We start from the raw sequence: 57,671 nt of genomic DNA on the forward strand, positions 1-57,671 counted from the left end.
CGCATTCCGCATTCCGCATTCCGCATTCCGCATTCCGCATTCCGCATTCCGCATTCCGCATTCCGCATTCCGCATTCAACCAAAATACCGCTTTTTCTTGGTCGCTTTCATTTTGCTTAAGTCGCCCATAAACAAACCGTCCAGGCAGTTGCCGAAGTCGGAGTCGACGCTGAAGGCGATTAAGCTGTAGCCGCCGGGCTCGTAGAGGGCGGCGTACTGTTTGTACAGGGTGGGGAATTTGTGGCCGGCGGCACTGAATTGTTGCTGCATATGGCGCAGGGCGTCATCTTGCTCCAGTGCTTTAAACTCATTCAGTAATTGCTCATAAGTTTCCGGTTCTATCACATGGGGGTGAGGTGCCAGTGCCAGTGGTTGGCCGGTACTGAAATAGTGCTGGTAAAAGAACACGACTAAGTCGCGCAGGTGTTTGGGGTAGGTGTCGCTCATGCTCACCGGCCCCAGCACATAGCGCACCTGCGGGTTGTGGTTTAGGTAAGCCCCCAGCCCTTGCCATAGATAGTCCAGGCTGGCCTTGCCCCAGTAGTCGGGGTGAACAAAGCTGCGCCCGAGCTCCACGCCCTGCTCCAGATAGGTAAACATGGCGGGGTGATAGGTGAACAGTTCGTTCGTGTAGAGCCCCTCGGCGCCGTGTTCTTGCAAAATACGACCGCAATCGCCAATGCGGTAGGCGCCGGCAATGGTGAGGTTGGCGTCGTCCCACAGTACCAGGTGCAGGTAGTGATGATCGTACTTGTCGAGATCGCGCCGGGCGCCTGTGCCTTCGCCGACTTTGCGGAAGGTGTGTTCGCGCAGGCGGCCAACTTCTCGCAATATGGTGGGGTGCTCGGCGTAGTTGCACAAAAATATTTTGTTGTTGTCGGAGGTCGTGCCGATTTGCTGCGCTTGCGCGAATTCTTTGCGCAGGGCGCTGCGCTCCTCCGGGTGGGCGATGGTGCGTTCGGTGACGAATTGCGCATCGCGTTTTTTGCGCAGTTTATACAGGTGTTTTTTCAGCCGGCGAATCAGCGCTTTGTCGGCCAGATTTTTAGCCTCCAGCTCTGAGGCGGGAATCGTCTCGCCGATGCGCATACGAATTTCGGTGGATTGTTTTTTAAACATTTCGCGCGCCAGCAGCGCGGTACCGAACGGTTTGTAGAGCATGGAGGCGGAGTAAAACAGCAGCGAGTTTTTAGCGTCGATGCAGATGGGCAAAATGGGTGCGCCGGTTTTGCGGGCGAAGTGCAAAAAGCCCGCGTGCCATGCGCCATCGCGAATGCCTTTGGCGGTGGCGCGCGAGACTTCACCAGCGGGGAAAATGATGACCGCCTGCTCGTCTTTAAGCGCATCCATAATGGCTTTGTAGCTCTTGCGGTAAGCGCCGCGCGTCATATTGTCGAGGGGCAAGAACACGTCGTGCAATGGCTCAAAGGCCATCAGCATATCGTTGGCAACAATACGCACATCGGGCCGTACACTGCGCACCATATGCAACAGTGCCAGGCCGTCCAGCGAGCCGATGGGGTGGTTGGCAATAATAACCACCCGGCCCTGGGATGGAATGTTATTGCGGTCGCGCGAGCCCACACTGTAGTTAAAGTTGAAGTAGTCGAAAATCTGATCGATAAAATCGATGCCCTTTAGCCCCTCGTTGTCACGCAAAAAAGCGTTGATTTGCTGCTCGTGGGTTAAGCGGCGCAGCAGCGAAAGGGTGGGCTTTTTTAAGATGGGTTTGGTGGCGGCGAACCGCGGAAATTTATCGGTAACCGATTGTTCGATATTCAACATACGCATGGCCTGTCTTTATGGCCCCAGTTAAACTCTGGGGGCTAATGACAAGCTACGCTAGTGCGCTTTAATGACAGTTAGGTGATGCTTGGGTGACCAAATGATGACAGTGTTTGGCCGGCTGCTGAAAACCCCCTTATGTACTCAGGCTTTCAGGTTGCTTCGTCATTTAGACGTTATTTTGAAAGTGTTTGTCCACCCATCGAAAAGTGGCAGCGGCGACTACAGGTCAGTCTGTTAGCTGGGTTCATTTTGTCTCACAGCCGCCAGCAGCTGCGAGCTTTGGCGCTCAAGCAGTGCTTGGTAGGGGGGAAGTATACGATTGACACACTGTTGTTCGCACATAGCAATGTGGTCACTCAATGCATAGGAGTGAAGGCTTGGGTCCACCCAGATAGTGCCCATCGGCAGTTCTGGATAAATGGCGTTGTTATGAGCCGAGTCGGATAAGACCCGCGCGGCCACTTTAATGCGAGGGCTGGTTTGTTCTTGCGAGAGAGTGCAGGTTAGATGGCCAATGCATATACCGTAAAAGCTGGCGTCGTCACGGGTGTCGGCGTTCACTATTAAGGTGAGTCTGCCGTCTTCCAGACTGACCCACTGGCCGGCATACAGTGCCAATATGCCTTTCATTAACTGGTTGAATTTTTGCAGGCATTGCTGGTAACCGTGCAGTGATAACTGCTGTTGCAGTTGCTTTAAGTTGATTAGCTCAAGGTGCACGATGACAGTGCTGGTTTCGTATGGAGCATCGGCGCAATTGCTCAGAGGTTCTTCGCTTTCATCTGCCCCCGTTTCTTGCCACGCTGTTTGTTCTGGTGTTTCTTGCTCTGGCACCTCTTGTTCATGGGGCGCCTGTTCTGCCGCTGTTTCGGGGGCGTACAAGTCTGTGGTTGTATCGCAGGCGTGCTGGTCAGGCTCGGGCTGAGTAGGAGCGGATGTTTTGTCTGTCTGGTTTTGGCAAAGGTGGCGGTAACTGAGGGCGCAAATCGACATGGCAGCCATTACCATCAGCGCCCAAATAACAATATAGCGCGCGTAAATATAATGGGTGGGTGGCAGCGCTAGCGAAACGGTTAAATGCCCAGCGATGTGGGTGTCCAGAGTAATGGGGGCGCTAAAGTTAAGTTTGGCATAATGCTGCGGAGCATCCCCAGAGCCACTTTGCACCAACAGTTGGTTTTCTACATCGTGAATGGTGGCGCCGCTGACTCTCGGCTGTTGGGCAATGGCTTGCAGAATCACCTGCAGGCTGATCATGTCTTGGCTGATGGCGGGTTCAACCGCTTGTGACGCACCGCGCTCGGCCAAAGCTTCGCCGTAGTGGCTGGCATCCTGCTCCAGTTGCCCTTGAGCAAAATGCAACGTTAGCAAGGCGCCGGCCAAGCCCAATAGCGCCATCAGCGATAGGCATAAACCCAGCAAGGGGTGGCGGCTAAGGGTTTGCTTCAGTGTCATTTAAGGCTCAGTGTTCTCTGGTGGAAGGTGGCGCTGTAGTTGCTGTGGGGTATCTTAACGCAATTCACCGGTCGTGGGCACGGACCTTTGTCGGTTAGGTGAGGCTGGGGAACATAAAGCGTCATCGAGGGCAGTTTTTTTCCGGCCGTTGTTAGTATTTGACGACGGTTAAACGCTATAATGCCTGCTTTTATCATAGCGCTGGTGACCGTGAAAGAAATCGTCTTGATCAATGCCGTCGGGGAAGATAAGCCCGGTGTAACCTCTGCCATCACTCAGGTGCTTAATCGCTATCAGGCCGCTGTGCTCGATATTGGCCAAGCGGTGATTCACGATAACTTAACGTTAGGACTGCTGGTCGGTATTGACCCCGGTGCGGTTGAGCAAGAAACCCTTCTACAAGAAATCCGAGCGGCAGTGGCGGAGCTGTCAATTCAGGTGCGCTTTACCTGCATTGATGAAGCCAGTTACCAGCAGTGGGTTGAGCATCAAGGTAAGGCGCGCTATATCGTCACCCTGTTGGCGCGTGAGGTAACCGCTGGGCAAATTGCCGATCTGACTCAGGTGACGGTAAAGCACGGTTTAAATATCGACAATATTAATCGTTTGTCCGGGCGTATTCCCCTCGATGGACTCGACCAACGCAGCAGCTCTTGTGTGGAGTTTTCCGTGCGCGGCGAGCCGGCCGATCGCGAAGCACTGCGCGCCGACTTTATGGAGCTGTCGACTCATCACGAGGTTGATATTGCCTTCCAGCGCGACACAGTTTATCGCCGCAACCGCCGTTTAGTGTGCTTTGATATGGATTCGACCCTGATCGAGGCCGAGGTGATTGACGAATTAGCCAAAGCCGCGGGCGTGGGTGAGCAGGTGGCGGAAATTACCGAGCTTGCCATGCGTGGCGAGTTGGATTTTAACGAGAGCTTTGCCCGCCGTATGGCCCTGTTGAAAGGTTTGGACGAGACCGTTCTGGCCGATATTGCCAAGAATCTGCCCATTACCGAAGGGGCGGAAAAACTGATTAGCAGTTTAAAACACCTCGGTTATAAAACCGCGATTTTATCCGGTGGCTTCCAATATTTTGGTGAGTTTTTACAAAAGCGGTTAGGGGTGGATTATGTATTCGCCAACCAGCTGGAAATTGTCGACGGCAAAGTGACCGGTGAGGTAAAAGGCGAGGTGGTAAATGGTCAGCGCAAAGCGGAGTTATTAAAACTGCTGGCCGAGCGCGAGGGCATTACCGCCGAGCAAACCATTGCCGTGGGCGACGGCGCTAATGACCTGCCCATGCTCAGCGCCGCCGGCCTCGGAATAGCCTTTCGTGCTAAGCCTTTGGTGAAAGCCAGCGCCGAACAAGCCATTTCAACGCTGGGGCTAGATGCTATTCTCTATTTGATGGGGTTTCGGGATAGAGACCGGATTGTTTGAGGGCCCGTCCGATGCCTGATGTCGGACGTCTGATGCCAAGTGCCAAAGATCAGCGCGGGTTTGGCAGGGGAGTGGCTTGTACCGAAAAATTTTGACCTCAGACCTCAGACCTCAGACTCACCCTTCCATATTAAAATCGTAGCTCATCGACTCGGTGGGCTCTTGCAGGTAGTGGCCTTGAATGTAGTGCACACCTGCTTGCCATAATGTCGAGAGCACACTGGCGTTTTCCACAAAGGGGACGATGGTGATTTTTTCTTGCTCGTGTAGGCCGCCGAGTAGTTGGGTCAGCCCCTCGGGGCTTTCACTTTTGCTCTGAATGTCTTGAGTAAAGGAGCCGTCGACTTTAATGACTTTAGCGTTGACGTGTTTCAGTGCATTAAATGGATTCAGCGAGCAGCCAAAGTTACTGATAGACAGCATGGAGCCCAGTTTGTCCAATCCGTTGTTTAGCGCCTTGGCAGCGTTTAGGTGGTTGGTGATGTCGCGCTCTTGCACTTGGAAGGCAATTGCGTCGGCCGATAAGCCCGCAGCCTTAAAGGCGACGCCTAACCAAGGCACCAGGGACTCGTCACAAACCGAGACACGGTTGAGGTTGACGATTAACTTGGTGTGATTGCCTTGGGCGCGGTGCTCGGACAACATTTTAATCGACTCTAAGATAATCCAGCGATCCATCTTGCCGCCAATACCGGCATCAATGGCGGCGTCGATAAATTGCTCCGGTGGCAGTTGTTCACCACTGCCGCTTTTTAGACGGACCAAGACTTCGTAATGCTCCTCGTCGGAGCCGCGCAAGCTAATAATAGGCTGGAACATTAAATGGAACATGTCGTTATCCAGCGCATGACGCACATCGGCGATCATGTTCTTCTCTTGCCGCTCTTCATCACTCATGGGCGGCTCGTATAGCATGGCGGTGCACTCGTCACTGGCGCGCGCCTTTTCCATCGCATCGAGCGCTTGCTCAATGGCAGTTTCTGCTTTGCTGCTGTTTTCATTAATTACCGATACACCAATACTGGCGGTGACCTGCAAGGTTACATTTTTGATGTCGATAATATGTTCGGCAATAGCGGCGTTAATCTTTGTTGCGCGTTTTACTGCCTCCGATGTCGTGGTTGTGCCCGTCAGTAAGGTGAAGCTGTTATCGCCAAAACGCGCCAGCAATTCGCCTTTTTTGGTGACCTTGTTGATAAGCTGGGCGAGGTCGGCAATGGCCGCATCGGCGCCGCTGACGCCAAACTTGCCTTGTACGCTCTCGGTGTAATCGTCAATGTCAATATAGAGTAGGGCGCGGTTTTGATCGTCGCTGATGTTGTCGATGATTTTATCTGTCGCGCTCATCATGTAGCTACGATTGTATAAGCCGGTGACCACATCGAGTGATTTAGCCGCTTCGATTTCTTCGCTTGAGACCGCGTCGAGCTTGGTGGCTTTGGCTAAAAATTGCAGGCAGGGCTCATCATCGTAAGTGGCGTGGCTAACCTCTAGGGCAATAGGGGTAATACTGCCGTCTTGCTTAATGCCCTGAAATTTCAATTGCGAAGATTCAGCCCCAGCGCCTTTGAGGGTGAACTGTTTGATGAAGTCTTTCAGGTTTTTTTGATCCCGCTCAGCCACCATGTCCATGATGGGCATGCAGTCGATATCGTCTTTGTCTTCGTAGGCAAACAACTCGGCAAAAGACTCGTTGGCGTATAAGTAGAGACCGTCTTGCACGTAGGCGATTGCGTCGCGCGAGCTGTCGAGTAAGGATTGGGCGCGCCGTTCGGATTCGCGGAATTGGCGGTCGGCAATGCGTTTTTCCTGGCGCTGTTTGCGATTGAGCATTTCGCGATTGATGACCAGTAGTAAGTGCTGGTCTTCATCCAGGCGAATTACGTCGGCAGCGCCCAGTTTTAGGCCTTCCACCACCACTTGACTGCCTTCCTCGTCACTGAGCAGAAGGACGGGAACATCTTTGTTTAGGCGACGGATTTGCTGAACGGCGTCACTAGGTGCCAAATTTTGAGTTTTTTCATGGGCAATGAGTAAATCCCAAGCTTGCTCTTCCAGCAGCTTGGCTAACGAGTCGGCATTAGTAACATGTTGCGCTCGATTTGGTTTGCCAGCATTTTGCAGCATACTGATCAGGCGCTCAGCCTCTTGTTGTGAGTCGTTGAGGATGAGCAGGCGGATCGTATCGTTGGGATTCATAGAGTGTTATTGCGCTCTTTCTTTGTGGTGGTATGGTTGACGCCGTTATTGCTCGATGCTCTCACAAGTTAAACAGTCACTGCCATAGTAAGTTGTGAACTTGTTCGATCGCCGCTGCGGCATTGCATAAGGCCGCTGGTCGCCATTTCCTTGCTTTTTTTGTCGTACCAATACTGTATCGACCCTATATTACCCGAAACCGAGCCGACCACAACAGTCATTCGCTACTTGTTGAGTCGAGAATTGCCCTTGTGTGGATATATGCGACACAGTACGCCTTTCCAAAGCTTTAACTGCGCCACACGGAGTCAAAGTCTTCTGTATTTTGCTTCTGGGTATTTGCTTCCGCCGGGCTTTCGGCCGTTGCCAAGGTTTTGTAGGCAAATTGACTGATGGAGCCGGTAGTAAATAGGCGCCTGGTCAGCTGTAAAGTGGTCACGCGGCCGCCTTGGTACAGCTTGACCTTTTGTTGCTCATGAAAGCTGACCGAGTTGGTAAGCAAGCTGGCTGGCCGGTTTGCCAATCGCTGGGCCGGCAGAGCCAAGACCCGGTGGTACTCGGCTGAATCACCGGTTTTTTGAATAGGAGCCGCCGCCGCAGGGTGGGCTTGGGGGGCGAGTAATTGAACGCCGAGTTGGCTGGAACTGCGCGATTGTTGCACCCAGCGCACCGCCGCAATGGCCCACTTATGGCGACCGGGTTCGCGCACACCGAGAATCTCTCCGGCCTTTAACTGAACTGGACTTTCGGTGTGCCACTCTAAGCAGTAACCGCCGGCGCTGACATCCACCACCTCTACCGAAAAAATAGGGTGCTGTCCGCGGTAACGCATGAGCGTTGAGCGGCGCAAGGCCTCATCAATATTGGTTGTGGCCTGTAATGAAGAGGCAAAGCGCGGTTTGGCAACATCAAAAGCCTCTCCCCAGGGGTCGGCTTGGTTAGGATCAATTTGGTCTTTTAATTTTATGCTGCGTTTTTGATAGATGCTATCTTCATCATCTACATCTAGACCTGATGACTGTCGAATAAATAGATTAAATGGCGTTTCGTCGGCCACATGAAAATGCAGGTTGGTGAGCCCGACGGTTACTTCCAGTTGACCATCACCGGCCGTACGTTCGAAATTGCGTAGCGCCGGCTGTTGCCAGGCGTTAATAGCGTGACCCAATAAACCCGTGTTGAGCTTGAGCGCTTTCATCCGTTCGGGGTCGGTTACCATGTCATTTAGGCATTGGCATAACTCGGTCGTATCCAGTTGGCGAACATCTTGACTTTCGTACAGGGGCAGGCGAGTTCGGTAAACCGGAGGGGTGTCGCTGTCGAGCATTAAGCTGTATAAATTTTGCGCTGTATCGGGGTCGAGTTGATTCAGCGATGTTTTGGCAGACAGCTCTTCCAGAGCATTGTACACATTAAACAGATCATTCTGACGCAATTGATTGGGGCGGCCCGCCGCGAGCAAGATGACGCGCAAATAAGCTTGTTCGATTGTTCGCACACCGCGCTGACCCGACATAGGGTCTTTCACCAGCTCTTGAGATAGGCCTTCGAGCTCGGCCAGACGGTAAAGTGTGTGCAGCTCGCTCCATACCTGGTGTGGGGTTGGAGTGTAGAGTTGATAGCTGCGTAACAGTAGCAACCCCAAGCCGGTGATTGCACGGTGAATACAGGTGGCTTTGGTTTGTGCACAAGCTTTGTTGTTAAAGGTGTCGCGCACAGCGCTGGAGTAAGCGTTGCTCAAATGTTTTTGTAAGGCTTGAGCGACCGTGGCGGCTTTGCGTGCGGGGTCGGGCAAAATAATGGGCTGGTTCAAAAAGCCTTTCGACAGGCCAGAGATGCAACCAAACACCACCGGTCGGACGACTTCCAGCAGGTTAAAATGGTTTTCGCCATCGGTTTTTAAACGCGCCAGTTCGGGCAAGGCAGAGTAAAGCACCGCACTGATAAAACTGGTGCGAGTCAGGGGGAGGGAGTCTACCCACTGTTCTATGCTTTTGACGGTCGGGCTCTTGCAAAAGCTGAGTTGTTTTAGATTTGGCTCAGGCAGTCTCAAACGCTTTAGCAGTGCTTGTTGAGAGGGCTCGTTTGTCATCATCTATGGCTTATCGTTGCTTTGATAATAGGAATATAGCGGATAACCATGCACTGTGTCGCCCTCGCTGGCAATAGATGTTGTAACAAGTGCCTCAGTCAACCTAAAAATAACCCATATAGGGGCTTGGATAAGCTTGCGACTGCATTTTAAAAAACAGGTGTTTTGCTGGGTTCGCCGGCAATCTCTTGCACCAATTTGGGGACTAAGTAGCCCGATACACTCTCGCGTAACGCCTTATGTAGCGCGCGGGCCTTGGGCAGTGGCACGTCAAAATGGGCCGCGCCCTGAACTTTATCTAGGGTATGCAAATAATAGGGCAGTACCCCGCATTGGAATAAACGCTCACTGAGTGCTTTGAGCGTCTCAACCGAATCGTTCACGCCGCGCAAAAGCACGGTTTGATTGAGCAGGGTGACGCCGGCCTGTTGCAGTTGGCCCAGGGCTGTGGCGACCTCGTGGTTAATCTCGTTGGCATGGTTGGCGTGAATCACCAGAACATTGTTAAACCGATCGCTGGCCAGCCACTGCAGGCACTCACTGGTAATGCGTGAAGGCACCACGATAGGCAAGCGAGTGTGTACCCGCAAACGAGTAATGTGAGGAATCTCAGCAATTTGTGCGGTTAGCCAGGCGAGAGTGTTGTCCGGTGCGTTGAGTGGGTCGCCGCCGCTGAAGATGACCTCGTTAATGGAGGGCTCGCGGGCAATATAGTCCAGTGCTTTGCGCCATGTGTTGCGGTTGGGGCGGTTATCTTCATACGGGAAGTGACGGCGAAAACAGTAGCGGCAATTAATCGCGCAGCTGCCGGTCACCACCAGCAGCACTCGGCTTTGGTATTTGTGAATAAGCCCCGGGTGGGGGTTGGCCGCAACTTCACCCAGCGGGTCTTGGCTGTAACCGGGCTCGGCCAATAACTCATCACCCAAGGGTAAAACTTGGCGCAGCAGGGGGTCATTGGGGTTGCCTATCTCCATGCGGGCAACAAAGCTGCGCGGTACTCGCAGAGCAAACTTTTGGCCGGCTAAGTGCGCGGCGGGTAAGTCTTTCGGGTCCAGTTTCAGCAGCTCAAATAGCGCCTCAGGGGTGCGAATTAGGTTTTTCAGCGCCTCTTGCCAGCTTTCGGTGTGCCATGTGGGGGCGGTTCGATGTATCATTGGCGCCTTTACATTTTTGCTAAATAAATACGAGAGGGGTTATGGCGACCTATTCTATCAGTGATTTCCGTACCGGGCTGAAAGTAATGCTGGACGGCGATCCATGTAACATTGTTGAAAATGAGCTAGTAAAGCCGGGTAAAGGGCAGGCGTTTAACCGCGTGAAGTTGCGTAACCTGACCACCGGTCGTGTATGGGATCGTACTTTCCGTTCCAACGAAAGCTTGGAAAGTGCCGATGTGATGGACCGCGATATGGAGTATCTCTATAACGACGGCGAATTTTGGCACTTTATGGACCCTGACAATTTCGACCAGTTTGCCGCCGACGAAAAGGCTGTGGCAGACGCGGTTAAATGGTTGCGCGAGCAAGATAAGTGCGTGGTCACTCTGTTTAACAACGCGCCGCTGGTGGTTACCCCGCCCAATCACGTTGAGCTGGAAGTGACCGAGACCGATCCCGGTTTGAAAGGCGATACGGCTCAAGGTGGCACCAAGCCTGCGACGTTAAGTACCGGGGCTGTGATCAAAGTTCCGCTGTTTATGAATGAAGGTGATGTGGTACGTGTGGATACCCGTACAGGCGAATATTTGGGGCGCGCGACCAAAGACTGATTACTCGATGAGTGATGATTACGCTCCTACCGCTACGCCCGACGCCCTTGAGGCGCGGGCGCATCTCTACCAGCAAGTTCGCCTGTTCTTCGCTACCCGCAATGTGCTTGAAGTCGAAGTGCCTTTATTGAGCGCGCGCTTTGTTACCGACCCCTTTATTCAGCCCATCATCGCCCGGCGCAATGACCAGTGCGCTTATCTGCAAAGCTCGCCAGAGTACGCGTTAAAACGCTTGCTGGCGGCCGTGCCTCGTTGCGTTTACTCGCTCGGTAAAGCTTTTCGCGACGGGGAAAACAGCACACGGCACAACAGTGAATTTACCCTGCTGGAATGGTACCGCCTGGGCATGGATGACCGCGCTTTGATGGGTGAGGTGGCCGAGGTCGTTGCCTTGGCCATGCCTGATGTGGCGATAAACTATAGCAGTTACCAACAGTGGTTTATTGATGAGCTTGAACTGAATCCGCATTTAGCAACGGCCTCCGAGTTGGCAACTGTAGCCAGCCGTTTTATTGAGATTAATGGCACGGGCCTGAGTAGAGACGACTGGTTGGATTTATTGATTACGCACGTTCTTGAGCCGCGCCTGCCGCCCGGGCTTACATTTATTTACGATTATCCCGCCTCTCAGGCGGCACTGGCTCGAATTGTGCCTGATGAAACAGGACAACCGGTAGCGCGGCGCTTTGAAGCTTTTCTCAATGGGATGGAGCTTGCCAACGGGTACTGGGAGTTGACCGACGCCCATGAATTAACTCAGCGCTTTGCCGCCGATCGCGCGAAGCGCCAAGCACTGGGTTTGCCCGATGTCCGGGCTGACGAACGTTTGCTGGCGGCCCTGGAGGCGGGCTTACCAGCTTGTGCCGGTGTCGCCTTGGGGGTGGACCGTTTATTAATGCATATATTGGGCGCCACGAGTATTGAGCAGGTGCTGACGTTTCCTACCGCGCGGGCCTAAGCTGAACCGGTAAAGGTTTTCCACAGTGTGCGAGTTGTGCATAACTCGACCTATTTTGGTTCACCGCTGGCCTTGGCATGATGAACGCGGTGGTCAACCACGGTTGCAAGTGCACAATTGGCGAGCGCTGTCGTCTATTCCCTGATCGAAATGAAGCGTTTTAAGGTGCTGATTTTGTGTGACTTTTGCACTGGATGCGAATCGCACAGTTTGGTTCAGGCCAGTGTTCGCGGGGTCTGGCGGAGGTTACGCAAAGCCCGTGCACAAAGTTATCCACAGCGAATGTGGATAATGAATACTTTTGGAATAAGGCCGCTGACGCGGATTGGAAAATTCCACTAAAATAGCCTTTTTAACTACGGAGAATGTTGATGCAACAGTTACCCGAAACCCTGCGGGAAAACGTCCGCTTACTAGGGGAATTACTGGGCGAGACCATTCGCGACCACGAGGGCGAAGAGCGTTTTAGCAGGATCGAACAGATCCGCCAGTTGGGCAAGAGTATCAACCAGAGCGAAAATGATGACTCCAGTGCTCTGGTGGAGTTGTTGGGCGAGCTGAACGACGAGGAAATCCTTCCTATCGTGCGGGCCTTTAATCAATTCTTAAACCTAGCCAATATGGCCGACCAAGAATACAGCGCCAGTGCTGAGGCTGAACCTGAGGATGGTTTAAAAGCCATGTTGCTCAACTTTTCGCAAACTTACGGGCGGGAAAAGCTGACCGATGTCATTCGTGAGCTGCGCATCGAGCTGGTGTTAACGGCTCACCCCACCGAGGTGACCCGACGCACGCTGATTCGCAAGTACGATCAAATCGTCAATACTCTGTCCGATCAGCAGCGTGGCAACTTGTTGTCTTTTGAAGAGGACAAAATTGGCGGTCGCTTGCACCGGCTGGTGGAAGAGATGTGGTCCACCGATGAAATTCGCAGCGAGCGTCCATCCGCAGTGGATGAGGCCAAGTGGGGTTTTGCGGTAGTAGAAAACAGTTTGTGGCAAGCGGTGCCCGACTTTATTCGCCATCTGGACCGTATGTGTCATCGCCACCTGGATTTAAAATTACCCCTGGATTTACACCCGTTCCACTTTTTCTCGTGGATGGGCGGCGATCGCGACGGCAACCCCAATGTCACCCATGAGGTGACACGCGAAGTGTTACTGTTGGGGCGCTGGATGGCGGCAGAGCTCTACTTGCGCGATATACAGGGCCTGTATGGTGATTTAAGTATGCACGCCGCCAGCGAAGAGTTGCGCGAGCAAGTGGGCGACTCCGATACGCCGTATCGCGATTTTCTGGCGCAGTTGCGCAAACGTATTCAGGCTACCCTGGACTGGGCTGAAGGCACTTTGAAAGGGGAAGCGCCGGCCAAGCCCGCCGGACTAATTGAGAGCCGCGAGGATTTGCTTGAGCCATTGATGCTCTGCTATCGCTCGCTCAATGATGTGGGCTTGCCGCATATCGCCAATGGCCCACTGTTGGACACTATCCGCCGCGTACACAGTTTTGGCATCAATCTGGTGCCTCTGGATGTGCGACAGGACGGCGAGCGCCACGTGGCCGTTATGGATGAGTTGACCCAATACCTGGATATGGGTAGCTATCTGGAGTGGGACGAAGCCAAACGGCAAGCGTTTTTGCTTAAACATTTGCAAGACAAGCGACCTTTGATACCAGCCCAGTGGCCGGTCAGTGACGAGGGCGCCGAAGTATTGAAAACCTGTCGGGTAATTGCCAGTGAACCGGCCGAAACCCTGTCCACCTATATTATCTCTATGGCACAACAGCCGTCGGATGTATTGGTGGTGGCGCTGCTATTGCGCGAGAGCGGCATGAGCTGGAATATGCCCATTGTGCCATTGTTTGAAACTCTGGATGATCTGGACCGCTCCGCCCAGGTGATGGATCTGTTATGGCAATTGCCTTGGTACCGCGACTATACCGACACCAAACAAACCGTGATGATTGGTTACTCGGACTCGGCCAAAGACGCCGGCAAATTTGCCGCTACCTGGGCTCAGTACAAATCGCAAGAGCGCTTAGTACAGCTGGCCGATAAACACGAAGTGGATTTAGTTTTGTTCCACGGTCGCGGCGGTACCGTAGGCCGGGGCGGCGGCCCGGTGGAAAAGGCCATGGCCTCGCAGCCGCCGGGTTCGGTGAAAGGCAAAATTCGGGTCACCGAGCAGGGCGAAATGATCCGCTATAAATTCGGCTTACCTAAAATTGCTTTTAGTAGCTTGTCTACTTATATGGTGGCAACTTTGCGCGCGACACTGGAGCCGCACGAAGCGCCGCAGGCGCAGTGGCGCGATCTAATCGAGCGTATGGCGCAGGCCAGCCTCGAAGGGTATCGCCGAGTCGTTCAGGGGCACCCACAGTTTGTGCCTTACTTTCGGTCGTTAACGCCCGAGCAAGAGTTGGGCCTTTTGGCGCTGGGGTCGCGTCCTGCCAAGCGCAAATCCACCGGCGGTGTCGAAAGTCTACGCGCTATTCCCTGGGTCTTTGCCTGGATGCAAGTGCGCTTAAATCTGCCCGCTTGGTTGGGTACCCGTCAGGCGCTGGAGTTTGCCCTGAAAGAGTCACCCACAACGTTGAACGATATGGTCGACAACTGGCCGTTCTTCTCATCATTTTTGGATTTGCTGGAAATGGTCATCGGCAAAGCCGACACGCCCATCGCCGCCTATTACGAAAAGCAGTTGGTGCCACAAGAGTTGCACCCGCTGGGGCAGGAATTGCGGGCGGATCTTGGTGCGCTGGAAGTGCTGATTAACCGGATTAAAAAACAAGATGAACTGTTTGATTCCGATCCGGTGCTGCGCCAGACACTCAGTGTGCGCAAACCTTACATAGACCCGCTCAACTACCTGCAGGCGGAGCTACTCAAGCGTTATCGCAGTGGCAAACCCTTTAGCGACGAGCTAGAGCGTGCATTGAAAGTGACCATGGCGGGCATTTCCGCGGGAATGCGTAATACCGGCTGACGGGGTCTGGTTTGACGAAGAAAGACACGGGGTGCTTGAAAGCGCTCCGTGTCTTTTGGGTTTATGAATGCAAAAAATCTAAATTTTCAATTGTTGCTTTCGATAATCCGTGGGGGTCATGCCCACTCGTTTTTTGAATAATGTGTTAAATGTTGCTTTGCTGTTAAAGCCTGAGTCGTAAAGAATATCGAGAATGCCTCTGTTTTTATGATCAGGGTCGGAAAGTAATGCTTGCGCTTTGTCTATGCGATAACTATTAATGAATTCATAAAAGTTTTTACCAAAGTGCCGATTGAATATAGCGGATAAGGTTTTGGTTGGAACGCCTACCATATTGGCTAATTCTTCAACGGTCAGAGCGTGATGTAAGTGGGGGGATTTTTTCTCCATCAGTTCCAGCAATCCTCGAACCTCTTTGTCGTTGAAAGTTACCTTTTCGGGCTCTTGTTTTTTTGCTTGGCTCTCATCCACAGTGCCAACCAGAGCCGAATGTCTTAAGCTAAAAAATATTAAGACACTAACCAATAAAAAAGTTAAATAATTGGCTGTTAGCCCCATGGTTCGAAAGTCGAACGAAAGTCCAAAATGAACGCTGCATAAAATCATAAGACTAACGATCACTGCGATAATTCTCAGCACTAAAAAACCATCGACTAAAAGGTTAAGCCAGCGAAAATCAATGCTCTGAATGTCAGAAAAATTCTGCCGAATATGTGAACGATAACGGCGAATTTCAATGACACACAAGACGCCAAAGATGACACGCAAAATCTCTCGGGCAAAGGTTACATAGTTCATGTATTTGGGCGCCACAGCAAGATCGTAACCTTGCTGAAGGGCAGTTTTCACATCGTCAGACAGGCTGTAATAAAACAGAATTTCATAGGCTAAGTACAGGAAAAAAGGCAGTAAATAAATATACTCGTAGAGCCTTGGGCGGTAGTTTTTGTACAGTGATGATCGTGTATACCATAGCAATAAGGGCCCTTCCAGCCAGTATGCAAAGCCAAACACGTAAAATAGATTGGGAGAAAATTCCAGTGCGACAAAGCGAAACTCTTCGCCAAAGTTAATTAAAATATCTAACGGAATGGCTGCATGTGATAGTAAAAAAAGCGCCAAAAATAGATTTCTGGGTAGATGGCCGCGACTAACCGCCAGGAGTAGCAGTGCGTAAAGTACACATTGATACGCGGTCATCAACAGCACTACATCGTGGGTGTTGAATAAAACTGAATCCATAGAGTCTCATCTTATTTTTATAATCATTAGATTTTATCCATCGCTTTGAGAGGCGAGATGAAGTCTAGATTAGTAGCTATTGGTCGGTATACCAAGTTCTTTTATGCATTTAGGAGTAAAAATCTCCAGATGTTAACTAATGTGCCATCCTTTGCTGTGCCTTGCTTGTGGAGGTTCGAATTTTATCTGAACGTTCAAATTTTATCCTTTTTAATGTGTTGGACGCTTTTGGTTAGGTGTCGTGGTTAAGTGTCTCGCCTCTCGCGTGGCTCAATATGAAAATGCCGAGCTATCTGCGATGGAAACATTGTTAATAACAACGAAGAAATTTGGAGAGTCCTGTGGATATAATAAAGAAACGCTGTAAAGCGCGCCGGCATTTACTGGCTACCGCTGTGGCTGGCACATTGAGTCTTGTGGGTGCAGCGAATGCATTTTCTCAAGTCAATATTTTAGAAAATTCAACGTTCGACGATAACGCATTTCCTTGGAAAAATAGTGCGGACTGGGGGGAGGCGACTTTAACCTCTTCAGTTGATAATGGTGAGTTATGCGTCAATATAATTGACTCGGGTTCAGTTGCATGGCATGTAACCTTGCGTCACGAGAACTTAAGCCTAAAAGCTGGCACTACCTACTCCTATGCTTATGATGTTAGAGCAACGCAATCAGCGTCGCTGAATTTTCAGGTTACTCATGAGTTGGGTGATTGGATTGGAATCGCTACCTCAGGCACGCAAAGTGTTGGCACAACGGTTAGTCGAAAAACCGGAACTTTTACCCCCAACGCTGATTACGACGGGGCGTTTTTTGGCTTTCACATGGGGGGCAATTTAACCTCCGCAGGCACTGAAGTGTGCTTCGATAATATTGAATTATATTGTCCGGACTGTGAGCCGGAAGTGCCCGAAGTACCCGCCTCCTTGGTACACGTGAATCAAGCAGGCTATCTGCCATCGCTTGAAAAAGTGGCCTCTTATGCTGTGCCTGGCACGGCAACTAATAAGGCTACGCCCAGAGCCTGGCGATTACTGCAAGGTTCACGTGAAGACGCGATCGCGGGTACCGCTACAGAAATTGCTGCCGGTTCTACGTCTGTGGTTGGTGAAGACAGTGCATCGGGCGACTATTTGCATACGGTGGATTTTTCGAGCGTTACAGCGACAGGCTCAGCATTCGTGCTAGAGGTTCTGGAGGACGGTGAGCAGAATCTTAGCCCAATTTTTTCAATTCAAAGTGACGCCTATAGCGACTTAAAATACGATGCCTTGGCCTATTTTTATCATAACCGAGCGGGTAGCGCAGTCGATGCCAGCTTAGTTCGTGCAGATTTGGCTCGTGCTGCAGGACATGAGTATGACAACAATTTATCAACTAAGGGTTGTCTCGACGGCAGTTTTGAATGTCGTGAAAATATTGATGCGAGTGGTGGATGGTACGATGCTGGCGACCACGGTAAGTATGTGGTGAATGGTGGTATCTCGGTTTGGACCATGTTAAATCAGTACGAGCGTTCGTTGCATTTAGGTGCCAATGCAGGTGAGTTTGCTGACGGCACTATGGCGATCCCCGAGTCTGGTAATGGTACGGCAGATATTCTTGACGAAGCTCGCTATGAAATCGAGTGGATGTTGAAAATGCAGATACCCGCTGGTTATGAAAATGCTGGCATGGTGTATCACAAGCTACACGATGATAGTTGGACGCCGAGTGCATTTAACCCAGCTAGTGCGACCCCCTCGATGAACCCGCGACACATTTGGGCCCCATCAACGGCAGCTACCTTAAATCTTGCCGCTGTGGGCGCGCAGTGCTATCGAGTCTTTAACACAATCGATCCAGTGTTGGCTGATGAGTGTTTAACCAAAGCTAAAAATGCGTATCAAGCCGCAAAGAGCTCCTCCTACATGCCCGCACCTTATACCAGCCCTGCCGGTGATGGTGGTGGCCAATATGAAGACTTGCCAGGAGATCGTAACGCTGCGAGTTCAAGTTATGTAGCGGATGAGCATTACTGGGCTGCGACAGAGCTTTATATCGCTGCCACATTAGATGCTGGCACCGATGCCAGTGTGTATGCTGCGGATATGCAAGCGGCTACGGATTATCACCTGCTGCTGCCCAGTGCTGACCCGCAAACCAGTATGACTTGGGCACATGTTTCTGGATTGGGGGTAATGTCACTGGCAACCGCTGGTGAGGCCGCCGGTGCAAATAGTAATTGGGTCAGTCAGGCACGCTTGGCAGTAACCAATCGCGCTAATGATTATGTAACGGCCAGTCAAAGTGAAGGTTATGGCGTTCCCTTTAATGTTGATACTGTGTATTGGGGATCTAACTCTAATGTGCTGAATAATGCAGTGGTTATGGGGCTTGCCCGGGATTTCACTGGCTGCTCCAATGATGAATACCTCCAAGCTATGAATCGGGCCATGGGTTACCTAATGGGACGTAACCCTATGGGAACTGCCTATGTCACAGGTTACGGTGAAAAGGCGGTACAGAACCCGCACCATCGTTACTGGGCTAATAGTTTGAACAGTAATTTTCCTGCTCCACCTTCAGGTGTATTGGTTGGTGGTCCGAATGCGGGCATGGACGATCCGATAGCGCAAGTATTACTCGATGGATGCGATCCGTTGAAGTGCTATGTGGATGAGTTGGAGGCCTACTCAACCAACGAAATCACGATTAATTGGAACACGCCTTTAGCGTGGGTTAGCTCTTACCTGGATGAAGCTGCTAGCGGTGTACTGCCTCAGGCGTGTGGTGGTTTAGTTGCCAAAGAAGAGACTTTAGAGATTGGTGAGGCGAGTGTAGGCACACTTGATTTGGCTGCTCTTAATAACGCCCTGCCAGGTGATCTGTTTGTTATTGTTGAGCCTCCTGAATTTGGTACAGCCAGTATTAATGCCAATGGCGTATTGACGTACAGTGTCGATGTGCAGAGTGGCGAGGATACCTTGGTTTACGAGTTGCACCGTGGAACAGAGGTGTCTGCTGGCGCGACTGTCACTATCACGGCAGAGACTTCACCTTTAAGTTGTACTTGGCAAGTCGTACAAGATGTCGACGCATATAACAGCCATTGGAATGCTGAGCTATTACTTGAAAACAATTCAGCTCAAGATGTTGATGGTTGGGAGTTAGCTGTAACTCTCGGTGCGGATAATGCATTGGGTAGTGAGTGGTATACGGTTCCAAGCTATGCCGTGACATCTGGCAATAGTACTTCGGGAAGTATCTGGTCGGTTGTAGATAGCGGCTGGAACGCATATATTCCCGCTGGTGGCAACATAACTTTAACTTTAGTGGGTTATGACCCAACATTAAAACACTGGGAATCTGGCTTTAATGGTTATACGTCCGCCGATATTCTTAGCGTTGGTGGTGATTGCGGCTCGCCAGCCGTTAAGACCGTCGATATTGTTGAGTTGGAAGGTGGTACAAATGGTTCGTTTACAGGTGATGATTATGTCGTGCTTAGTTGGTTTAATAATAGTGGAAAACCTTTACATTTGACTGATGAGCAAGGCAATCGATTGGAGCTAACCGAGCGTGGGGATGAGGTTAGAATTATTCCGCAAGGAAACTGGACCCGAATTGAAGCTCGATTGTTCCAATTACGTGAATTAACATCCTTGGATATGTCGCCTGGCACACATACTTGGACAGTCGCTACTGATTCAGGTCTTCCTCAAGAAACCAGTAACCCGATCAGCATTACTATCTCTAACGAGGCGGTTCTAAGATGCAGTGTTGGCATCACAACACGTTATAGCGACGGGGATTGGATGGGTAGTTTTGAGTTGACGAATACTAGCGATCAACCTATCACCGATTGGAGCTTAGTGTTAGAGTGGCCAAGCGATGGTTATTTAAAAGCTCCTGCAAATATACAAAATTACTTTTCTAGCAGTGAGTATGAGGTCGTTCAAGAAGAAACATGGCTATACCGTATAGAGTCGAAGGACACAACGATTGCACCGGGAGCGACACTGACCAATGTGTACCGTGGTATTGTTTGGCCTGAAAGTGACTCTTGGGCAGTGTCTAATCCAACAGTTATTGCCGAACCAGGTGGGCTGCACTGTTACTAACACGAGTAATTAGAGCGGGGGAAATGACCTGCTCATATTGCTATTTAGTATCCTATAGCCAATGTTTGACATGCTGCCGCGCAGCACTATTGATCCACCGGGTTGGTATCCGGTAAACGAGGGGCAGCATTGGCTGCCCTTTTTTTGCAACGTTAAACAGTTTTAAATACGCTTGATTATCGGATAATAAGTGCAATTTCCAAAAAGCGTCGATGTGTGAGGTGCAGTGGGCAGTTTTTATGGCCTTAATTGATGTAACATTCTCTGCAGCGACATTTTTAGCGGCAGAGGTTTACATTGGTGGATGCCAAAACTGAGGTGGAAAATTTAGAGCAAGTTATGGATCGCGTTGTTAAAACAGCCGAAGGGCACAATGCGGTAACTCTCGATCTGATTCTCAGCGCCATTGGTCAGCGCTCCTACGGCCCGGTACTGCTACTGGTGGGGCTAATTGTGCTCGCCCCGCTCATCGGGGACATACCTGGCGTGCCAACACTCTGTGCCATCATTGTATTACTCTTTTCTGTACAATTAATGTTGCAGCGCGAACATTTTTGGTTGCCTAACTGGTTGCTGAACCGTTCCGTTAAAACCAGCAGCTTAATTAAAGCGGTTAAATTATCGCGTAAGCCCGCTCGCTTTGTTGATCGTTTAGTCAAGCCTCGGCTCATCTTTTTAATTCGTGGGTTTATACCCACCCGCTGTGTCGCTCTGTGCAGTATCTTTATCGCTCTAATGATGCCGTTAATGGAGTTTATTCCCTTTAGCGCCAACTTGGCCGGCGGGGTGCTCACCTGCTTTGGTCTGGCGCTAATCGCTCGCGATGGCGTGTTGGCAGTGCTGGCATTCTCACTGATGTTAGCCAGTGCGAGTTTGGTGTTTTATGGGATTTGGGGGTGAGCCTAAAGGGCTACAATAAGCCTTGATGTAGGTGTGGGGTGGTTGAGAGCTTACACAGAGCGTTAGGGCTGTATTTAACTATTGGCTTTTGTCGTGAAAGGTTTTAGCAAAGCTACCGTCCGACTTTAATTCTCGCAAAGTTTTGTCAATTAATTTTGCCAGTTGATGTCCCCGGTCAGTATCCTGATAGGCGATATAAACAGGCATTTGCGACAGCTGCTGCTCAGGATTGTATTGCATTTGATCCAACTGCCCGGTGTTTTTAAATGCTTGACGCCCCGAGTGCTCCTCCACAACAATGGCATCAACCCGGCCACGCACAAGCATTTTTACACTTTGTTCATCGCTACTGGATAATTCAAGCTTTAGGCTTTTATTGTTGAGTAAGGCGGGTGTATAAGGGTAGCCTCGGGTGATGCCAATACGCTTTCCTGCTAAGTCGCTCATACTGCTTAATAAGGGTGTTCCGCGCCGCGTGAAAACAAAATCTTCTTTCGTGTAAATGGTTTCTTGGCTTTTAATTACGCGGTGCTCTGGGGAAATCATACCCTCGAGCGCGGGTAGGAATATATCAATTTCCCCTTGAATGAAAAAACGAGTGGCTCGCTTGGCTGGAGTAACAATGATGTTTAGCTTGAGATCGGCATCTTGGGCAATGCGTTGCATCAGCTCAATAAACCTTCCTTTTTCTGGGCTCTCAACCATAAGGGGTATGGGGAAGGTGCCAACTTGAACCGGATCATCTTGGCCAAGGCACAAGGGGGCGCTTAAGCTGACGATGGTTAGCAATAGGCGGATGAGACGTGACATGTACCGTCCTTAGTGAAAAGTCTAGTAATGTTGCTGGTTGCAGAGCATACATTGAGTTTAGCAAATATATTTGTGTGTCGTCCTGGGTAGGTCAATGCCTGATTGATTCTGAATTCATGGGCGATATAAGAGAGGGGGGTGCAGTATCCTTGGCCACACTTTAATTTGCATGGTATTGATACGTGTGTACGCTATTTACAACGGCCAGTAAAAAGGGTTCCGTTAGACGGTAAGTACCTTTTTATACGCGCCTATTAGTGCGCGTTTTTTAAAAGTTGCCTGCTATACCAAAAGGCATATTCAGGGTTGCGCCAAACCACCCGTGTTGATCGTCAGTAATCCCTAGGGCGATACCAAACTTGAACGATTGACGTTGCCAGGGATAAATATTAACTCGCAGTTTTAAATCCTCGGTGCCGTTGTAAATGGCCGACCACAATAGGTTACCATTGCGGTCGGCAAAAATACCTGCACTGGGTCTGGTGTTATACGCAAGTTCATCATTTTTATAATAAATACGCGTCATTGCCACACCGACGCCCCAAGAAATGGTTTGTCCATTGCTCAAGGTGTGTGATAAGCCTGCCATGTTATTCATGCCCATATACATAAATAACTCGGTGTTGTCACTGCTAAGCAGTTGTGGTCGAATCACGTAGCTAATACCGGCATTGCGCAATTTGTCAGTGCTGGGGTTGTACATGAGCTGGTGGGGCCAAATAGCGGGTTTGAGCCATTTCTCGATGGTTTTAGCACGCCCATCATCGGCAAATAACCACAAGCCCAGAGGGCGAAAAATATAAAAATCGGCGACCGGGTCATCCTCAGTGGTGGTCTTTTTCTCGACCGCTTCCTGAGCAAGTTCCGAAAGGATGGCGGTGCCCACGGCAGCCAGTTGAGGATAGGAATAATCTTTGGCGCGAAAGTACTCTAGGTCGCGACGGTAAACGAGACCCCCGCCAAACAGGTGCAGTGCGTAATTGGGCAGCATGGTGGGCCAATCACTGACGTATTCTGTATCGTAAGGCAAGACTTGGCGGTTGATAAACCGCCCCCAGCCCCCCTCGTTGTCGATTGAGCGACCCGGCTCCGATAAATTGTCAAATAGGGTTTGAAAGCGATCATCGAGGTTGTGCTGATCGAAATTGCGGGGCAATTGCAAGGTGTCGAAGGTGTAGTGCGAAAAGCTGTTAAGTGGTGTGTATAGTGCGTCTGAGCCTACAGCTGAAGGTTGATAATAGTCTGCCTGCACGGGCGACGCCATTAAAAAGATTACTAAGCTTATTATCCACTCTTTGCCGAGTAAAAGTCGCTGCAGCTGTAGGCGTGAGATTCGGCGTGTAAACAAGCTAAATTCACCCAAGGTTTTGAATAGCGGGTTTTTATAGGTCGCTGGCATTGTTATAAGTTTGCTTGATGATCGAAGTGTTTCTGATCATAACAAGATTTTTGTTGTGAAGCGTTACCTGTTAGCGATAATGGAAAATGTCTATTAAGGCTTTTGTCTTAAGTTGGCGCAACATTCATTTTTTGCCAGTCATTTTTGTGTATTGTATAGCGAATATGATCCACCCACTCGCCGTATAAGTCTTCCGCTTGCAGTATTTTATGCCCTTGTCGAAAGCCCAGACGTTGGGCTACAGCACGGCTTTTTTGGTTGCATTCGGCGGTATTTAAGTTCAATTGTTGCAATGACAATTGAGTGAAAGCGATATCCAAAAGTTGCCGAACACAAAGCGTCATAATGCCTTGTCCACAATGCTCTTCAGCGAGCCAATAACCTAAGTTGGCTCTTCCTCGAGTCGTTTCAATCGCATCGATCGAGCAGATGCCAATAATGGCACCGTGCAGCTTAATCGCGAAGGTGTAGCTAGTGCCTGCTCGGCTCTCATTAATTGTCAGTGCAATAAACGCTCGGGTATCGCTCGGGCAAACTGCATCATCCAGCCAGGGTAGCCACTGGCGTAAATGCAATCGATTGGTTTCTATCTGTGCGAACAGCCCCGCCTCGTCTGCGGCTTGCAATAGGCAAAGTTGTAGTTCGTCCGATAGAACAACTGGGGTGTTTAGCTTAATGGCTAAGGTTGGGTTAGGCATATGCCATATTTAATCACAATTGATCACCGTTTTGCCCTTTCTCCTCCCTCGCGGTGCCGTTTTGTTCTGATTAACTGACAGGCACAGTTTGTTAATACGAGAAGGGGCAAAACAATGAGGGGATCACAATATTGGGTGTACACGTTACTTCTGTGGCTATTGGCATCTGCCGCGTTTGCACAGGAGCCGCAAGCCGGTAAATTATTGGTTGAGTCGGGTCATGAGGCTCTGCACTTAGGCGCTGAGGTGGATGTTCGGATACAAGGCCTCCAGGCTGAAGTGTTAGTGAGTCAACGCTTTCAAAATACATCGCCCGAGTGGATCAATGCCACTTATGTTTACCCTCTGGCTGAGGACAGTGCGGTACATCATCTGACGATGCGTGTGGGTGAACGCGTTATTGAGGGCGAAATTAAAGAAAAAGCCGAAGCGCGAAAAATTTATCAACAAGCTAAAGCTCAGGGTAAAAAGGCCACTTTGTTAGAGCAACAGCGTCCCAACTTATTTCGACAGCAAATCGCCAATATTGGCCCTGGGGAAACGATCGAAGTTGAGATCGGTTATAGCCAACAGGTTATTTACGACATGGGTGAATTTCGCCTGCGCCTACCCATGACACTTACCCCGCGCTATATACCGGGGGTAAGTCGCAGGGAGCTTCTACCACAAAAAGTCTTGGCGGCTGAAGGTAGTGGCTGGTCACTGGCAACCGATCAAGTGCTCGATGCCCCCATGATTACCCCGCCGCAGCAGACAGTTCAGCCAGGCCGTTTACTTAACCCTGTGGCTATTAATGTGCAGCTTAATGCCGGGGTAGATTTAGCGCGCGTAAGCAGCGCCAGCCATGCGCTAAAGGTCTCTCGCCCGAACGGTTCGGCCGCGGGGGTGAGGCAAGTACAATTTGCCCATGGACAGGTGAGCATGGATCGAGATTTCGAGTTAAGCTGGCTGCCGGTGGCGCAACAGGCACCAGTGGCGGCGCAGTTTGTAGACCAATGGCAAGGTGATCGCTACGCTCAGATTATGTTGATGCCGCCGCAGAAAATGAGCGCCGAGCAAGTACTACCGCGCGAACTATTGCTGATAATTGATACCTCGGGTTCCATGGCGGGTCAATCTATTGAGCAAGCGCGTGCCAGCGCGCTACAAGCCCTCGATCAGTTAACCCCGGGTGATCGCTTTAACGTTATTTTGTTTGCTGGCGAGACACGCACACTTTTTCCGCATGCTGTGGCGGCACAACCGAATAATGTAAATCGGGCGGCCGATGCGATTCGGGCCATGCGGGCAGAGGGCGGTACCGAAATGCACGATGCGCTCGCGCGCGCTTTTGAGCACGAGCCTTTAGCATCCCATTTACAGCAAGTTGTGTTTGTCACCGATGGCAGTGTGGGCAATGAATCGGCTTTGTTAAAGCTTATTCATCGGCACCTAGGTGATGCGCGATTGTTTACAGTTGCTATTGGCAGTGCTCCTAATCGTTATTTTATGCGCCGCGCCGCCGAATACGGACGCGGTACGTTTACCGAAATTACCAGTACCGAACAAGTGCAAGCGCGTATGGCGCAGTTGTTGGAAAAATTGCGTAAGCCCGTGGTTACCAATATATCCATTGATTGGCCGCAACCGGTGGAAGCGTTTCCTCGCAAGGTGCCAGATTTGTACTGGGGAGAGCCTCTGTTGGTCACGGTTAAAATGAGCCCCTGGCCCGGTCGCTCCGATCAGCGCATCATTATTCAAGGCGATAGCGCCGGCAGCCCATGGCAGCGCGAACTGCGTTTACCGGAGCCCGGCAATGAGTCCGATGCGAGTAAAACACCGGTATTAGCACAGCGTTTTGGTCGCGAAAAAATTGCCTTTTTAGAGGATGAAGCAATTCGCCAAGCAGAGGATGCGCGCGTGAAAGTGTTGCCGGTTGCCTTGCGGTATCAATTAATGTCGCGCTTTACCAGTTTGGTGGCCGTCGACAAGACGCCCTCTAAACCCGAGGTGCTGACAGCTAAAGAGCGGTCGGTGGCCAATGCCATGCCAGTGGGTTCACAAATGCAGGCGGTGGGTTATCCGCAAACGGCAACCAATTTATATTGGCATTGGTTAATAGGAGCATTTGCGGCCTTGGGGTTGTGGCGAATTCAGCGTCCGGGGGTGAACTGTGAATCGTAAATCAGAGCGCAACGCATCAGCGCTGTCACACCCCGGGCGTTTGGTAATCTCGGCTATTTTATTGCTGGTGTTGCTCTATCAATGGGGCAGTGCGCTGGGTATTGAAGCCAAGGCGCATTTGGCGCAAATACTCATAGAGCGCGCCTGGCAGCAAAAGCTTGAAGCGCCGGATGTGGCAGTTCGCCCTTGGCCCTGGGCCGATAGCGAGCCGGCTGGGCGTTTACAATGGTTGGATGGCGAGGGACGGGTGCGCAAAGATCTGTTTGTGTTGTCCGGCACTCACGGTGAGGCGTTAGCTTTTGGCCCTGGGTTAATGGCCGGTGTAGTGGCCGGGGCTCGAGTGGTCGGTGGCCATCGGGATACCCATTTTGCCTTTTTGCGGGATTTGCGTGATGGCGATCAGTTGCGGTGGCAGAGTGAAAGTGGCCGCTGGCAACACTATGTCATCAGCAAACGCAGTATTGCCGATGCGCGCAATAATCATTTGTGGATTGATCCGTCTGCGAACGCTATTTGGTTGGTAACATGCTATCCATTTGAAGCCTTGCAGGCGGGCGGGCCATTGCGTTATGTGGTGAGGGCCGATCCACTGCCGGCTTACCCAGTGGAGCGAGCGTCATTGGCGGGGGTTCAGTGGTAGTTTTAACTTAGCGCTGCGTAGCCAGCAAGGGTTGGATCAACTCCGGTATTTGTGTGGGTGTTGGGTGATTGAGCACAATGATGTGATCCTTTTTTTGTTGAATAAGTGCTAGCGCCTCACCAAAATGTTTTTCCAGTAAGCGCGCCAAGGTGCCGTCGCGTTCTACTACAGCGAGCCCCTCGGCCACTCGGCGGGCGAGCTCGGGGTGTTGGCCACTCACTTGATATACCATGGCATGGGGGTAGTAAATAATAGTCTCTTCGACAATAGTAAGTTGTTCTTGTAGGTGGCTGGCTGCGAGCTCGGCGGCGGCTTCAGCGACGCCAAATAAAACCATATCAAAGCGGCTGTAGGTCAGCATGTTGAGCAGGTTTTCGTAACGGCCGTTATCGTTTACGGTAAAACCGTTATGGCGCAAAATATCGACATCGGCCCAGCTGTGTCCTTGACCGATTACCCAGCTGCGCAGGTCCGACTGTTGTACGGCCTGCTGAAAACGGCTGGCATCCTCTTGGCGAATAAGCACCGTGCGATAACCTAATAGCCCTTTCATAATAGGAGTGGGAATGGGGATGATATTTTGAGTACGAGTGTACTTATCTTGCCGTAAACCCGAGACATAAATATTTGCCAGTATGCCGTCGGCCACCGTCTGTCGGCCTCTTTCCGCACCTAAGTTTTGGGTGTTCATTTGCAAGTTAAAGGCGGGGTAGTGGGACGAGGTTTTTAGCAGAATTTGTTCAAGCAGGTCGTGTTCGTAAAGGCTGCGGCCGCTTTTGCCCCCCCATAGGGTGACTTGCATGACGGTCGAGTCGGCGGCGTTATCTTGCCCGGCAGCTTCAAAGTTTGTCAGCGCCAAATTCGCGGTCAGAAAAAATAATACGCAGTGCTTAAATCCCATGGCTTGCCTGTCAGGTAAAGATACGAACTGCTTGAATTGGGCTTGTCTGCATTGTAGCACGTGTGCTTTACACTACAATTTGAGTTGGTGTCGAGCTAGCGCCTTTGCTTAAACGCCGTCAACATTAAAATCTAAGGCTACAGTGTATAATGAAAAGTCTGTTTCACCTCTGCGAAAAAGGATGCTCGAATGCCCGCTCGCCGACAGCTTGAAGGCCTACAGTTCGCCTACGCCCTGCGCGATAGTCTAGGTCGTGAAGGTTATAATGGCAGCAAGTTACGCGGCGACTTATTGGCCGGATTAACCGTCGGTATTTCGGCTATTCCGCTGTCCATGGCTTTGGCCATTGCCATCGGGCTTCCCCCGGAACACGGCCTGTACACCTCGTTGGTGGCAGGGCTTATTATGGCGCTGTTGGGAGGGTCGCGTTACAGCGTATCGGGCCCTACGGCGGCTTTTGTAGTGATATTGCAACCCATTGTGTTGCAGTACGGGTTATCCGGATTATTGTTAACGACGTTAATGTCGGCCTGTATTGCCCTGTTAATGGCCGTGGCGCAATTTGGGCGGGTGGTGACCTACATTCCCAATACCGTCACCTTTGGTTTTACCTTAGGTATCGCCGTCATTATTGCCACCTTGCAGGTGCCGGACCTTCTGGGGCTGGAGTTAGACGGCACCTTGCCAGAGTTTTATTTTGCCAAGGTGTGGGTCATTGTGGTGGCGGCATTGAGTTCAGCGCACTGGCCCACCTTGCTGATTACCGTCATCTCCTTTGCGGTGATGCTGGCTTGGCCGCGCCTGAAATTACCGATACCGGCCCACTTGGTGACGATTGTCGTGGCCACAGCGGCGGCGTTTGCACTGGCGGCTATCGATGCACCGGTGGCAACCATTGCCAGTAATTTCGAATACACCGCACAAGATGGCCATACCGGTGAGGGTATTCCCAATTTTTTACCCGCTTTCGGGCTGCCTTGGCAAAATGTTCCGGGTGAGCCTTGGTCGTGGAGTTTAGTCAGCACTTTATTGCCGCAAGCATTAACGATTGCTTTGCTAGGTGCTATTGAAGCGCTACTGTGCGCGGTGATGTTAGAGCGTATGAGCGGCTCGCGTTACTACGCTAACGCCGAGTTGTTTGGCCATGGCTTGGGCAACCTGGTGGCGCCATTCTTCGGCGGTTTTAGTGCGGCGCCCGAGCTGGCTCGATCCACCACCAACTTTCGCGCGGGTGCTCGCACACCTATAGCCGCGCTTATTCACTCAGGGGTCATAGCGGCCAGTTTAATGTGGCTGGCACCCTACCTTAAGCACTTGCCCATGGCTTGTATGGCGACGCTGGTGATTATTGTGGCCTGGCGGATGTGCCACGGCCGGCAAATAGTCTCCACGATTCGAACGGCACCGGTGGCCGATGTGTTGGTGTTTTTTGTGTGCTTCTCCCTGACGTTAATGGTGGATATGGTGGTGGCCATTGGCAGTGCGGTAGTGATCGCTGCTTTTTTGTTTATGCGCGATATCGCCGAAATGACGAAAGTGCGCGATATTACTAAGTTGCTTAAACATGTGCCCCGGCCATTGCCGGAGGGCTGGCGAGTGGTGAAAATTTCCGGCCCGCTGTTTTTTGCCGCCGCGGATAAAATATTTGCCGAGCTCGATGTGCTGGCCGAAAATCAAGCGGGGCTGGTGATGCATATGGACGGTGTGCCGCTGCTGGATGCCGGTGGCTTGGATGGTCTAACCAGCTTTATTAAACGCTGCAAAAAGAATGGTGTAGAACTTATTTTGTCCGATATTCAGTTTCAGCCTTTGCGGGCGATGGTGAAGGCCGAAATTAGACCGGAAAATGGTAACTTTGCCGTGTTTCCGACCCTGGCCGACGCGCTCGATGCCGTGCTGGATAAATCCCCCGAGGCGCCGCCGGCCTGTTAGGTAGAAATAACTCTCACCGTCACCCCCGTGTGAAGGCTTTGAGAACTCCCCACTTTCTCACTGTATCCACTATGGCGTATACGCCATAACCAATTAAGGCGATACGGAAACTGTTGCTGGATGTCGCCCAGTGGTTGGCGTTTTCTTCGGCACCTATTATGAGCGTTATCGGATTGTCCCACTGGCTGATTAAGAAAAGTAACATTAAAGTGGGTAGGTGTAATGCCAATTCAGCGTAGACTTTCGGGCGGGTCCAGTAGGGTGTGATTAATTTGCTGAGCGCCAGAGCAAGGCTGGCAATCAGTACGGCGGTAATCCACGGCAGCAGGGTTGCCCACTCACTGGAGAATATGAGATCAATGCTGGGTTCGCCCAAGCTTTGGGGGATTGTTTTGTTGACCCATGCGGTTACGTAAATGAGCACTACCACCTCAATGGCCGAGCCGGTACGGCTGATGTACTTTCCTCGTTCTGGCACTAAGGGCAGTGAGTCCGCTTGCCAGCGCTGCAGTAAATTGGCTTTTTTAATTGATTCTGCGAATAGATAAAAGAGTAATGTTAACCAGGCAAATCCATAAAGGCTGGTATTCAATATGCTCCACAGCAGTTGCGGTAACAATTGCCAAAAGTTTGGGTCGGGTGCTTGCGCAGCTCTAATCGCACTAAAACTCAATTGAACCACGGCGATGAGCATCACCAGACCTTGCAGTAACTGCCTGTATAAAGGAAATAAGCTTTCGCTGATCAAGCTAGGTCGGGGTAGAAAGTTGGCCGCAACTAATAACGGGTGTCCCCGCTCTTGCAATAGTTGTTTGACCTCGTCGTCGTTTAGTTCCCGCCCCAATGTTTCACTGCGGTAATCACACTCGTCGATAAGATCGCTGAGCAGTTCGTCGGCGACATCATTGCGCACTTGTGCTGGCAGGTGAGATTTTACTGCGTATGCGTATCGGTTTAACCATGGGTTGATCATTGTGCACCCTCCGTTAAGTTTGTTAGCGCTTGATTTAATTGTTGCCACTCGCGCGCCATTACCTCGCGCGCTTGTTCACCTAATGTCGAAAGTTGGTAGACCCGTCTTTTCCGCCCCTCTTGCACCTGCCAGTCGCTGGTTAATAGCTCTTGGCTCTCTAGGCGTCGCAGCAGTGGATACAAAGTACCCTCATCGACTGTGAGGCCGTTTTGCTCCATATGCCGCCGCAGGGAGTAGCCATAGTGCGGGGTCACCACAGCCTCCAGAACCGCCATAACCAAAAGGCCCCGACGCAGCTCCATGGTTAATTTATTGAACTTGGCGTGGTTGTCTGACACGGTGCACCTCATACTGTGTGATATACAGTATATACTATGTGTCACACAGTATGTGTTGTCAAGTCATCCGCAAAATCAGGTGTTGTGTAATAAAATTGCGGTAAGATAGAGAAACTGTGATTGCTGGAGTTAAACCATGAAAAAATTACTGTCCGTATTAGCGTTATCCCTCTTGGCCGTGGCTTGCTCTAAGCCAGACCCACTGCATGAGTCCATGGAGTCGATGGGTGATTCATTTAAAGCCATGCGCGAGTCTAATGACTTGGCGCAAATGCAATCCGATTGGGATGCGTTTAAAGAGGCGCGCAGTGTCGCTGCCGCGCAAACCATGGGCCCTGAAGAGCAAAAAGATTTTGAGCAGGGCATGCAGAGACTGGCAAAATTAAGCAAGGCGGTGGACGCCGCGTTTGCCAGTGGTGATGTCGAGGCGGTAAAGGCGAGCCTTCAAAAATTGGGTAAGGTCCGCAAGAAGTATCACGACAAACTTAAGGTCGATTAATCGGCCCGAGAGATACCCCGCAGGCTAAGCTTGCGGGGATTTCACCGCATGAGCTTTAAATTGAGCAAACACCCCGAGCCCTGGGGTGAGGTCTAATGCTCGAACCGCCCGGTGAGTGATGAGCGAATACAGGCGCAGCTCGCCCCAGTGCAAAGTGAGCAGAGCGCTGGTTTTATCGAGCGCCATTATTTTGCCTATCTCGACTTGCAGAGTATTGGCGATACTGGAGGGGCCCGGGTGCTGGCAAGCAATGGAAACCTCGTGGGCGTCAATACTCACTCGGTTAATCGTTGTGGGCAATGGGCCTGTTTCGATTGCGTGGCCGGCTGCCATCCATTGCCTGCGGTCCTGGCACCACTGGACTGGCCAGAGCGCCGCTGCCTGGGCCGGCGATTGCTCGGTGAGTTCGTGCTGGGCGCGGTTGATGTCGAGTGTTTGTCGGCTTTGCCATTGGTAGCAAAAATCGCAACTGGCGGCGAGATCGCGCCATTGGTGGCTGACCAGCAAAGCGCTGAGATTGCGCTGGTCGGCTGCCCGGCGCAGCGCCATTAATATTTCGCTGGCGGCCTGTTGATCCAACGCCGATACCGGCTCGTCCAGTATTAACAGTTTGTCGGCACACAAGAGCGCCGCGAGCAGAGCGACGCGCTGGCGCTCCCCGCCCGATAGTATTGCGGTCGATTTTTCCAGAAGCGGTAACACCTGAAACTCGGCGGCAAGCGCTAACCAGTTTTCGCTTTTGTGGCGCTCGGCCAGTGCGCGCAGTTGTTGTTCCACTCGTTGATTGGGCCACAGCGGTGCTCCCTGCGCGGCCCAGCCGATGCCTCGCAAAGCCTGCGGGCGCTCTAGAAGATTGTTGTGCTCCAGCTTTAGTTGGCCGCTCTGGCCCGACACGATTTTTTTCAGCAATTGAGTTTTACCGCAACCGGAAGGGCCGCTGACGCCCACCCAGGCGCCCCGGGGCCAGTGGATTTGATGCGCGCCGAGCTTAAGCTCCCACATGAAAGCCTCCCCGGCCTCGCTGCCAGCGATATAACATAAACAAAATAACCCAAGAAACAACCACCAACCCACCGGCTAAGCGGTGGGCGTTGGCATACTGCAGCGACTCTACCTCGTCGTAGAGCAGAACTGATAACACTTGGGTTTCACCGGGAATATTGCCACCAATCATTAAGATTACGCCGAACTCGCCCACGGTATGAGCAAACCCCAGCGCGGCGGCGGCGACAAACGCATAGCCACAGCAGGGCAGGATAATGTGTCGGAAGACGGCAAAGCGGTTGAGCCCCTGAGACTGCCCAAGTTGAATCAGTTGCGGGTCCAGCTGGCGAAAGCTTGCGGTTAAAGGCTGCGCCACAAACGGTAAAGAGTAAACACAAGAGCCGATGACCAGGCCGGTAAAGCTAAACGCCAAACCGCGGTCAAAAAACTGGCCGAATAAACCCTCGGGGCTTAATAACAGTAATAAATAAAAACCCATCACGGTCGGCGGCAATATCAGCGGCAGGGCAATGGCGGCCTCAACGCAGTTGCGCAGCCAGCCCGACTGCCCTCGGGCCAACCACCAGGCTAGGGGGGTGCACAAGAGCATTAACGCCACCGTTGTGACGCCGGCGAGTTTAACGGTAATGATAATGGCGTCGATCATGGCTGGGCCGCTTTGCTAGGCGGCGATGTATAGCCATTGTTACGGATAATCGTCTGCGCCGGTTCGCTCAGTAAAAACTGCATAAAGGCCTGGGTTCTATCGGAGGTGCTCAGCAACACGCCGGCTTGTGGCAGTGACGGGCTAGCCTCGACGGGGTGCCAGTGCAGCTGAGGGGCAATATGGGCAAAGCTGGCGGCTACCAGCCCACAGGTGACATTGCCAGTTACAACAGTGTGTAGAGCACCGGCGACGGATGTTGACTGGACAGGCTGAGCTTGGATGGAGAATTGTTGCAACCACATTCGGGCGGCGCGACCATAAGGTGCGGTTTTGGTATTGGCAACGGCTAGACGGGGGCTGGCTTTAAGCGCCTCGGTGGCCGATGCAAAAGGTCGGTGGCATGCGAGCATCAACTGGCCCTCGGCATAAATAAAAGGCTCGGCAGTATCGAGCTTTTGAAATATACGCTGAGGGTAATCCATATCAGCAGAAAGAAAGACATCAAAAGGCGCGCCGGAGAGTATCTGCTGGGTAAAGACTCCGGAGGCGCCACCGGAAATAACCAGCGGATAGGGCGATTGCGACTGCCACAGTGAGCGCAGAGCCTCAAGGGTAGGCTTAAAGTTACTGGCTACCGCCACTTTTATACTGGTTGCGGCAAACGTGTTGGCGCTGGCCAGAATGAGATAGCTCAATAAAAAAAAGCGCACAATAGCTCCTTGGTTTGGGCGCGGGGTATTCGCCTGAAACAAGCTTGCTGTTAATCAGCGAGAACGCTATTGTGCCATAAATACCGCGGCTTAGGCCGCGTTATGATTGGTGCTTTTGGCCTTTGGCGGGGCGCTGCGCCGCGCGGTGAGCGGCTCTACCTTTTTTTGTTTTTCATACAAAAAGCGCAGTACCGAGCTGCGGTATTGGTTGTAGTGGGTGTCGTCCGCCAGAGCCAGTCGATCTCGGGGACGGGGCAAGTCGATATCGAGAATTTCACCAATGGTCGCTTCCGGGCCGTTTGTCATCATGACAATGCGGTCGGATAGCAGTACTGCCTCGTCTACATCGTGGGTAATCATAATTACGGTGTTGCCCAGTTCTGCTTGTATATCCATTAGTGAGTCTTGCAGATGGGCGCGGGTTAACGCATCGAGCGCACCAAAAGGCTCGTCCATTAATAATACCTGAGGTTCCATAGCCAGAGCGCGGGCAATGCCCACACGCTGCTTCATGCCGCCGGATATTTCATCGGGTTTTTTATGCATGGCATGGCTCATTTGCACCAACTCTAGGTTGTGTTCAATCCATTCACGCATTTCGATCCGAGTTTTTTTTCGTCCGAATACTCGTTTAACCGCGAGCTCCACATTTTGGTAGGCGGTGAGCCAGGGCAGTAGGGAATGATTTTGAAATACGACCGCTCGCTCAGGGCCGGGTTCATTCACTTCGCGACCGTTAAGTACCACGCCGCCGGTAGTGGCTTGATATAACCCGGCAACAATGTTGAGTACAGTGGATTTGCCGCATCCGGAGTGGCCGATAAGCGAGACAAATTCACCTTCGCGAATTCTCAAGTCAACATTTTTAAGTGCACAAAAAGGCCCTTTGGGGGTGGGAAAGCTAATGCCAACCTGGCTGAGTTCTAAATGCGTATTGCTCATAATTTTCTCCTCATCATTCGGTGATCTGTTAGCGCACAACGGCTGTTTTGTCCCAGTTGACCCAGCTTTGAATAAATAGCAAGGCGCGATCTAGCAGAAATCCGATAAAGCCGATCATCAATACCGCCACACAAATGCGGCCCAGTGAGTTGGATGAACCGTTTTGGAACTCGTCCCAAACAAATTTTCCGAGCCCTGGGTTTTGTGCCAACATTTCCGCGGCAATTAAAACCATCCAGGCGATACCCAGTGATAGGCGAAGGCCGGTGAACATCATAGGAATAGAGGAAGGCAACACGATGGTTTTGATGTGTGTTAACCACCCCAGCCGCAATACCCGACTGACGTTTTGTAAATCCTGATTAATACTGGCAACACCCACGGCGGTATTGATCATTGTGGGCCATAAGCAGCACAGGGTGACCGTGACAACCGAGGTAATAAACGATTTGGCCAGCATAGGGTCTTCTGAAACGTAAACCGCACTCACCACCATGGTAACCAAAGGCAGCCACGCCAATGGCGAAACTGGCTTGAAGATCTGAATGATCGGGTTAAGCGCCCGATAAACCGTATTGCTTAAGCCGATAAAGATGCCCAGCGGAATCGCAATAATAGTGGCCAGAAAAAACCCGGTCATTACGGTAATTAAGCTGGTAACAATTTGATCAAAGAATGTAGGGCGGCGGTTAAAGTCACGCCAACGAACCTCAGCACTTGGATTTTGGGCCAGCTTTTTGGCATTGCGCTGTTCTTGTCTGTCGTAAAAGGCCGCTTCGCGCTCATTCTCACTGATGTGTTCGGTGCGTAAGTTTTGCCATTGTTCATGAACCTCGGCAGGGCCTGGGAATTGTCCTAGCGACGTATCCACTTGTTTGGCACCGATGTGCCAGACGCCGATAAACAGCAATAGCCCGATCATGGGCGTTAATACGGCCTTAGCTAAGGTTTGCCACTGTTCCGGGCCAAAGCTCGCTCGCTGCCACTTTTGTTTAATCAACATAGAGGGGTTCATGCTTATTTCCTCGTAGATAATACGGCGCCACAGGGTGGCGCCATGCTCAAAACGTAAATTGAGCGTCAATAAAAATTAAAGAGAGTCGGTCGCTTTTAAACCGATGTCGAGCGTTTCCAGGTACTCGGTAGGTTTGCTGCCGTCGTAGGTAATACCGTCGATAAAGTCTGGCTGTGGGCCTTTAAAGCCGGTCTCGCTCGCAAAGTCCGGGAATTGCTCCGCACTGATTTCGCCCTCTTTAATGAGCGAATGAGCGGCTTGTTGATAAAGGTCAGGGCGATAGACTTTTTGGGCGGTTTCGAAGTACCAGTTGTCGTCTTTATGCTCGGCAATTTGACCCCAGCGACGCATTTGGGTGAGATACCAAATCGCGTCAGAGTAATAAGGGTAGGTGGCGTTGTAGCGGAAGAATACATTGAAATCGGGCACGGAGCGTTTGTCACCTTTTTCGTATTCAAAAGTGCCGGTCATAGAGTTGGCAATGACTTCCGCATCTGCCCCGACATAGTAGGGTTTAGACAGAATTTTTACCGCCTCAGGACGGTTGGCGTTGTTGTTCTCATCCAACCATTTGGCCGCATGGATTAACGCTTTGGTCAGCCTGATTGTGGTGTTGGGGTACTTCTCGGCAAATTCAGCGGTAATGCCAAACACTTTTTCCGGATTGTTTTTCCAAATCTCATAGTCGGTGATAACCGGAACGCCAATACCTTTAAAAACAGCTTGCTGGTTCCAAGGTTCACCCACACAGTAGCCGTAAATAGTGCCGGCTTCCATGGTGGAAGGCATCTGTGGAGGAGGTGTCACGCTGAGCAAAGCATCCGCCTGTAATTGTCCGGAAGTATCCCCTTTGTGTGGGGCGTAAAATCCAGGATGAATACCGCCGGCCGCTAACCAGTAGCGCAACTCATAATTGTGGGTGGATACGGGAAAAACCATTCCCAAATTAAACGGCTTGCCCTCCTGTTGGTATTTTTCTACCACCGGCTTTAGCGCATCGGCCTTAATTGGGTGGACGGGTTTGCCGTCAGCTTGTTTGGGGATATGTGGTTTCATCTGCTCCCATATGGTATTGGAAACGGTTATGCCGTTGCCGTTTAAATCCATTGAGAAGGGGGTAATGATATGAGCTTTGGTGCCATAGCCAATGGTTGCCGCTAAGGGTTGTCCCGCCAGCATATGGGCGCCGTCAAGCTCGCCAGTGATGACTCGATCCAACAACACTTTCCAGTTTGCTTGCGCTTCCAGTTCAACAAAAAGCCCTTCGTCCTCAAAGTATCCGTTCTCTAACGCGATTGCTAATGGCGCCATATCGGTCAGTTTAATAAAGCCGAACTTAAGGTCTTCCTTTTCTGGCTCTCCCAGTGCCATGGCATGCACAGAGGCAGATAAAACTGCGACGCCAAGAATGATGTTCTTCAAAGGTGTAAGCCAGTGCCCTATGCTTATTAAATATGTCTTTTTTACCAGTCGATTTTCCATCGTTAATCTCCTAATTCCCAAGGGTGTTTAATTTAATTCGTTACTAGCACGGCAACGGTAGCGCTTAATGCTCCGTTACTTTTTAAGTTGTTTGCATCGGCCTCGCGCTAAAGAATTTGTCGTTTATTTTGAAAAATGTTTCATCAAAGTTCAGGTCGATAGTTTCAAAGGCCGTGCCAAAACTGGAATTGCCCAAAACCGTGCAGTGTTGACGTTTAATGACATAGGGTTTAGGGCGTAATACACTCTTATGCACACTTGTGGCTCATTGAAAAAATTGCGATGCATAAAAAAGTATCCTTGCTGTGCATTTTTTTGTGGTGGTTTTGGTGGTGTGTTGGTGCAATTGGTGTGCGCGGAGGTTCATTACGGTGCGCAAAGTGAGAGGTTTCCAATGCAATTTGCCGTCAACGGCTATACTTCAAAGAAGTCATGGAGGTTGGGCAATGAAGGAAAAACAACTGCAGCGCTTAGTTAGTTTGACGGGAAGGCTCTTGATTGGTCCGCTGATAGCCTTGGCTATTACCGGTTGCAGCAGCGCTGGCTCACGGATTTCTGCCAACCTGGCCCCGGCGCCGCAGCCGCTGATTGATACGGCCCTTTCTGGGCAAATCTTAGGCGTTGATGTGCAAGGGGTTTATGTTGAAGTTGAGAAGCCATTGTTAAAGCTCACACCGGCGATGCAGCGTTTTGCGGAGCGAAGTGTGGCAGGAAGTAGGTATCAAGACCAAAAAGTGGAGGCTCTGCATAAGGCGCTGCTGCTGCCGGAATCTGCCGGTGGCATGGGTATTCGTTATCAAAGTTCCGCGACCCATAGCCCTAGGGACTCTTTTCGCCTGCGCGAAGCCAACTGTTTGAGCTTTTCGCTTCTGTTTGCTAGCTTGGCCCGACATGTCGGTTTAGATGCGAAGATAAATGATGTCACCATTCCACCAGCCTGGAATCTGTCGAATGACAGGGTTCAACTGATACGCCATGTAAACACTCGTGTGGACCTGAAGTTTAATCGTGACGACATGATTGTCGATCTGGATATGGAGAGCTATCGCAGCTACTACCCCCAAAGAACAATTGACGACAATATCGCGGTCGCTCAGTTTTATAATAATCGGGCGATGGTATTACCAGCGAGCCGCGAAACCTTGGCAAAGCGTTTTGTCTATTTGAGACGAGCATTAACGCTCGCACCTAAACAAAGCTATCTGTGGAATAATTTGGCGGCTTTGTACTCGAGTGAAGGACATACTGAACTGGCCGAAGCGCTCTACCTAAGAGCTCTGGAGCTCAATGCCGAGGATCTTACCGCCATCATGAACTTAAGCCAGCTTTATTTGTATGCAGGGCAACTCTCACAGCACCGCCACTTGTCGGATCTTGCCAATCTGTATCGGGATAGAAACCCTTATTATCAGTACCTAATTGCCTCCGAGCTGTTTGAGGATGAGTCCTATGAACAGGCGGCGCTTAAAATTGAAGCTGCGATTCGGAGTCAGCCCAATGAAAAGCGTTTTTACCGATTGGCCGCGGATATTTACCAAAATCTGGGAGATGAAGACAAACACCGCCAGGCGATTAGTCAGTTGTAGCCAATATTTTGCTTAATAGGTCACCCCCCGTGTAACAGAGCAAAGAATGGTTCAGGCATTGTTTGAGCGGGAAGTGCCGTTTGGTCATGACCGAGGAGCAAACGCAACGACAGCATCTAAACATGCGGAGGCGTTAATAAAGGTACTTGTGAATAATATGGTGGCGCGGCGCAAAGGCTCGGATCATCCCCCGCTCTGGATGGCTTTGTGCTGTCATCCTGCGCAGACCAATTAATGCTAAAGTAGTGTTCATGACGACCCCACCGATCACAACCTCTTCTCGCACTATTGAGCAGCCCAGTCAGGAGGCTCTCATTGCCGCTATTCATGCCGGCGTGGCGAAGTATTTTGCCGAGTGCCGGGCACGCGTGCCCAGTTTTGTAAGTCGACACTTTTGCTATCCTGGCGCCTGGCGTACCAATCGTCATGGTTTGGGGTGGGATATGCTGCGCTCGCCTCTCAATCTTTTGTGGGTGCCATTTTACTTGGCGGCGCACTTGCTTGCCTGGGGCCTAGATAAACTCAGTTTACGACAACCGGCAAGGTTATTGCGTCACTGTCCTGTGGGGCTGCGTACCCGGATTCAGCAGTACCTTATGGCCTGTGCCGAGCGCGACCTGCTATTGCGCGACCGCGACGATGGCGAATCTGGCAGTAGTCGGCTGCGCGAGTGCATTGTTGAAGCGATAGTTGAGGCTGAGCACTTGGACTCGCTGCCGGATGAACAAGAAGCTTTGTTGGAAAAAAGCCTGAATGATGCATTGGCGCAATACGCTTTAACCCGTACCGCCAATGCGGATATTAGCAATACAATTATTGCCACCATCGCAGGTGCATTTACCTTGCAAAAATTCACTCCGGGCGGTATTGCCATCGGCTTTGCACTGGCCGGTTTTTTGGCCAACCGCCTGGCGGCTTGGAACTTCTTTCTAGGTCAGGGCGTGGGGCAGTGGTACTACGCCCTGTTTCCGGTTACGCCGGGTATCGAATTGGTTGTGCTGTCTACTTTGGGTGTAATGTTGGTGTTTGCGGTCTTGGCCTGCTTTTCCGGGCTGTTATCCGATCCGGTACAGGCGCTATTGGGCATTCATCAGCGCCGGCTCTATCGAATGCTCGATGCTTTGGAACGCGATATTAAAGCCAGTACCAGCGGCAGCTTCCGCCCCAAAGATGCCTATCTGGCTCGTCTAATGGATATTATTGATGCCGCGCGACAGGGGGTGGGCTAGAGTGATCTTAACGACGGTGATTTCGTACTCTTGTTATGACTGTACTCTAAGTAGGAGAGTTATATGGTTTTACTAAAGGCTAAGGGGTTAAGTTTGCTCGTTTGGCTGGTTGTGTGTTTTGCCGCGGCTTTTATCGGCGGCTTAGCGTCAGTGAATGCGGGTGCGTTCTATGGCGAGTTGCGCCAGCCGGCTTGGGCGCCGCCGGGGTATGTGTTTGGGCCGGTGTGGACCTTACTTTACGCGCTGATGGCGGTTGCCATCTGGCGTGTGTGGGTGCGCGCCCCCGCACTGCGCCAACCGGCAGTATGGCTATTTTTGTTGCAGTTGTCCGTTAATGCGCTGTGGAGCTGGCTGTTTTTTGCCTGGCAGTTGGGGGCGGCCGCCTTGTTGGATATTGTTGTGCTATTGAGTTTGCTTGTTGCTACGGTGTGGCAGTTTAGGCGGTTCGATAAAACTGCTGCCTGGTTGTTGGCGCCGTATGTTGGATGGGTGAGTTTTGCCGGGGTTTTAAACTACACCGTGTGGCGGCTTAACCCCGGCTTGCTCTAGTCTTTGGTTAGCAAACTATTTAGTTAATAAGGCTATAGAGGCTATGGTTGGTCTGTTTCATTGGCAGAACCTTCTGCCTGAGTGTTGGCCTCTAGGGTTCCCTCTGTTTCTGGTCTATCGTTTTCTATTAGGAGTGTATCCCAATCCTCATCCACATTAATTTCGCGCATAAATATGCCCCAAAAAGCGATAAATAAAGCAGCGATTAAGGGACCAATCACAAAACCATTAATGCCAAACAGCGCCATACCGCCCAGGGTTGAGAGCAGTACGATGTAATCGGGCAGTTTGGTGTCGCGGCCGACTAAGATGGGGCGCAGTAAGTTGTCGACCAACCCGATGACACCGGCGCCGAAGCCCACCAAAATAATCCCTTGTATGTAACTTCCTGTGGCTAAAAGGTAAATTGCCACCGGCCCCCAAATAATGGCGGCCCCTATGGCGGGTAACAAAGAGGCAAATGCCATGACAACTGCCCACAGTAGGGCGGCGGGAATGCCGAGTATCCAGAAAATAACCCCTCCTAGAGCGCCCTGAGTCATGGCGACCACAAGGTTACCTTTGACGGTGGCGCGGGTGACTTCGGCAAATTTGGCGAATAATAGGCGTTCGCGGGTGTCGCCCATGGGAAGGGCGCGCACCATTAATTCTTTGATGTTGTTGCCATCGCGTAAGAAAAAGAAGGTGAGGTAGAGCATTAAGCAGAAATCCAGTACAAATTTGAACGCGTTTGAGCCGATATCAAAGGTGTATTGGGCGATAAATTTGCCGCTGTTCATGGCTAGGTCGACGGACTGGTTTTTTAAATCAGAAAAATTAACGCCAAAGCGTTCGAACGTCTGCTGGATCGCTGGGTAAGCATTTTGAAATTGTTCGATACGCCCGGCTAGGTCAAATTCACCCGATTCTATTTTTTGATACAAGTCCGCCGCTTGTGTGACTACTGAGCTGATTAAAAATATCACCGGAATAATCACAATCACCAAACACATGGTCAGGGTAATGAGTGCTTGGCTATTGGGGCGGTGATTAAGCCCTTTCAATAGACGCGTCTGGATGGGGTGGAAAATAATCGCCAGAGCGCAGGCCCAAAAAATGGGGCCAAAAAAAGGCTGCAATATCCAGAGAAAAGCGGCCGATACGATCAGCAGTAGCGCGAGAAACGACTTAATTTCCAGATTCTTTTTAAGTTCTGACATATCCTTACCCAGAGTCGATAAAAGGGCATCATAAGGCAGTGGCGGGGCGAAGGCCACCCCGACCATCAAGGCAGCATTGCCCGTTATGCTGCGCTGGTTCGCATCCGCTCCAAATAGCCGCGAACTTTGCCCATAAGGCTGCGGTTCGTACTCGGCTCAGGGGTCGGATCGGTGCTGGCCTCGACTTTATGGCGACTCAACAAGGCAGGCTTGTCTTGCAGGGATTGACGGTGTTTGAGCGCTGAGTTGATGCTGTCGTACAGCATACGGCGCGATAAAGGCATAGGCAGTACCCGAAACACCTGGGCGCGGTTAATCAGCTTAATAAGATGGTTGGTGTCGGAAAAGGCGGTCACCACCAGAACAACTAGCTCGGGGCGGCGCTGTTTCATTAGAGCCAAGGCTTCGGAAATGTCCCCTTCGGGTAAAATGAGATCAGTCAGTAAGATCGCTTTGGGGTGTTTAATCAATAGCTCCATCGCATCGTTGACAGTGGTGGCGTAACCGACTCGATACTCGGGATTCTCCTTGGCAATAAGCTGGGCCATGGCTTTCTTGCTGTGCAGCACCACAATGTCGCCGGCATTCGGTTTGGCTTTTGCGGGCTCAGCAATGGCCTGTTTTGTTTCCCGGGCGATGGCCACGGCTTCGTCCAGGGTTTTGCGCAATTCGATCAGGTGCCAGGGTTTTTGTATGTAGCGGAAGATTTCGCCATCGTTAATAGAGCCGACGATGCTGGCAAGCTCGGCGTAGCCTGTAAGCAGAATGCGAACTGTGCCGGGGGATATATCCCGTGCACCGCGCAATACTTCTACTCCGGTCATCATTGGCATGCGCTGGTCCGAGATGATGACATCGACCGCGTGGTTTTTTAATAGCTCCAATGCGTCGCGGCCGTCGCTTGAGGTAAGCACGTTATAGTCGCGTCGAAAGGCCATCTCCATCGTCCTTAAAATACGACTTTCGTCGTCGACAAACAATAAGGTGGGCTTAGCTGCCGTCATATTGGCTCCTCCGTGGATTGCGAGCTTTGCGTTTTAGGTAAGCGGATGACAAATTCAGTGCCTTTGCCCTCAACCGAGCGCACATTGATGACGCCCTTGTGCTGTTGAATGATCTGGTAGGAAATCGACAACCCCAGACCAGTGCCTTCCCCCACTTTTTTGGTGGTAAAAAAGGGATCAAAAATCTTTTTGCGCACGGCCTCTGGCATGCCGCGCCCATTGTCGAGAATATGAATATCGACGCAGTCATTGCGCACGCGTGTTTTAACTTTAATTTTGCCCCAGTTGTCGATGGCCTGGGCGGCGTTGGTAAGAATGTTGAGCAGAACCTGATTGATTTGCGAGGATACGCACTCGATCACAGTGCCGTCTTGGTAGTCTTTTATCACCTGCGCTTTTTGTTTAATGATATTGCGGCCAATATTTAGAGCGCTATCGATGCAGTCATTGAGATCGACCTCTGACATTTTAATATGATCAATGCGGGCAAAGTTTTTCAGGTTGCCCACCAGCTCCCCGATTTGATCCAGTCCGTGCAGGCTGTCGGCTACCAGTGTGCGCAAATCCTCAATCATACCTTGATCAACCGTCTCGTTGATGCTTGCGGCGTTGACGCTAATGGCCTGAGTGATGGTCTCGTCGTTTGGCTCATCGGCGAGAAGGGCGGCTACCAGCGCTTGGTTGCTTTGGGTCAATTGCTCAATGTGTTCTTGCAAGCTTGCCGCCAGTTCTACATTGGATTGCACATAACCCAGTGGCGTATTTATCTCGTGCGCAACGCCGGCGACCATCTGACCGAGCGAGGCCATTTTTTCCGATTGAATCAAATGAGCTTGCGACGATTTAAGACGATGGTTGGCCGTTTGTAGGGCGCGGTTGCGTATCTCGGCGCGCTTTTCAAGCAGCTCCAACAGCGACAGAACCATTCCCATGCCGTAGTACTGGTTTTCGCCGGTGATGATCACAAAGTCTTCGGTGATAGGGTTGTCGATGTGGGCGTGAACATAGCGGCTGGCCTCTTCGATATCGGTATTGATGTCAATGAGCAGCGGCTCTTTGTTCATAAAGTCACCCACCGGCCGGGAGCCGTAAATTTCGCGTCCGTAGGACTGCAAAAATATCCGCATAATCGCATAGCGGGAAATGGTGCCGGCTACCTGACCCGCAGTGACCACGGGCAGACACAGCAGTGCCCGATAATCTTCCGACTAAAACAGGTCGGCAACATCTTTAATGCGTGTTTGCGGGGTTAGCGGCTCAACGGATACGGCTAGGTCGCGAACCCGTTGGTAGGAGACGGCAATGTTCATTTTCAATCCTTAAAATGATCTCTAATAGGCAATACACGCTCGCTGTAGTGGGTGTATCTCTGTGAGCATCAATGCCGAAATATTGAGCAGTGTGAAGGCTCAATATGACAGGCAAGTGAATGCTCTCTGGCAAAGCCACTGTAGTGCAGGATTGGCGCATGAGGTGATGCATTTGCTCTGCATTGGTGCGGGGTTTTGGTGTCAACGCTGACTAGATTGAGCGGGAAATCCGCCAATCACTTGCAAGTTATTAAGAGGTAAGAAAAAAAGTACAGTGGCACGCAAAATGCGTTAAAGCGAGAGCAAAATCATAATTGCACCATCGTATAACACACGGTGGTACAACCGGCGTCAAAAAACCAAGCCGGCCATGAGAAAAACTAAGAGAATGCCCATGAAGAATGTACTGTCCCCACTGCTCAGCGCTGTGTTGCTGCTGTGTGTTTGTCCTGCGCTGGCGGCTGACTCGGTCGCCTCGCAAACCTCCGTTGATACTGTCTGGATTATTGTTGCTGCCGCTCTCGTGTTTTTTATGCAAGCGGGTTTTGCCTTGCTTGAAAGTGGTATGTCGCGCGCCAAAAATACAGTTAATGTCATAATGAAAAACTACGCAGATGTCTGTGTAGGTTCGTTGGTGTTTTGTCTGGTTGGGTTTGGCCTGATGTTTGGTGCTAACCCAACAGGTTTTTGGGGGACCGACCACTTCTTGTTAAACCCTGACTTGGAGTGGGACTGGTCGGTCGTATTGTTTCAGGCCATGTTTGCCGCCACAGCTGCAACCATAGCCAGCGGTACTATGGCTGAGCGAACCCGGTTTAATGCTTACTTAGTAGCCGCCTGTGTGGTGATGGGATTTCTCTATCCGGTATTTGGCAGTTGGGCGTGGGGCAGTGCCTTTGAGGGAACCGGCTGGCTCGCCGAGCTCGGCTTTATTGACTTTGCCGGGTCAACGGTCGTGCATTCGCTGGGTGCCTGGGTTGCGCTTGCGGGGGCTTTAGTGGTGGGGCCGCGAATCGGTCGCTTTGACAGCGAAGGGCGTGTGCACCGAATTCCGGGCCATAACTTAAGCTATGTGGCCATGGGCGGCTTTATTCTCTGGTTTGGTTGGTTTGGCTTTAATGGGGGGAGTACTTTAGGGGCGGATGTTTCTATTGGCCTAATTAATCTAAATACTCATTTGGCCGCCTGTGCCGGGGCCGCCGGGGCGCTATTAGCTTGTGCGCTGGGGCGTAAACCCATATTGGTGGAGCAGGTGGTAAACGGCTCGATAGGTGGCTTGGTCAGTATCACTGCCGGTTGCGCCACTATGGACCCATTGTTTGCGGTTGTGACCGGGTTGATAGCAGGCTTAGTGGTGGTGTATGGATCTCGTTTATTGTTAAAAATGCGAGTTGACGATGTGGTGGGGGCGATCCCTGTGCATGGTTTTGCCGGTGCCTGGGGCACCATTGCCGCCGGTTTGTTTTATGCCGAAGATATGCTTTCAATAGAGTTAGTGATTGTACAGTGCATAGGAGTACTGACCTGCTTCTTGTGGGCCTTTGTAGGATCTTTAATTATCTACGGATTGGTTAATTGGGTGATGCCGCTGCGGGCCGAGCCTTTGCATGAGCAGCGCGGCTTAGATATTACTGAGCATGCTGAGCTGGGGTATCCTGAGTTTACTAAAGGCAACGCTTATAACGAGAAAACACTGGAGGTGCTCGAACGATGAGTGCCACCCCAGTGCAAATACAAAAGCGGCGCATTGTTTACACGGCTTTGTCTGGTTTTTTGCAGGGCGAAGAACTGGCTAAAGCGTTTCAGTTGTGGGAGCAACAGTACGCTGATAAGCCGGTTTTTGCCCTGAATGAGTATGTGGGTAAGTTATCGATGTTGGCTAGCAATTTGGGTCCGCGCAAAGAAGTCATCCGCGCCTTATTAAACCTCAGCCAAGATCCGAGCTCACAGACACTTTTGCCAGACCCCGCACCCTCAATCGGTGTGATGAAAGATTTGTCGGTTCGCGAAAGTGCCCCACGCGAGTATCCCGAGCGGTTAGATAAAGTGTTTGAGCATTTTTTAGTGGCGCTAGAAACGGTTATGCCCAGTAATATTTTTTTGCAATTTCGGTTAAATTTTTTGGTTCGTTTGGCCGACATGCCGTTAAACCCCGCCTTGAAAACACGCCTGCGGAGTTGGTTTGATAGCGATGGTGCGAGCAAGTCGTTTTCGGTGGTATGCGCCTCGCCTGAAATTCGGCGCGTGGTGAATCAGCTCTATGTGGTGATGTGTGAGTTGTTCGGCCCGGTACAGGCAGATGATATGTTGGAGCGCAGTGTCGAGTGGCTCGAGCGCTACCACCCCAATTGTGTGCGAGATATTCGGCGTTTCTTATAGCTTGTGCTGGCGTTCATTGTTGCAACAGTTAACGCCGGTGAGCTAACTCAAAGGCCCCCTAAGTGGCGCCAGCCAAGTTGATCGAGTCTTTGGTTGATGGCACTTTTTATGCCTTGTGCGTCCAGTCCCTGGCTGGCTAATTGGTCGGCTTGGCTGGCGTGGCCGACAAACTCATCGGCCAAGCCGAGTTGTAACACCGATGTCGTGTTTTGCTGGCTGTGCAAATATTCGGTGACTGCGGAGCCCGCTCCACCGGCGATGGCGTTCTCCTCCAGTGTTACCAGTAGGTTATGGTCGCGGGCTAGCTGATCGATCAATTCAGTATCAAGCGGTTTCACAAAACGCATATCGCACAGGGTTAAGCCCAGCTCGGCGGCGACTTTTTGCGCGCAAGTGGCCAAGGTGCCAAAACATAGTAGCGCGGCGCTGGTGCCCTGTCGCTTGATAATGCCCTTGCCAATTGGCAGGGCGTTCATGGCTTGTTCAATTGCAGTGCCGGCACCGCGCCCTCGGGGGTAGCGCACCGCGCTTGGCCCCTGGTGCTGGAAGCAGGTGTACAGCAGTTGTCGGCACTCGTTTTCGTCCGAAGGCGTGGCGAGTACCATATTGGGAATGCAGCGTAAAAAAGAGATATCAAAACTGCCGGCGTGGGTGGCGCCGTCTTCACCGACCAAGCCCGCTCGGTCAATGGCAAAGGTGACATCTAACTGTTGCAGGGCAACGTCGTGAATTAATTGGTCGTAAGCACGCTGTAAGAAAGTAGAGTAAATTGCCACTACCGGCTTTTGGCCTTCACAGGCTAAGCCTGCCGCTAGGGTTACCGCATGCTGCTCTGCAATAGCGACATCGTAGAAGCGTTCTGCGTATTGCTCGGCAAACTCCACCATGCCGGAGCCTTCACACATGGCCGGGGTGATGCCCACCAAGCGCGGTTCCACCGCCGCCATATCGCACAGCCACTGGCCAAATACAGCTTGAAACTTGGGCCGGTTGGGGACGGGTTTTTTCGGTGCGGGTTCGAGCTTGTTCAGTGCATGGTAGCCGACCGGGTCTAGCTCGGCGGGCTCGAAACCTTTGCCTTTTTGGGTGATAAGGTGCAACAGTTTTGGGCCTTTGACACTGCGCAGATTGCGTAAATAGCGCACAAGAGATGGCAGGTCGTGACCGTCGATGGGACCGATGTAATTAAACCCCAGCTCTTCGAATAAAGTGCCCGGTGAGACAAACCCTTTAAAGTGCTCCTCGGTGCGCCGGGCAAACTCCCACGCCGATGGAATTTTGGTGAGCACTTGCTTGCTACCCTCGCGCAGAGAGTTGTAAAACTTACTGCCCCAAATCTTAGATAAATACGTGGCCAGACCGCCGACATTGGGCGAGATCGACATATTGTTGTCATTGAGAATGACCAGTAGGTCAGCATCGGTGTGGGCGGCGTGGTTGAGCGCCTCAAAGGCCATGCCGGCGGTCATGGCGCCATCGCCGATTATCGCAGCACATTTGCGCTCTCCCCCGGCCAGCGCCATACCTAAGGCCGCACTGATAGAGGTGCTGGAGTGGCCCACCCCAAAGGTGTCGTATTCGCTCTCTTCGCGCTTGGGAAAGCCGGATAGGCCGCCCTCTTGGCGCATGGTGAGCAACTGCTCACGGCGGCCGGTGAGGATTTTATGGGGATAGGTTTGGTGGCCCACATCCCACACGAGGCGGTCTTCGGGGGTGTTGTAAATGTAATGCAGAGCAATGGTCAGCTCGACCACGCCGAGGCCAGCACCAAAATGCCCGCCGGTTTGCCCGACGCTGTACAAAAGAAAGGCGCGCAACTCTTCTGCCAGTTTGGGCAGCTCTTTTTCGGTGAGCTCACGCAAATCAGCGGGGGAGTCGATGCGGTCAAGCAACGGTGTTGCCGGGCGCGTTTGAGGTATTTCGTTCAGCATTTGGGTACGTCGGTTATCGCAAACGTGCCATTGTAGGCGCCACTAGTGTTCACGCTCAACCACATATTGCGCAATTAGGTGTAAAGCTTGGGTGTTGCCCGGTAACTGGGTGAGACTGGAGAGCGCTTCTTGTTGCAGTTCGCGGGCTTTTTCTTGAGCCGCTTCCAGCCCCAGCAGCGAGACATAAGTAGGCTTGTTGCGAGCTTGATCCGCACCTTGTTGTTTGCCTAGTGTTTGAGTGTCGGAGGTGATGTCGAGAATGTCGTCTTGCACCTGAAAGGCCAGCCCCAGTGCGCGACTGTAGCGAGCCAAAGCCGCTAAGTGAGCATGAGTGGCTGCACCCAACTGAGCACCCATGGCGACGCTGGCGTCAATGAGTGCACCGGTCTTGCAGCGGTGCATATGCTCAAGCTGAGCCAGAGTCAGGGTTTGGTTGACGGCGGCCAAATCGATGGCTTGCCCCAGTACCATACCGCGCGCGCCAGCACTTTGGGCGAGGGTTTGGATTAAGCTGATGCGGGTAGTCGCGCTGACCTCGGGGGCTTGAGCCAGTAATTCAAAAGCCAGCGTTTGCAGAGCGTCGCCGGTGAGAATAGCGGTCGCCTCATCGAAAGCAATGTGGCAGGTTGGTTTGCCGCGGCGTAAGTCGTCATCGTCCATAGCGGGCAGATCGTCGTGCACCAAGCTGTAAGCGTGAATCGCTTCAATGGCGCAGGCCAAGTGGTCGAGAGCGGAGTGGTCTCGCTCGGCGCTGACGGCATAAAAACCGGCAAATACCAACAGTGGGCGAATACGTTTACCGCCGCCGGCCAAGGCGTAGTGCATGGCGTCGCTGAGGGGGTTGTCGCGAGTTGTGGGGATGGCTTGGGTGAGAGCCCGATCAATACGCGCTCGAACCGCCTTTGAAAAGTCTGCGTAGGCGGACATTATAGTGTTTCCGGCTGGTCAAAATCGTTGAGGGTTAATTCGCCATTTTGCTCAAGCAGCAGTTTTACCTGTGTTTCGGCATCGGTTAGGCGCTGTTGGCATTCGCGGGTTAGTTTTATGCCTTGCTCAAAAGCTTTCAGTGATTGCTCCAGTGATAGCTCGCCGGACTCCATTTGGCTGACAATGCTTTCTAGCTCTTGTAGAGAAGTCTCCAGCTCGACTTTTTTTTTGGTTGCGGGCATAACTAAACCTGTTACTTGGGGGATTGCGTCCTTAATGTTAAGGGCTTGTGGCCGATAAGTAGGGTGTATCCCATGAATGTGGGCTTATTATAACGCTTTTAGAGCTGTTTTTTATTTTTACTGTCGACAGTGGTTTGCGGCTAGAATAGATGGTAAGTATGTCAATATATCCAGAGGCCGTTAAGGAGTAAGGTGTGGATTTAGCAACACTAATTGGGCTGTTGGGGGCCCTCGCCCTGATCGTCACCGCGATGTTTATGTCGGGCGAAGTCGGTATGTTCGTCAATGCCCCGTCTCTGGTGATTGTGGTCGGGGGGAGTATCTTTGCGGTGATGGCCAAATATGGTTTGGGCCAGTTTTTAAGTGCGTTTAAAGTCGCCGGAAAAAGCTTTAGCAATAAGCTGGACGATCCGTTGGATATGATCGATGAAATCGTCGATCTGGCCGATGCGGCACGTAAAGGTGGCTTGTTATCGCTGGAAGGCAAAGAGGTGACCAACGGCTTTCTGCAAAAGGGCATTCAATTGCTGGTGGATGGTCACGACCCCGATGTGGTGCGTACGATGCTATCTAAAGATCGTTCGCTCGCGGAAAAACGCCACACCTTGGGCTCTTCAATTTTCGCCTCCATGGGGGACGTGGCGCCGGCCATGGGGATGATCGGGACGCTGATCGGTCTGGTGGCTATGCTGGCGAATATGGATGACCCGAAGGCGATTGGCCCGGCCATGGCCGTGGCTTTGCTGACCACTCTTTACGGTGCCGTCATTGCCAATGCCATTGCCCTGCCCATAGCCGATAAGTTAAAGCTGCGCGCGACGGAAGAGTATTTGATTAAAAGTATGATCATCGACGGTTTGCTGGCTATTCAAAATGGCCAGAACCCACGGGTGATCGACACTATTTTGCGCACCTATTTGCCGGAGCGTAAACGCGAAGTCGCCGATGCGGCGGAGTAGCGGGAGTAGCGACAATGGATGAAGAAGAGAACGAATGCGAATGTCCCCCCGGCCTCCCGGCTTGGTTGGCGACCTTTGGCGATCTAATGTCGCTGCTGATGTGCTTTTTCGTACTGCTGCTTTCATTTTCCGAGATGGACGCGATGAAATTTCGCCGCCTGGCGGGCTCTCTTGCCCAGGCGTTTGGGGTCCAAGCTCAGATTAACGTCAACGAAATACCCAAAGGCACCAGCATCATTGCCCAGGAGTTTAGTCCGGGCAAGCCCGACCCGACCCCGATCACCGAGATTTATCAGCGCACCCAAGACATTACCAAAATGAGTCTGGAGGTGCGCGACGCCGAAGAGTACGACATTGAGCGCGGTGAGCCCAATGTCGATGACAGCGCCAAAGACCGGCTGCAAAAAATCATCGAGGGCTTGGTAGAGCAAACCCGCCAAGACGCTGCGGAGCTGGCCAGTAAGCTGGAAGAGCAAATCGCTAACGGTGAACTTGAGATCGAAACCGAAGGCCGACAAATTATTATTCGCATCCGTGAGAAAGGTTCATTTGAGTCGGGCTCGGCTCGCCTAGCGCCTGATTATTACGACGTTATCGACGAAATTCGCGCTGTATTGATGCTGAAGCCTGGGCGCATTCAAGTCCAGGGACACACGGATAGCGTGCCCATTAGCTCGTCGCAATTTCGCTCTAATTGGGATTTATCCGCTATGCGGGCCGCCTCGGTGGCATCGCAGTTAATGCGCGGTGGTTATTTACAACCTGGGCGCTTTGAGGTGTCCGGATTTGCCGACGTTAGACCGCTGGCGGCTAACGACAGCGCCGCAAGCCGAGCTCGCAATCGCCGGGTGGAAATTGTGATTCGGCAAGGTCTGCAGGCGGAGCTGGCGCCGCAAGATATGGAGCTGCTGCAAGAGGAAGGGGATGACATTATCCGAAATCTGGATATAGAACCCCAGTACTTATTCGACCTGGATCCGGAGGAGGTATTCTAAAGTGTGCCGAGGATTTTGTGAGACATATCCTACAAATGCTAGTGACAATGGCGCCTTTTTTTATTCCCTCGACCTTGCCATAATTTAACCAAGGACTAAGACATATGGACGTGAGGCAAGGAGTAGACGGATCTCGCCATCAATGAGCCCAAGGCTGGACTCCATCCTGCAGAACCCTACAACAGGCCCCCTTGTTGTAGGGTTTTTCTTTTCTGGGGCCGATAAGTGCCGGTTTATCTTGTCGTTTGCTAAGGTGGTATGGAGCCGTAGAGGTAGATTTCCCCGCAACCCGCCCAGAGTATGGTTAAATAGAACGACTAAAAAATCACAATAAAAAGCCGGTGTTATGCATAGCGCAGCGCCGGCTTTTTTGTGGTTGTCCGTTTTATAACTGCACGATGGGGTTTTGTGAGACAAACATCCAATCCAGATGAGTCGACTTCGCGCTGGTCAGTGCTGATTATGGTCTGTTTGGGTGCTTTTATTGCCCCGCTGGGCATGGCCTCTGTCAATGTGGCGATACCAGCCTTGGCCGAAGAGCTGTCGGCCAATGGTATTTTGGTCAGCTGGATTCCCACCGCCGTCTTGGTGGCCAATATCGTCTGCATGCTACCCGCTGGTAAGCTGGCCGACATTTGGGGCAGAAAGCGTGTTTTTCAGTTGGGCATAGTAATTAATGCTCTCGCCGGCATCAGCGCTTTTTTTGCTACTGATATGTTGTGGTTGCTCGCCATGAGATTTATGCAGGGCACCGGCTCGGCGATGATCTTCGCGACCAGTATGGCCATGCTAATCTCAGTTTTTCCGTCTCACCGTCGAGGTTTGCCTCTGGGGTTAAACGCCGCCTGTATCTACTTAGGTTTAACGCTGGCGCCCGCTTTAGGGGGATGGGTTACCCAGTTTTGGGGGTGGCGCTATGTGTTCTTAATGCCTTTGCCGCTGGTTGCGGTGGTACTGGCACTGTCGTATTGGCGCGTTACTGATGAATGGCGCGAGGCCAGTGGAGGGCGTTTCGATTGGCCGGGCGCTTTACTGTTGGCGGCGTGGGCGGTGACATTAGTATTAGGCTTTACTCATCTGCCGAGCTGGCAAGGCATAGCGACCTTGTTAGCATCGGTGCTGTTTTTTACTGGATTTGTGGTATTACAAGTGCGCTCTAAAGCGCCGCTGATTCGTGTGCAAATGTTCACAGAGTCCAAGTTCTTTTCCCTGTCATTAGTGGCAGCGGTGTTGATGTACGCCTCCAGTTACCCATTGGGTTTTTTGCTCAGCCTGTATTTACAATATGTACTTGGGTTGAGTGCGGCCAATGCCGGGCAGGTTATGCTCTCGCAGGCTTTAGCTATGGCCTGCGTGGCACCATTTGCGGGTAAATTGGCCGATTTTATCTCGGCGCGAATATTAACCTCAGTGGGTTGCGTGATGACATTGCTAGGCTTGTACCTGCTGCATCGACTACAGCTCGGAAGTACGGCTATCTATATCAGCGTGGCACTGGCGTTAGTCGGGGTCGGGTTTGGTTTTTTCTCCAGTCCCAATAATCACGCGGCGATGCAGGCGGTGAGTGCCTCCGAGGCAGGCGTCGCCTCGGCGACGTTAAATTTGGCACGGGTTAGCGGCAATTTGGTCGGGATGAGTTTGGTTAACTTAATCGTTTATTCGTATATTGGCGAGCGGACCTTGAGTAAAGCGCTCGCGCAGCCGATATTGTCGACTTTTTTGCAGGCTCTGGAGTTATCCATGACGTTTGTCGCTTTGGCGCTGTTGGTCTCAATTATGCGGGGGCGACTGTCGGAGGAAAGCTCGAGGTAGGTGCGCTCGGTCGGAACAGGTAGAACATGAGATAATCGATTTTAAATACTCAAGCTGAGGCAGAGATGGCCCAATCGTATCAAGCGCTGGCTCAGGCGTGTCGTTATCTTTATGAAGAAAAACGCAGTACTTTTACTGCTATCCTTACGCCGGTAGAAAGCCGTGAGGATGCCATGGCAGTGCTGAATAAAATAAGGCAAGCCCACCCAGGGGCCAGCCACTATTGCTGGGCGTATATCGTCGGTAGCGCCCAGCAGCCCAAATTAGTCGCCTTTAGCGACGATGGCGAGCCCTCGGGTACAGCCGGAAAACCCATTTTAAATGTGCTAACTCATCGCCAGGTGGGCAACTGTTTGGCTGTTGTGGTGCGCACTTTTGGTGGAGTAAAGTTAGGGGCGGGTGGTTTAGTGCGAGCTTACGGCGCCAGTGTTTCCCAAGCGGTTGACATCGCAACACTGCGTCAGGTGGTACCGCAGCAATCGTTAAAAATTGACGCACCTTTCGCGTATGAGCAAAAAATTCGCCTAGCGCTTAATGAACAGCAAGCCACATTAGAAGACGTTGCCTATGCTGAAGGTGTCAGTCTTAGTGTTTGCCTGGCTGAAGATCGCGTGGCCGCGCTTATCGATCATATACGATTATTGACCTCCGGTCAGGCGAGTGTGGATCAGTCCCCCGAGGGTAATACTTAATTGAGTCGGTAGTCTTTGCGACGGGTGATTAAAGGGCTCTTAATTGAGTAGGCAACTCGAGCAAAACACGGTACATTTGACACACTAGCGTCACAGTTATTCGACACAGTAGTGTGTATGGCGAGTTTGTCAGGTCTTTTGCCAATCCTGCATCACATCCGTGGTGAAAACGACAGGAGGTGCCCATGGACGAGAGGATATTGCGGCTTAATATTGCCGGGCAGCCGATAGAATGGCTGCATTGGCAGGACGCGGTTTGCCTCTATGCTCGTGACTTGGTGGCTTGGAGTTTAGGCGGCCCGGTTCGCAACGTGGTGGGCGGTTACGCCCGCTGTAGTCATCTTCGTTCACAAATTACCTTGCCAGCCATTATTGCCTGCGGCGGAAGTCGCATTGCTCGTTATCGGCACATTCCCCCCTTAACCAACCGCGCACTGTTCGCCCGCGATGACCACTTGTGTTTATACTGTGGTAAGACCTTTACCACAGGTTTGCTGTCGCGCGATCATGTCCACCCTCTCAGTCGTGGTGGTAAAGATATTTGGCAAAATGTGGTTTCGGCCTGCAAACGTTGCAATCAACGTAAGAGCAATCATTTGTTGCAGGATATTGATATGCAGCTATTAGCCTTGCCATTTCGCCCTAATATTGCTGAGTATCTAGCTTTGACCAACTCAGAGCGGATTCGCGGTGATCAGATGGAATTTCTTCGTCCGCAGTTTTCAGAAAATCGCCAGTGGCATTGAGAAAATTAAGGTAAAATGTTCTGCATGCTGGTGTGATAAATAATAATTCAACGATCGAGGTAAATTTATGGCGCAGATGTCTCGTCGCCAATGCTTGGCTGGGCTAGGCTCCATATTTGCAAGTAGTGTCTTGGCGGGTGGGGCGCCAACTTGGGCGGTTGCCCCCAAGCCCTACCATTTTGATATTTCTTTGGCGCAATGGTCCCTTAATAAATCTTTTTTTGATAAATCCTTAAGCACGCTGGATTTTCCCGCTGTGGCTCGTACCAGCTTTGATATTGGTGCGGTGGAGTATGTGAATCAGTTTTTTATGGATAAGGCCACGGACTCTGCTTTTTTAACGGCATTGAATCAGCGCGCGGCCGATCACAATGTGAAAAGTTTGCTGATCATGGTAGACGGAGAAGGCGATTTGTCGGTGGTGGATGATAAACGTCGTCGCCAGGCGGTAAGCAACCATTATAAATGGGTCGAGGCGGCCGCACACTTAGGCTGCCATAGTATTCGGGTGAACTTACATGGTTCTGGGCGGGCCGAGGATTGGCATCGCTCTTCGGTACAGAGTTTATCTGAGTTAAGTGAGTTCTCGGCCACCATGGGAATAAAAATATTGGTGGAGAATCACGGGGGGTTTTCATCACATGGTGCCAAGCTGGCGGGCGTATTGGCACAGGTGGATTCACCGTTTTGTGGGTCTATGCCCGACTTCGGCAATTTTTGTTATCAGCGCGCCAGTGGCGACTTGTGGGATTCGCCTTGTGTAAAAGAATACGATATTTATCAAGGTATTGCCGAATTGATGCCCTATGCCGGCGCGGTGAGTGCAAAAGCGTATCGGTTTGATAGCGAAGGCAATGAATCCCAAATTAATTTTCAGCGCATCTTTAATATTATTAAAGCGGCCGATTATAGGGGCTATGTAGGCATCGAGTACGAAGGTCATGAGCTGTCAGCCGAAGATGGCATACGGGCGACCAAAAAACTGATCGAAAGGATACGGGGGGAGCTGGCTTAACAATAATGACATCAAAAATGTAGGGGGGCTGTTTGCGGCTGCCTTTATTGCTGCGTTGTAACACCTTGGTTATTTCAGAACCTTCCAGTGTGCTATTTGAGGGTGATGAAAACCGCTTTCCCGGTAAGCCCTCTCCAGCGTGCCGCTGGCTTTTAACTGTGCCAACCCCTTCTGTAGTGCGACGAAGTAGGAGTCTCCCTCGGGGTGTTTAGCGCTAACGATCCAGTGGCGACTACCGGTCAATGCCACTTTGATGCCGGGTATGGGAATCAGCCGTCCTTCGCTTTGGTTAATCGCCATATTATTACCCGGTTGAAATGGCGCTAGAGTGATATCCGCACGGTGAGCTGCCAACATTCGCACCATGGATACCCAGGTATTGGTTAAGTAGATATTGTCGAAACCCAATTGTTGCAGGGTTTGTATGTCGGTTTTCCAATGGGTGTTGCTGACGACTTTAAGAGTGGCAAGTGCTTGGCGTTCGGTGTTAAGTGCTTTTTGATTGTTATGAGCGGTATACAAGCCGACTTGAAAGTCGCCGTTTTCAATGACCGGATCTGATAATAATATATCTTTACCCAGATCGTGGGTGTCGGCTTTCCAGGTTAACGCACCAGAGCTTATAAGTTCCCCTGCCGCCACTTGGTGCAAAGTTCGCCGGTAATTTTCCTCAGGCACGATCTCTAATGGTTTGTGATATCCGCCCAAGTGCAGTGCTTGATGTAAGAGCACCAGTTCTATCACGTCTCTTCTGGCACCCTCTCCGCCATAATAATCTATCTCGGTTGGGTCGCGGCCCGCGGTGAACAGGTCGTAATCGCTTAGGATGTCAGTGGTGGCGGTTATGCGGGAGGCTTCGGCAATTAATTCAGGCGCAGCAGTAAGCAACCAAAGCGTACATAGCAGCGCTAGAGGGCGACGGCTTTGCAAGAGGGGGGTGGCCACAAATCGCCTCCGGTCATAATAGTTGAGGGTCACTCCTTAATTATAACGGACTTGCAGTTTTGTGCTGAGCTCACAGAGTTTTAATCGTAAATAACCTGCCCGCGATAAATTCTGGTTTTATGCTGCGGTTGTGCGTGGTTTGACGTGTAATCTGGGCTGGGTACCGTGTTGAGACTGACTTGTCCGCGATAGACCTTGACTTGCGATCGAGAGGCTGGCTGATCTGGGACTTTGGGGGCATTAAGGCGCTGCAACCAAGTGTCGCCAGCCATCATTAATAATTCTTTGATAAGCGCACGAGTGACATTGTCTTTGGAGTCGGGGTAGTGACTAATAAGTTCATTGAGTACCTCAGGGTTAGCCAGTTTTATACCCGGCTTGAGGCTCGATGGTGCGCGACGGCGCAGCTCTAATATTAAATCTATCATGGGCTTACTGTATTGCATTAAGGGCCTCGGGCAGTCATTTTTAGTGTATTGCAATATGAGCAGTACAAGATACAAGCAATAATGCCGCCAACAATAAAATCCACCTGTAGCGGTGCATGCCGTTGGCGATACCGTGAATCTATGCGCCTAAATGGAGCGGCTGCACTGTGGGTGGGTCAAATTAGGTGCGCAAGTGGATGTGTGCTAATCAAATGACAGATCTGCAGGTTTTATGGTGGGCGGCAGTATAGCCCAATGCTGTGTTTTATTATTAAAGAAGCCAGCTTGTCGATAAGCTCGGATAACTGTGCCCTGTTCGCGCAATGCTGAAAGCCCTTTTTGTAATGCTTGAAATAAATGTTGTCCTTGAGGGTGAGTTTGACTGACGAGCCAGTGGCGCTGGCCGGGTATATGTAAGCGTATATTCTGAACGGGAGTCAGTGTGTCCTCATCTGCCTCCATCGCCAGGTTGGCGCTGTTGGGGAAGGGCGCCGCAATGATATCGCCGCGTCCTGCCTGTAACATTCGCAGCATAGATCGCCAATCAGAGCCGTAGACAACATTGTTAAAGCCGGCAGTGGTGATGGCGTTGATGTCGGCCCGCCACTGCAGGCTGGTTATGATGGGGTGCTCGGTAATATTGGCGATGG

General features: G+C 51.5%; 48 protein-coding genes (1 of these 48 running past the window's edge). 21 read left to right on the forward strand and 27 right to left on the reverse strand.

The features are described from left to right. Positions 1-75: 75 nt before the first annotated feature. Both Q4563_RS13085 and Q4563_RS13090 read right to left on the reverse strand, forming a co-directional pair. Positions 76-1,785: a GNAT family N-acyltransferase gene (locus tag Q4563_RS13085; protein WP_215976141.1), complete on the reverse strand. Its 1,710-nt coding sequence runs from the start codon at positions 1,783-1,785 to the stop codon at positions 76-78. Positions 1,786-2,022: 237 nt separating this feature from the next. After that, entirely contained in the window at positions 2,023-3,243 is a 1,221-nt protein-coding gene (locus tag Q4563_RS13090) for a hypothetical protein (RefSeq protein ID WP_215976140.1), read from the reverse strand. 210 nt (positions 3,244-3,453) lie between these two features. Here Q4563_RS13090 and serB point away from each other — a divergent pair, with 210 nt between their 5' ends. Next, positions 3,454-4,671 carry a phosphoserine phosphatase SerB gene (gene serB / locus Q4563_RS13095; RefSeq protein ID WP_303604833.1) on the forward strand — a complete coding sequence of 406 codons (1,218 nt, stop codon included), beginning with the start codon at positions 3,454-3,456 and terminating at the stop codon, positions 4,669-4,671. A 117-nt stretch (positions 4,672-4,788) separates the two neighbouring features. Here the strand turns inward: serB and Q4563_RS13100 are convergent, their stop codons facing one another. From Q4563_RS13100 to epmB, 3 genes are all read right to left on the reverse strand, one after another. Next, on the reverse strand, positions 4,789-6,870 hold the full coding sequence (locus Q4563_RS13100; RefSeq protein WP_303604785.1) for an EAL domain-containing response regulator: 2,082 nt from the start codon (positions 6,868-6,870) through the stop codon (positions 4,789-4,791). A 289-nt stretch (positions 6,871-7,159) separates the two neighbouring features. Next, complete coding sequence (locus tag Q4563_RS13105; protein ID WP_303604786.1) at positions 7,160-8,965, reverse strand: hypothetical protein; 1,806 nt, start codon at positions 8,963-8,965, stop codon at positions 7,160-7,162. Between the two features lie 146 nt (positions 8,966-9,111). After that, positions 9,112-10,119: an EF-P beta-lysylation protein EpmB gene (gene epmB, locus Q4563_RS13110; protein ID WP_303604787.1), complete on the reverse strand. Its 1,008-nt coding sequence runs from the start codon at positions 10,117-10,119 to the stop codon at positions 9,112-9,114. Between the two features lie 41 nt (positions 10,120-10,160). Between epmB and efp the strand changes: the two genes are divergently transcribed. From efp to ppc, 3 genes are all read left to right on the forward strand, one after another. Further along, a complete protein-coding gene (gene efp / locus Q4563_RS13115; RefSeq protein WP_303604788.1) occupies positions 10,161-10,733 on the forward strand; it encodes an elongation factor P in 573 nt (190 codons plus the stop codon). Between the two features lie 7 nt (positions 10,734-10,740). Then, positions 10,741-11,691: an EF-P lysine aminoacylase EpmA gene (gene epmA, locus Q4563_RS13120; RefSeq protein WP_303604789.1), complete on the forward strand. Its 951-nt coding sequence runs from the start codon at positions 10,741-10,743 to the stop codon at positions 11,689-11,691. A 371-nt stretch (positions 11,692-12,062) separates the two neighbouring features. Beyond that, on the forward strand, positions 12,063-14,678 hold the full coding sequence (gene ppc, locus Q4563_RS13125) for a phosphoenolpyruvate carboxylase (RefSeq protein ID WP_303604790.1): 2,616 nt from the start codon (positions 12,063-12,065) through the stop codon (positions 14,676-14,678). 78 nt (positions 14,679-14,756) lie between these two features. Here ppc and Q4563_RS13130 read toward each other — a convergent pair whose 3' ends face one another. After that, positions 14,757-15,920, reverse strand: a complete 1,164-nt coding sequence (locus Q4563_RS13130; RefSeq protein WP_303604791.1) for a helix-turn-helix domain-containing protein — start codon at positions 15,918-15,920, stop codon at positions 14,757-14,759. A gap of 341 nt (positions 15,921-16,261) precedes the next feature. Here Q4563_RS13130 and Q4563_RS13135 point away from each other — a divergent pair, with 341 nt between their 5' ends. Beyond that, positions 16,262-20,020 carry a glycoside hydrolase family 9 protein gene (locus Q4563_RS13135; RefSeq protein ID WP_303604792.1) on the forward strand — a complete coding sequence of 1,253 codons (3,759 nt, stop codon included), beginning with the start codon at positions 16,262-16,264 and terminating at the stop codon, positions 20,018-20,020. Between the two features lie 300 nt (positions 20,021-20,320). Then, the gene (locus Q4563_RS13140) at positions 20,321-20,920 is read left to right on the forward strand and encodes an exopolysaccharide biosynthesis protein (RefSeq protein ID WP_303604793.1); all 600 of its coding nucleotides are present in this window, start codon (positions 20,321-20,323) and stop codon (positions 20,918-20,920) included. A gap of 78 nt (positions 20,921-20,998) precedes the next feature. Here Q4563_RS13140 and Q4563_RS13145 read toward each other — a convergent pair whose 3' ends face one another. The 3 genes from Q4563_RS13145 to Q4563_RS13155 form a co-directional block, all read right to left on the reverse strand. Continuing rightward, the gene (locus tag Q4563_RS13145; protein ID WP_215975712.1) at positions 20,999-21,730 is read right to left on the reverse strand and encodes a substrate-binding periplasmic protein; all 732 of its coding nucleotides are present in this window, start codon (positions 21,728-21,730) and stop codon (positions 20,999-21,001) included. A gap of 268 nt (positions 21,731-21,998) precedes the next feature. Next, entirely contained in the window at positions 21,999-23,129 is a 1,131-nt protein-coding gene (locus Q4563_RS13150) for a hypothetical protein (protein ID WP_303604794.1), read from the reverse strand. Between the two features lie 107 nt (positions 23,130-23,236). After that, the gene (locus tag Q4563_RS13155) at positions 23,237-23,827 is read right to left on the reverse strand and encodes a GNAT family N-acetyltransferase (protein ID WP_303604795.1); all 591 of its coding nucleotides are present in this window, start codon (positions 23,825-23,827) and stop codon (positions 23,237-23,239) included. A 114-nt stretch (positions 23,828-23,941) separates the two neighbouring features. Here Q4563_RS13155 and Q4563_RS13160 point away from each other — a divergent pair, with 114 nt between their 5' ends. Both Q4563_RS13160 and Q4563_RS13165 read left to right on the forward strand, forming a co-directional pair. Further along, positions 23,942-25,990 (forward strand): marine proteobacterial sortase target protein, encoded by a 2,049-nt coding sequence (locus tag Q4563_RS13160; RefSeq protein WP_303604796.1) that lies wholly within the window; start codon positions 23,942-23,944, stop codon positions 25,988-25,990. Beyond that, positions 25,980-26,630: a class GN sortase gene (locus tag Q4563_RS13165; protein WP_303604797.1), complete on the forward strand. Its 651-nt coding sequence runs from the start codon at positions 25,980-25,982 to the stop codon at positions 26,628-26,630. Before Q4563_RS13160 ends, Q4563_RS13165 begins: the two co-directional genes overlap by 11 nt. 7 nt (positions 26,631-26,637) lie before the next feature. Here the strand turns inward: Q4563_RS13165 and Q4563_RS13170 are convergent, their stop codons facing one another. Further along, a complete protein-coding gene (locus Q4563_RS13170; protein ID WP_303604798.1) occupies positions 26,638-27,531 on the reverse strand; it encodes a transporter substrate-binding domain-containing protein in 894 nt (297 codons plus the stop codon). A gap of 189 nt (positions 27,532-27,720) precedes the next feature. On the opposite strand from Q4563_RS13170, the gene dauA reads away from it, so the two are divergent. Continuing rightward, positions 27,721-29,463 (forward strand): C4-dicarboxylic acid transporter DauA, encoded by a 1,743-nt coding sequence (gene dauA, locus Q4563_RS13175; protein WP_303604799.1) that lies wholly within the window; start codon positions 27,721-27,723, stop codon positions 29,461-29,463. Between the two features lie 19 nt (positions 29,464-29,482). Here dauA and Q4563_RS13180 read toward each other — a convergent pair whose 3' ends face one another. Both Q4563_RS13180 and Q4563_RS13185 read right to left on the reverse strand, forming a co-directional pair. Next, positions 29,483-30,436, reverse strand: a complete 954-nt coding sequence (locus Q4563_RS13180; RefSeq protein ID WP_303604800.1) for a hypothetical protein — start codon at positions 30,434-30,436, stop codon at positions 29,483-29,485. Continuing rightward, on the reverse strand, positions 30,433-30,774 hold the full coding sequence (locus Q4563_RS13185; protein WP_303604801.1) for a PadR family transcriptional regulator: 342 nt from the start codon (positions 30,772-30,774) through the stop codon (positions 30,433-30,435). The genes Q4563_RS13180 and Q4563_RS13185 overlap by 4 nt, the downstream gene beginning before the upstream one ends. 136 nt (positions 30,775-30,910) lie before the next feature. Here Q4563_RS13185 and Q4563_RS13190 point away from each other — a divergent pair, with 136 nt between their 5' ends. Beyond that, positions 30,911-31,273, forward strand: a complete 363-nt coding sequence (locus tag Q4563_RS13190) for a cytochrome b562 (RefSeq protein ID WP_303604802.1) — start codon at positions 30,911-30,913, stop codon at positions 31,271-31,273. Positions 31,274-31,297: 24 nt separating this feature from the next. Here Q4563_RS13190 and Q4563_RS13195 read toward each other — a convergent pair whose 3' ends face one another. The 6 genes from Q4563_RS13195 to Q4563_RS13220 form a co-directional block, all read right to left on the reverse strand. Next, positions 31,298-32,275, reverse strand: a complete 978-nt coding sequence (locus Q4563_RS13195) for an ATP-binding cassette domain-containing protein (protein WP_303604803.1) — start codon at positions 32,273-32,275, stop codon at positions 31,298-31,300. Next, positions 32,262-32,924 carry a molybdate ABC transporter permease subunit gene (gene modB, locus Q4563_RS13200; protein WP_303604804.1) on the reverse strand — a complete coding sequence of 221 codons (663 nt, stop codon included), beginning with the start codon at positions 32,922-32,924 and terminating at the stop codon, positions 32,262-32,264. Before modB ends, Q4563_RS13195 begins: the two co-directional genes overlap by 14 nt. Beyond that, on the reverse strand, positions 32,921-33,634 hold the full coding sequence (gene modA / locus Q4563_RS13205; protein WP_303604805.1) for a molybdate ABC transporter substrate-binding protein: 714 nt from the start codon (positions 33,632-33,634) through the stop codon (positions 32,921-32,923). The genes modB and modA overlap by 4 nt, the downstream gene beginning before the upstream one ends. 90 nt (positions 33,635-33,724) lie before the next feature. Continuing rightward, positions 33,725-34,576 (reverse strand): ABC transporter ATP-binding protein, encoded by an 852-nt coding sequence (locus tag Q4563_RS13210; protein ID WP_303604806.1) that lies wholly within the window; start codon positions 34,574-34,576, stop codon positions 33,725-33,727. A 28-nt stretch (positions 34,577-34,604) separates the two neighbouring features. Next, positions 34,605-35,591 (reverse strand): ABC transporter permease, encoded by a 987-nt coding sequence (locus Q4563_RS13215; RefSeq protein WP_303604807.1) that lies wholly within the window; start codon positions 35,589-35,591, stop codon positions 34,605-34,607. A 75-nt stretch (positions 35,592-35,666) separates the two neighbouring features. Further along, entirely contained in the window at positions 35,667-36,962 is a 1,296-nt protein-coding gene (locus tag Q4563_RS13220) for a CmpA/NrtA family ABC transporter substrate-binding protein (RefSeq protein ID WP_303604834.1), read from the reverse strand. Between the two features lie 557 nt (positions 36,963-37,519). Between Q4563_RS13220 and Q4563_RS13225 the strand changes: the two genes are divergently transcribed. From Q4563_RS13225 to Q4563_RS13235, 3 genes are all read left to right on the forward strand, one after another. Further along, positions 37,520-38,659 (forward strand): hypothetical protein, encoded by a 1,140-nt coding sequence (locus Q4563_RS13225; RefSeq protein WP_303604808.1) that lies wholly within the window; start codon positions 37,520-37,522, stop codon positions 38,657-38,659. Positions 38,660-38,910: 251 nt separating this feature from the next. After that, a complete protein-coding gene (locus Q4563_RS13230; RefSeq protein WP_215975729.1) occupies positions 38,911-39,888 on the forward strand; it encodes a DUF6635 family protein in 978 nt (325 codons plus the stop codon). 63 nt (positions 39,889-39,951) lie between these two features. Further along, positions 39,952-40,437: a TspO/MBR family protein gene (locus Q4563_RS13235; protein ID WP_215975730.1), complete on the forward strand. Its 486-nt coding sequence runs from the start codon at positions 39,952-39,954 to the stop codon at positions 40,435-40,437. Between the two features lie 41 nt (positions 40,438-40,478). On the opposite strand, the gene Q4563_RS13240 is transcribed toward Q4563_RS13235, so the two are convergent. From Q4563_RS13240 to Q4563_RS13250, 3 genes are all read right to left on the reverse strand, one after another. Then, positions 40,479-41,636, reverse strand: a complete 1,158-nt coding sequence (locus Q4563_RS13240) for an AI-2E family transporter (protein ID WP_215975731.1) — start codon at positions 41,634-41,636, stop codon at positions 40,479-40,481. A gap of 83 nt (positions 41,637-41,719) precedes the next feature. Further along, positions 41,720-42,640, reverse strand: a complete 921-nt coding sequence (locus tag Q4563_RS13245) for a response regulator (protein WP_303604809.1) — start codon at positions 42,638-42,640, stop codon at positions 41,720-41,722. After that, positions 42,637-43,815: a sensor histidine kinase gene (locus Q4563_RS13250; RefSeq protein WP_303604810.1), complete on the reverse strand. Its 1,179-nt coding sequence runs from the start codon at positions 43,813-43,815 to the stop codon at positions 42,637-42,639. The genes Q4563_RS13245 and Q4563_RS13250 overlap by 4 nt, the downstream gene beginning before the upstream one ends. Before the next feature lie 529 nt (positions 43,816-44,344). Between Q4563_RS13250 and Q4563_RS13255 the strand changes: the two genes are divergently transcribed. Then, the gene (locus tag Q4563_RS13255) at positions 44,345-45,664 is read left to right on the forward strand and encodes an ammonium transporter (RefSeq protein WP_215975734.1); all 1,320 of its coding nucleotides are present in this window, start codon (positions 44,345-44,347) and stop codon (positions 45,662-45,664) included. Further along, positions 45,661-46,329: a hypothetical protein gene (locus tag Q4563_RS13260; RefSeq protein WP_303604811.1), complete on the forward strand. Its 669-nt coding sequence runs from the start codon at positions 45,661-45,663 to the stop codon at positions 46,327-46,329. Before Q4563_RS13255 ends, Q4563_RS13260 begins: the two co-directional genes overlap by 4 nt. 47 nt (positions 46,330-46,376) lie before the next feature. Here the strand turns inward: Q4563_RS13260 and dxs are convergent, their stop codons facing one another. From dxs to Q4563_RS13275, 3 genes are read right to left on the reverse strand one after another with little or no spacing between them, the layout of a single operon-like run. Next, positions 46,377-48,260: a 1-deoxy-D-xylulose-5-phosphate synthase gene (dxs, locus tag Q4563_RS13265; protein ID WP_215975736.1), complete on the reverse strand. Its 1,884-nt coding sequence runs from the start codon at positions 48,258-48,260 to the stop codon at positions 46,377-46,379. Between the two features lie 42 nt (positions 48,261-48,302). Further along, positions 48,303-49,187, reverse strand: coding sequence for a polyprenyl synthetase family protein (locus Q4563_RS13270; RefSeq protein ID WP_303604812.1), 885 nt, complete (start codon positions 49,185-49,187; stop codon positions 48,303-48,305). Continuing rightward, positions 49,187-49,429 (reverse strand): exodeoxyribonuclease VII small subunit, encoded by a 243-nt coding sequence (locus tag Q4563_RS13275; protein WP_215975738.1) that lies wholly within the window; start codon positions 49,427-49,429, stop codon positions 49,187-49,189. Before Q4563_RS13275 ends, Q4563_RS13270 begins: the two co-directional genes overlap by 1 nt. A gap of 194 nt (positions 49,430-49,623) precedes the next feature. On the opposite strand from Q4563_RS13275, the gene pomA reads away from it, so the two are divergent. The 6 genes from pomA (at position 49,624) to Q4563_RS13305 (ending at position 55,648) form a co-directional block, all read left to right on the forward strand. Beyond that, positions 49,624-50,388 carry a flagellar motor protein PomA gene (pomA, locus tag Q4563_RS13280; protein WP_215975739.1) on the forward strand — a complete coding sequence of 255 codons (765 nt, stop codon included), beginning with the start codon at positions 49,624-49,626 and terminating at the stop codon, positions 50,386-50,388. A gap of 14 nt (positions 50,389-50,402) precedes the next feature. Then, a complete protein-coding gene (locus tag Q4563_RS13285; RefSeq protein ID WP_215975740.1) occupies positions 50,403-51,383 on the forward strand; it encodes a flagellar motor protein MotB in 981 nt (326 codons plus the stop codon). Positions 51,384-51,791: 408 nt separating this feature from the next. Continuing rightward, the gene (locus Q4563_RS13290; protein WP_303604813.1) at positions 51,792-53,195 is read left to right on the forward strand and encodes an MFS transporter; all 1,404 of its coding nucleotides are present in this window, start codon (positions 51,792-51,794) and stop codon (positions 53,193-53,195) included. Between the two features lie 65 nt (positions 53,196-53,260). Next, the gene (locus Q4563_RS13295) at positions 53,261-53,887 is read left to right on the forward strand and encodes an IMPACT family protein (protein WP_303604814.1); all 627 of its coding nucleotides are present in this window, start codon (positions 53,261-53,263) and stop codon (positions 53,885-53,887) included. Between the two features lie 185 nt (positions 53,888-54,072). Then, positions 54,073-54,633, forward strand: a complete 561-nt coding sequence (locus Q4563_RS13300) for an HNH endonuclease (RefSeq protein ID WP_215975742.1) — start codon at positions 54,073-54,075, stop codon at positions 54,631-54,633. Between the two features lie 67 nt (positions 54,634-54,700). Further along, positions 54,701-55,648 carry a sugar phosphate isomerase/epimerase family protein gene (locus Q4563_RS13305; protein ID WP_303604815.1) on the forward strand — a complete coding sequence of 316 codons (948 nt, stop codon included), beginning with the start codon at positions 54,701-54,703 and terminating at the stop codon, positions 55,646-55,648. A 69-nt stretch (positions 55,649-55,717) separates the two neighbouring features. On the opposite strand, the gene Q4563_RS13310 is transcribed toward Q4563_RS13305, so the two are convergent. The 3 genes from Q4563_RS13310 to Q4563_RS13320 all read right to left on the reverse strand — a co-directional run. Next, the gene (locus tag Q4563_RS13310; RefSeq protein ID WP_215975744.1) at positions 55,718-56,593 is read right to left on the reverse strand and encodes a transporter substrate-binding domain-containing protein; all 876 of its coding nucleotides are present in this window, start codon (positions 56,591-56,593) and stop codon (positions 55,718-55,720) included. Positions 56,594-56,673: 80 nt separating this feature from the next. Continuing rightward, positions 56,674-57,039 (reverse strand): hypothetical protein, encoded by a 366-nt coding sequence (locus Q4563_RS13315; protein ID WP_215975745.1) that lies wholly within the window; start codon positions 57,037-57,039, stop codon positions 56,674-56,676. A gap of 186 nt (positions 57,040-57,225) precedes the next feature. After that, positions 57,226-57,671 carry the 3' portion of a hypothetical protein gene (locus Q4563_RS13320; RefSeq protein WP_215975746.1) on the reverse strand. Its footprint extends 343 nt past the window's final position, so the window shows 446 of its 789 coding nt (coding positions 344-789); its start codon lies off the right edge, out of view; it ends in the stop codon at positions 57,226-57,228.

It is taken from the genome of Gilvimarinus sp. 1_MG-2023, from assembly GCF_030548285.1.

Bases quoted from the DNA above. Each gene is read 5' to 3' on its own strand.
- Q4563_RS13085 (WP_215976141.1), bottom strand. From the start codon at position 1,785: ATGTTGAATATCGAACAATCGGTTACCGATAAATTTCCGCGGTTCGCC.
- Q4563_RS13090 (WP_215976140.1), bottom strand. From the start codon at position 3,243: ATGACACTGAAGCAAACCCTTAGCCGCCACCCCTTGCTGGGTTTATGC.
- Q4563_RS13100 (WP_303604785.1), bottom strand. From the start codon at position 6,870: ATGAATCCCAACGATACGATCCGCCTGCTCATCCTCAACGACTCACAA.
- Q4563_RS13105 (WP_303604786.1), bottom strand. From the start codon at position 8,965: ATGATGACAAACGAGCCCTCTCAACAAGCACTGCTAAAGCGTTTGAGA.
- epmB (WP_303604787.1), bottom strand. From the start codon at position 10,119: ATGATACATCGAACCGCCCCCACATGGCACACCGAAAGCTGGCAAGAG.
- efp (WP_303604788.1), top strand. From the start codon at position 10,161: ATGGCGACCTATTCTATCAGTGATTTCCGTACCGGGCTGAAAGTAATG.
- epmA (WP_303604789.1), top strand. From the start codon at position 10,741: ATGAGTGATGATTACGCTCCTACCGCTACGCCCGACGCCCTTGAGGCG.
- ppc (WP_303604790.1), top strand. From the start codon at position 12,063: ATGCAACAGTTACCCGAAACCCTGCGGGAAAACGTCCGCTTACTAGGG.
- Q4563_RS13130 (WP_303604791.1), bottom strand. From the start codon at position 15,920: ATGGATTCAGTTTTATTCAACACCCACGATGTAGTGCTGTTGATGACC.
- Q4563_RS13145 (WP_215975712.1), bottom strand. From the start codon at position 21,730: ATGTCACGTCTCATCCGCCTATTGCTAACCATCGTCAGCTTAAGCGCC.
- Q4563_RS13150 (WP_303604794.1), bottom strand. From the start codon at position 23,129: ATGCCAGCGACCTATAAAAACCCGCTATTCAAAACCTTGGGTGAATTT.
- Q4563_RS13155 (WP_303604795.1), bottom strand. From the start codon at position 23,827: ATGCCTAACCCAACCTTAGCCATTAAGCTAAACACCCCAGTTGTTCTA.
- Q4563_RS13160 (WP_303604796.1), top strand. From the start codon at position 23,942: ATGAGGGGATCACAATATTGGGTGTACACGTTACTTCTGTGGCTATTG.
- Q4563_RS13170 (WP_303604798.1), bottom strand. From the start codon at position 27,531: ATGGGATTTAAGCACTGCGTATTATTTTTTCTGACCGCGAATTTGGCG.
- dauA (WP_303604799.1), top strand. From the start codon at position 27,721: ATGCCCGCTCGCCGACAGCTTGAAGGCCTACAGTTCGCCTACGCCCTG.
- Q4563_RS13180 (WP_303604800.1), bottom strand. From the start codon at position 30,436: ATGATCAACCCATGGTTAAACCGATACGCATACGCAGTAAAATCTCAC.
- Q4563_RS13190 (WP_303604802.1), top strand. From the start codon at position 30,911: ATGAAAAAATTACTGTCCGTATTAGCGTTATCCCTCTTGGCCGTGGCT.
- Q4563_RS13195 (WP_303604803.1), bottom strand. From the start codon at position 32,275: ATGTGGGAGCTTAAGCTCGGCGCGCATCAAATCCACTGGCCCCGGGGC.
- modB (WP_303604804.1), bottom strand. From the start codon at position 32,924: ATGATCGACGCCATTATCATTACCGTTAAACTCGCCGGCGTCACAACG.
- Q4563_RS13210 (WP_303604806.1), bottom strand. From the start codon at position 34,576: ATGAGCAATACGCATTTAGAACTCAGCCAGGTTGGCATTAGCTTTCCC.
- Q4563_RS13215 (WP_303604807.1), bottom strand. From the start codon at position 35,591: ATGAACCCCTCTATGTTGATTAAACAAAAGTGGCAGCGAGCGAGCTTT.
- Q4563_RS13220 (WP_303604834.1), bottom strand. From the start codon at position 36,962: ATGGCACTGGGAGAGCCAGAAAAGGAAGACCTTAAGTTCGGCTTTATT.
- Q4563_RS13225 (WP_303604808.1), top strand. From the start codon at position 37,520: ATGAAGGAAAAACAACTGCAGCGCTTAGTTAGTTTGACGGGAAGGCTC.
- Q4563_RS13230 (WP_215975729.1), top strand. From the start codon at position 38,911: ATGACGACCCCACCGATCACAACCTCTTCTCGCACTATTGAGCAGCCC.
- Q4563_RS13235 (WP_215975730.1), top strand. From the start codon at position 39,952: ATGGTTTTACTAAAGGCTAAGGGGTTAAGTTTGCTCGTTTGGCTGGTT.
- Q4563_RS13240 (WP_215975731.1), bottom strand. From the start codon at position 41,636: ATGTCAGAACTTAAAAAGAATCTGGAAATTAAGTCGTTTCTCGCGCTA.
- Q4563_RS13245 (WP_303604809.1), bottom strand. From the start codon at position 42,640: ATGACGGCAGCTAAGCCCACCTTATTGTTTGTCGACGACGAAAGTCGT.
- Q4563_RS13255 (WP_215975734.1), top strand. From the start codon at position 44,345: ATGAAGAATGTACTGTCCCCACTGCTCAGCGCTGTGTTGCTGCTGTGT.
- Q4563_RS13260 (WP_303604811.1), top strand. From the start codon at position 45,661: ATGAGTGCCACCCCAGTGCAAATACAAAAGCGGCGCATTGTTTACACG.
- dxs (WP_215975736.1), bottom strand. From the start codon at position 48,260: ATGCTGAACGAAATACCTCAAACGCGCCCGGCAACACCGTTGCTTGAC.
- Q4563_RS13270 (WP_303604812.1), bottom strand. From the start codon at position 49,187: ATGTCCGCCTACGCAGACTTTTCAAAGGCGGTTCGAGCGCGTATTGAT.
- Q4563_RS13275 (WP_215975738.1), bottom strand. From the start codon at position 49,429: ATGCCCGCAACCAAAAAAAAAGTCGAGCTGGAGACTTCTCTACAAGAG.
- Q4563_RS13285 (WP_215975740.1), top strand. From the start codon at position 50,403: ATGGATGAAGAAGAGAACGAATGCGAATGTCCCCCCGGCCTCCCGGCT.
- Q4563_RS13295 (WP_303604814.1), top strand. From the start codon at position 53,261: ATGGCCCAATCGTATCAAGCGCTGGCTCAGGCGTGTCGTTATCTTTAT.
- Q4563_RS13300 (WP_215975742.1), top strand. From the start codon at position 54,073: ATGGACGAGAGGATATTGCGGCTTAATATTGCCGGGCAGCCGATAGAA.
- Q4563_RS13305 (WP_303604815.1), top strand. From the start codon at position 54,701: ATGGCGCAGATGTCTCGTCGCCAATGCTTGGCTGGGCTAGGCTCCATA.
- Q4563_RS13315 (WP_215975745.1), bottom strand. From the start codon at position 57,039: ATGCAATACAGTAAGCCCATGATAGATTTAATATTAGAGCTGCGCCGT.